At 62.4% G+C, this 57,671-nt stretch carries 49 protein-coding genes and 1 tRNA gene (2 of these 50 only partly in view); 23 read left to right on the forward strand and 27 right to left on the reverse strand.

The window, feature by feature from the left end; all coding sequences use genetic code 11:
- The 11 genes from KBI52_RS28990 to KBI52_RS29040 form a co-directional block, all read left to right on the forward strand.
- Window positions 1-6: the end of a GntR family transcriptional regulator gene (locus tag KBI52_RS28990; protein WP_210812506.1), read on the forward strand. It extends 702 nt beyond the left edge of the window; only the last 6 of its 708 coding nucleotides appear in the window; its start codon lies beyond the left edge, outside the window; the stop codon is at window positions 4-6.
- A gap of 204 nt (window positions 7-210) precedes the next feature.
- Window positions 211-1,776 carry an ABC transporter substrate-binding protein gene (locus tag KBI52_RS28995; RefSeq protein WP_173949260.1) on the forward strand — a complete coding sequence of 522 codons (1,566 nt, stop codon included), beginning with the start codon at window positions 211-213 and terminating at the stop codon, window positions 1,774-1,776.
- A 67-nt stretch (window positions 1,777-1,843) separates the two neighbouring features.
- A complete protein-coding gene (locus KBI52_RS29000) occupies window positions 1,844-2,815 on the forward strand; it encodes an ABC transporter permease (protein ID WP_210812507.1) in 972 nt (323 codons plus the stop codon).
- Window positions 2,812-3,726: an ABC transporter permease gene (locus KBI52_RS29005; RefSeq protein ID WP_173949258.1), complete on the forward strand. Its 915-nt coding sequence runs from the start codon at window positions 2,812-2,814 to the stop codon at window positions 3,724-3,726. The genes KBI52_RS29000 and KBI52_RS29005 overlap by 4 nt, the downstream gene beginning before the upstream one ends.
- Window positions 3,723-5,453 (forward strand): ABC transporter ATP-binding protein, encoded by a 1,731-nt coding sequence (locus KBI52_RS29010; protein WP_210812508.1) that lies wholly within the window; start codon window positions 3,723-3,725, stop codon window positions 5,451-5,453. The genes KBI52_RS29005 and KBI52_RS29010 overlap by 4 nt, the downstream gene beginning before the upstream one ends.
- A gap of 18 nt (window positions 5,454-5,471) precedes the next feature.
- Window positions 5,472-6,926 carry an amidohydrolase family protein gene (locus tag KBI52_RS29015; RefSeq protein WP_210812509.1) on the forward strand — a complete coding sequence of 485 codons (1,455 nt, stop codon included), beginning with the start codon at window positions 5,472-5,474 and terminating at the stop codon, window positions 6,924-6,926.
- A 69-nt stretch (window positions 6,927-6,995) separates the two neighbouring features.
- A complete protein-coding gene (locus KBI52_RS29020; protein ID WP_210812510.1) occupies window positions 6,996-8,237 on the forward strand; it encodes an MFS transporter in 1,242 nt (413 codons plus the stop codon).
- Window positions 8,238-8,448: 211 nt separating this feature from the next.
- Window positions 8,449-9,909: a dihydropyrimidinase gene (hydA, locus tag KBI52_RS29025; protein ID WP_210812511.1), complete on the forward strand. Its 1,461-nt coding sequence runs from the start codon at window positions 8,449-8,451 to the stop codon at window positions 9,907-9,909.
- 70 nt (window positions 9,910-9,979) lie between these two features.
- Entirely contained in the window at window positions 9,980-11,422 is a 1,443-nt protein-coding gene (locus tag KBI52_RS29030; RefSeq protein ID WP_210812512.1) for an amidohydrolase family protein, read from the forward strand.
- A gap of 13 nt (window positions 11,423-11,435) precedes the next feature.
- Entirely contained in the window at window positions 11,436-12,107 is a 672-nt protein-coding gene (locus KBI52_RS29035) for an aspartate/glutamate racemase family protein (protein ID WP_210812513.1), read from the forward strand.
- A gap of 51 nt (window positions 12,108-12,158) precedes the next feature.
- Window positions 12,159-13,607: an amidohydrolase family protein gene (locus KBI52_RS29040; RefSeq protein ID WP_210812514.1), complete on the forward strand. Its 1,449-nt coding sequence runs from the start codon at window positions 12,159-12,161 to the stop codon at window positions 13,605-13,607.
- Between the two features lie 82 nt (window positions 13,608-13,689).
- On the opposite strand, the gene KBI52_RS29045 is transcribed toward KBI52_RS29040, so the two are convergent.
- A complete protein-coding gene (locus tag KBI52_RS29045) occupies window positions 13,690-15,327 on the reverse strand; it encodes an amidohydrolase (RefSeq protein WP_210812515.1) in 1,638 nt (545 codons plus the stop codon).
- 191 nt (window positions 15,328-15,518) lie between these two features.
- Between KBI52_RS29045 and KBI52_RS29050 the strand changes: the two genes are divergently transcribed.
- The 3 genes from KBI52_RS29050 to KBI52_RS29060 all read left to right on the forward strand — a co-directional run bounded on the left by KBI52_RS29050 (window position 15,519) and on the right by KBI52_RS29060 (window position 18,910).
- Complete coding sequence (locus KBI52_RS29050) at window positions 15,519-16,556, forward strand: amino acid ABC transporter substrate-binding protein (protein WP_173949249.1); 1,038 nt, start codon at window positions 15,519-15,521, stop codon at window positions 16,554-16,556.
- A gap of 65 nt (window positions 16,557-16,621) precedes the next feature.
- Window positions 16,622-17,794, forward strand: a complete 1,173-nt coding sequence (locus KBI52_RS29055; RefSeq protein WP_210812516.1) for an amino acid ABC transporter permease — start codon at window positions 16,622-16,624, stop codon at window positions 17,792-17,794.
- A 3-nt stretch (window positions 17,795-17,797) separates the two neighbouring features.
- A complete protein-coding gene (locus KBI52_RS29060; RefSeq protein ID WP_173949247.1) occupies window positions 17,798-18,910 on the forward strand; it encodes an amino acid ABC transporter permease in 1,113 nt (370 codons plus the stop codon).
- 91 nt (window positions 18,911-19,001) lie between these two features.
- Here KBI52_RS29060 and KBI52_RS29065 read toward each other — a convergent pair whose 3' ends face one another.
- Window positions 19,002-20,297: an FAD-binding oxidoreductase gene (locus KBI52_RS29065; RefSeq protein ID WP_210812517.1), complete on the reverse strand. Its 1,296-nt coding sequence runs from the start codon at window positions 20,295-20,297 to the stop codon at window positions 19,002-19,004.
- A 327-nt stretch (window positions 20,298-20,624) separates the two neighbouring features.
- A complete protein-coding gene (locus KBI52_RS29070; RefSeq protein ID WP_173949245.1) occupies window positions 20,625-20,927 on the reverse strand; it encodes a hypothetical protein in 303 nt (100 codons plus the stop codon).
- A gap of 485 nt (window positions 20,928-21,412) precedes the next feature.
- Between KBI52_RS29070 and KBI52_RS29075 the strand changes: the two genes are divergently transcribed.
- Window positions 21,413-22,663, forward strand: a complete 1,251-nt coding sequence (locus KBI52_RS29075; RefSeq protein ID WP_210812518.1) for a site-specific integrase — start codon at window positions 21,413-21,415, stop codon at window positions 22,661-22,663.
- 198 nt (window positions 22,664-22,861) lie between these two features.
- On the opposite strand, the gene KBI52_RS29080 is transcribed toward KBI52_RS29075, so the two are convergent.
- Together KBI52_RS29080 and KBI52_RS29085 are read right to left on the reverse strand one after the other, a co-directional pair.
- The gene (locus KBI52_RS29080; protein WP_210812519.1) at window positions 22,862-24,421 is read right to left on the reverse strand and encodes a hypothetical protein; all 1,560 of its coding nucleotides are present in this window, start codon (window positions 24,419-24,421) and stop codon (window positions 22,862-22,864) included.
- An 11-nt stretch (window positions 24,422-24,432) separates the two neighbouring features.
- The gene (locus KBI52_RS29085; RefSeq protein WP_210812520.1) at window positions 24,433-25,392 is read right to left on the reverse strand and encodes a hypothetical protein; all 960 of its coding nucleotides are present in this window, start codon (window positions 25,390-25,392) and stop codon (window positions 24,433-24,435) included.
- A gap of 244 nt (window positions 25,393-25,636) precedes the next feature.
- Between KBI52_RS29085 and KBI52_RS29090 the strand changes: the two genes are divergently transcribed.
- From KBI52_RS29090 to KBI52_RS29105, 4 genes are read left to right on the forward strand one after another with little or no spacing between them, the layout of a single operon-like run.
- Window positions 25,637-27,493 (forward strand): class I SAM-dependent DNA methyltransferase, encoded by a 1,857-nt coding sequence (locus KBI52_RS29090; RefSeq protein ID WP_247654709.1) that lies wholly within the window; start codon window positions 25,637-25,639, stop codon window positions 27,491-27,493.
- The gene (locus KBI52_RS29095) at window positions 27,490-28,992 is read left to right on the forward strand and encodes a class I SAM-dependent DNA methyltransferase (protein WP_210812521.1); all 1,503 of its coding nucleotides are present in this window, start codon (window positions 27,490-27,492) and stop codon (window positions 28,990-28,992) included. The genes KBI52_RS29090 and KBI52_RS29095 overlap by 4 nt, the downstream gene beginning before the upstream one ends.
- The gene (locus KBI52_RS29100) at window positions 28,985-30,145 is read left to right on the forward strand and encodes a restriction endonuclease subunit S (RefSeq protein WP_210812522.1); all 1,161 of its coding nucleotides are present in this window, start codon (window positions 28,985-28,987) and stop codon (window positions 30,143-30,145) included. The genes KBI52_RS29095 and KBI52_RS29100 overlap by 8 nt, the downstream gene beginning before the upstream one ends.
- Window positions 30,145-33,108: a type I restriction endonuclease subunit R gene (locus KBI52_RS29105; protein ID WP_210812523.1), complete on the forward strand. Its 2,964-nt coding sequence runs from the start codon at window positions 30,145-30,147 to the stop codon at window positions 33,106-33,108. Before KBI52_RS29100 ends, KBI52_RS29105 begins: the two co-directional genes overlap by 1 nt.
- Before the next feature lie 179 nt (window positions 33,109-33,287).
- Here the strand turns inward: KBI52_RS29105 and KBI52_RS29110 are convergent, their stop codons facing one another.
- The 15 genes from KBI52_RS29110 to KBI52_RS29175 all read right to left on the reverse strand — a co-directional run bounded on the left by KBI52_RS29110 (window position 33,288) and on the right by KBI52_RS29175 (window position 48,644).
- Complete coding sequence (locus KBI52_RS29110) at window positions 33,288-33,722, reverse strand: hypothetical protein (protein ID WP_210812524.1); 435 nt, start codon at window positions 33,720-33,722, stop codon at window positions 33,288-33,290.
- 917 nt (window positions 33,723-34,639) lie between these two features.
- Window positions 34,640-34,927 (reverse strand): HGGxSTG domain-containing protein, encoded by a 288-nt coding sequence (locus KBI52_RS33705; protein ID WP_315974839.1) that lies wholly within the window; start codon window positions 34,925-34,927, stop codon window positions 34,640-34,642.
- A 6-nt stretch (window positions 34,928-34,933) separates the two neighbouring features.
- The gene (locus KBI52_RS29115) at window positions 34,934-35,416 is read right to left on the reverse strand and encodes a hypothetical protein (RefSeq protein ID WP_210812525.1); all 483 of its coding nucleotides are present in this window, start codon (window positions 35,414-35,416) and stop codon (window positions 34,934-34,936) included.
- Window positions 35,417-35,583: 167 nt separating this feature from the next.
- On the reverse strand, window positions 35,584-35,814 hold the full coding sequence (locus tag KBI52_RS29120; RefSeq protein WP_210812526.1) for a hypothetical protein: 231 nt from the start codon (window positions 35,812-35,814) through the stop codon (window positions 35,584-35,586).
- On the reverse strand, window positions 35,811-37,556 hold the full coding sequence (locus tag KBI52_RS29125) for a DUF927 domain-containing protein (RefSeq protein ID WP_210812527.1): 1,746 nt from the start codon (window positions 37,554-37,556) through the stop codon (window positions 35,811-35,813). Before KBI52_RS29125 ends, KBI52_RS29120 begins: the two co-directional genes overlap by 4 nt.
- Window positions 37,556-38,233 (reverse strand): hypothetical protein, encoded by a 678-nt coding sequence (locus tag KBI52_RS29130; protein ID WP_210812528.1) that lies wholly within the window; start codon window positions 38,231-38,233, stop codon window positions 37,556-37,558. Before KBI52_RS29130 ends, KBI52_RS29125 begins: the two co-directional genes overlap by 1 nt.
- Window positions 38,233-38,424 (reverse strand): helix-turn-helix domain-containing protein, encoded by a 192-nt coding sequence (locus tag KBI52_RS29135; protein ID WP_210812529.1) that lies wholly within the window; start codon window positions 38,422-38,424, stop codon window positions 38,233-38,235. The genes KBI52_RS29130 and KBI52_RS29135 overlap by 1 nt, the downstream gene beginning before the upstream one ends.
- A 1,331-nt stretch (window positions 38,425-39,755) precedes the next feature.
- The gene (dgt, locus tag KBI52_RS29140) at window positions 39,756-41,285 is read right to left on the reverse strand and encodes a dGTP triphosphohydrolase (RefSeq protein ID WP_315974840.1); all 1,530 of its coding nucleotides are present in this window, start codon (window positions 41,283-41,285) and stop codon (window positions 39,756-39,758) included.
- Window positions 41,286-42,042: 757 nt separating this feature from the next.
- Window positions 42,043-42,118 (reverse strand) — tRNA-Phe (locus KBI52_RS29145).
- Window positions 42,119-42,221: 103 nt separating this feature from the next.
- A complete protein-coding gene (yacG, locus tag KBI52_RS29150) occupies window positions 42,222-42,425 on the reverse strand; it encodes a DNA gyrase inhibitor YacG (RefSeq protein ID WP_210812531.1) in 204 nt (67 codons plus the stop codon).
- Between the two features lie 84 nt (window positions 42,426-42,509).
- Window positions 42,510-43,160 (reverse strand): Maf-like protein, encoded by a 651-nt coding sequence (locus KBI52_RS29155; RefSeq protein ID WP_173949243.1) that lies wholly within the window; start codon window positions 43,158-43,160, stop codon window positions 42,510-42,512.
- 105 nt (window positions 43,161-43,265) lie between these two features.
- Window positions 43,266-44,135: a phosphatidylcholine/phosphatidylserine synthase gene (locus tag KBI52_RS29160; protein WP_210812532.1), complete on the reverse strand. Its 870-nt coding sequence runs from the start codon at window positions 44,133-44,135 to the stop codon at window positions 43,266-43,268.
- 240 nt (window positions 44,136-44,375) lie between these two features.
- On the reverse strand, window positions 44,376-45,077 hold the full coding sequence (locus KBI52_RS29165; RefSeq protein ID WP_210812533.1) for a phosphatidylserine decarboxylase: 702 nt from the start codon (window positions 45,075-45,077) through the stop codon (window positions 44,376-44,378).
- Window positions 45,078-45,131: 54 nt separating this feature from the next.
- Window positions 45,132-47,045 carry an ABC transporter ATP-binding protein/permease gene (locus KBI52_RS29170; RefSeq protein ID WP_173949240.1) on the reverse strand — a complete coding sequence of 638 codons (1,914 nt, stop codon included), beginning with the start codon at window positions 47,043-47,045 and terminating at the stop codon, window positions 45,132-45,134.
- 291 nt (window positions 47,046-47,336) lie between these two features.
- Entirely contained in the window at window positions 47,337-48,644 is a 1,308-nt protein-coding gene (locus KBI52_RS29175; protein WP_210812534.1) for a LysM peptidoglycan-binding domain-containing protein, read from the reverse strand.
- A 129-nt stretch (window positions 48,645-48,773) separates the two neighbouring features.
- Between KBI52_RS29175 and KBI52_RS29180 the strand changes: the two genes are divergently transcribed.
- A complete protein-coding gene (locus KBI52_RS29180) occupies window positions 48,774-49,382 on the forward strand; it encodes a TIGR00730 family Rossman fold protein (protein WP_210812535.1) in 609 nt (202 codons plus the stop codon).
- Window positions 49,383-49,391: 9 nt separating this feature from the next.
- On the opposite strand, the gene KBI52_RS29185 is transcribed toward KBI52_RS29180, so the two are convergent.
- From KBI52_RS29185 to cysS, 4 genes are all read right to left on the reverse strand, one after another.
- Window positions 49,392-49,841, reverse strand: a complete 450-nt coding sequence (locus KBI52_RS29185; RefSeq protein WP_173949237.1) for a DMT family transporter — start codon at window positions 49,839-49,841, stop codon at window positions 49,392-49,394.
- 37 nt (window positions 49,842-49,878) lie between these two features.
- Complete coding sequence (cimA, locus tag KBI52_RS29190; protein ID WP_173949236.1) at window positions 49,879-51,474, reverse strand: citramalate synthase; 1,596 nt, start codon at window positions 51,472-51,474, stop codon at window positions 49,879-49,881.
- Window positions 51,471-51,980 (reverse strand): GNAT family N-acetyltransferase, encoded by a 510-nt coding sequence (locus KBI52_RS29195; RefSeq protein WP_210812536.1) that lies wholly within the window; start codon window positions 51,978-51,980, stop codon window positions 51,471-51,473. Before KBI52_RS29195 ends, cimA begins: the two co-directional genes overlap by 4 nt.
- Window positions 51,981-52,128: 148 nt before the next feature.
- Window positions 52,129-53,598: a cysteine--tRNA ligase gene (gene cysS / locus KBI52_RS29200; RefSeq protein WP_210812537.1), complete on the reverse strand. Its 1,470-nt coding sequence runs from the start codon at window positions 53,596-53,598 to the stop codon at window positions 52,129-52,131.
- 293 nt (window positions 53,599-53,891) lie between these two features.
- Here cysS and KBI52_RS29205 point away from each other — a divergent pair, with 293 nt between their 5' ends.
- Window positions 53,892-54,215, forward strand: a complete 324-nt coding sequence (locus KBI52_RS29205) for a hypothetical protein (RefSeq protein WP_173949233.1) — start codon at window positions 53,892-53,894, stop codon at window positions 54,213-54,215.
- Window positions 54,216-54,228: 13 nt separating this feature from the next.
- Here the strand turns inward: KBI52_RS29205 and KBI52_RS29210 are convergent, their stop codons facing one another.
- The gene (locus KBI52_RS29210) at window positions 54,229-55,119 is read right to left on the reverse strand and encodes a LysR family transcriptional regulator ArgP (protein WP_210812538.1); all 891 of its coding nucleotides are present in this window, start codon (window positions 55,117-55,119) and stop codon (window positions 54,229-54,231) included.
- 94 nt (window positions 55,120-55,213) lie between these two features.
- Here KBI52_RS29210 and KBI52_RS29215 point away from each other — a divergent pair, with 94 nt between their 5' ends.
- On the forward strand, window positions 55,214-55,825 hold the full coding sequence (locus KBI52_RS29215; protein ID WP_210812539.1) for a LysE/ArgO family amino acid transporter: 612 nt from the start codon (window positions 55,214-55,216) through the stop codon (window positions 55,823-55,825).
- Window positions 55,826-55,908: 83 nt separating this feature from the next.
- Here KBI52_RS29215 and KBI52_RS29220 read toward each other — a convergent pair whose 3' ends face one another.
- Window positions 55,909-56,415, reverse strand: coding sequence for a CreA family protein (locus KBI52_RS29220; RefSeq protein ID WP_210812540.1), 507 nt, complete (start codon window positions 56,413-56,415; stop codon window positions 55,909-55,911).
- Between the two features lie 21 nt (window positions 56,416-56,436).
- Window positions 56,437-56,862: a VOC family protein gene (locus KBI52_RS29225; RefSeq protein ID WP_210812541.1), complete on the reverse strand. Its 426-nt coding sequence runs from the start codon at window positions 56,860-56,862 to the stop codon at window positions 56,437-56,439.
- Between the two features lie 157 nt (window positions 56,863-57,019).
- Here KBI52_RS29225 and KBI52_RS29230 point away from each other — a divergent pair, with 157 nt between their 5' ends.
- Window positions 57,020-57,671, forward strand: the 5' portion of a protein-coding gene (locus tag KBI52_RS29230; protein ID WP_210812542.1) for a DUF2865 domain-containing protein. 476 nt of this gene lie beyond the right edge of the window; the window shows 652 of its 1,128 coding nt (coding positions 1-652); it begins with the start codon at window positions 57,020-57,022; its stop codon lies off the right edge, out of view.

Consider the following 57,671-nt stretch of genomic DNA (forward strand, 5'->3'; position numbering starts at 1 on the left):
TCCTGACGTCGGCCTGCCGGTTCTCAGCCGATCCCATAGACATTGGAAAACCTTCGCCGCTTGGTCACTGAGCCGGGCCTGCCGGCATTTGCGCCTGCGGGTGGTGAATATTCGGTCAAGAGCAGAATTGACGCCCTCATTTTTGTATGCAAATTTCGACTCCATTGTATCCAATAAAGAATCCATTCCAGAGGATCTGTGGAGGCCGAAATGAACACCAGACTCGCTGCCAGCCTGACGATCGCCGGCGTCCTGATCGGGATGCCGGCAGAGGCCAAGACCCTGCGGTGGGCCTCGCCCACGGACATCACCACACTCGATCCCTACGCCCATACGGAGAGCTTCACCACGAGCATGCTCCACCACGTCTTCGACCCGCTGGTGCGCCGCGGCCGCACGCTCGAGCTTGAACCGGCCCTGGCGGTAAGCTGGAAGACCGTGAAGCCGGACACCTGGCGCTTTGAGCTGCGCCGGAACGTGAAATTCCACAACGGGAACCCATTCACGGCGGACGACGTGGTGGCCTCGATCAGCCGCATCCTCGATCCCGGAGCCCGGGCCCGCGGCAACCTGGCGACCGTGGTCAGGGCGGAAAAGGTCGACGACTTCACGGTCGACATCGTCACGCAGGGACCCTATCCGCTTCTCCTCAACGATCTCGCCGGCATCTACATCCTCGACAAGGAATGGATGGAGGCCAACGGCGCCCTGAAGCCCGGCAACATCGCGACCGGCGTCACGACGGCCGCATCGACCACCGCCGTCGGCACCGGGCCGTTCAAGGTGGAATCGTACAAGCCGGACGCTGGCACGACCTTCGTGGTCAACCCGGACTGGTGGGACAAGCCCCAGCACAACCTCACCCGCATCGAGTTCAAGCCGGTGAAGTCGGACGCAACCCGAGTCGCGGCTCTCCTGTCGGGTGAACTCGACCTGATCGCCCCGGCGCCGCTCCAGGATCTCCAGCGGATCTCCGCATCTCCGGGCTTCAAGGTCATCGAGGAGCCGTCGCTCCGCCTGATCATGCTCTCGCTCAATGTCCGTCCCGAGCTGAAGGCCATGCCGGGCCAGAAGAACCCGCTGCTCGACGTCAAGGTGCGTCAGGCCATGTGGCATGCCATTGATCTCGAGACGATCAAGAAGCGGGTTATGCGCGACAAGTCGCGGACGACCGGAACGCTCGTCGCACCGCCGGTCCCGGGCTACGCGAAGGAGAACGACGTGCCTCTGGCCTATGACCAGGCCAAGGCCAAGCAGCTCCTGGCTGAAGCCGGTTATCCAAACGGTTTCAAGACCAAGCTGAACTGCCCGAACGACCGCTACATCAACGACGAGCAGACCTGCGTGGCGATTGCGTCCATGTGGGCGAAGGTCGGCATCCAGGCGGAACTCCAGACCGAGTCCCGCGCCACCTACTTCCCGCGCCAGGACCGCGGCGAGTTCGATGTTTCGATGGTGGGCTGGGCAACCTTGCCGCCCATGGACGGCTTCAGCGTGCTCTCGTCCCTGCTCACCGAGCAGAAGGACGGCTATGGCGGCTCCAACGCGGGCACCTACAGCAATCCCAAGATCGAGGAGCTGACCCGAAAGGCCGCCGTCGAGCTCGACGAGACCAAGCGCCGCGCCATGCTGGCCGAAGCGCTCAAGGTCGCACGGGACACAGTGGCCTACATCCCGCTCCACCAGCAGCCGCTGGCCTGGGCGGTCCGCGACGGCGTCGACGTTCCGCAGTTCCCGGACGAGTACGTCCGCCTGTGGTTCGCGACGGTCAAGTGAACCCGCAAGTCAACCCTTTGGAGACGCGCGGCTCGCCTGATCCGGGCGGGCCGCCGGGGAAGCACCCATGTTCAAAGTCCTCATCTCCCGGCTGGGTCAGGCAGCCCTCGTGATGCTCGTCGTGTCGGCGGTGTCGTTCGTGATGTTCCGCTATGTGGGCGATCCCGTTGCGACCATGTCGCGCGAGAACGCCTCCGTGGAGGAGAAGGCGGAGCTCCGGCGCTCCCTCGGCCTCGATCAACCGCTGGTCGTCCAGAACGGCCGCTTTCTCGGCCGAACCCTGAGCGGCGACCTGGGCATCAGCTACCGCAATCAACGTCCGGTCACCCAGCTCATTGCCGAGAGGCTTCCCGCGACGCTGGAGCTGGTGCTGGTCGCGACGGTCCTGTCGCTTGCCCTCGGCATCCCGCTCGGGGTGCTCTGTGCCCTCAGGCCGAACGGCGTTGCCGCGCGGCTCGTGCAGGCCCTTTCGCTCATCGGGATCTCGACGCCGACCTTCGTGACCGGCATCGTGCTCATTCTGGTCTTCGCCGTGTCTCTGGGCTGGCTGCCCTCCTTCGGACGGGGCCAGGTGGTCGATCTCGGCTGGTGGTCGACAGGCTTTCTCACGGCAAGCGGCCTCAAGTCTCTTCTGCTCCCCGGTATCACGCTTGCTCTGTATCAGCTCACTCTCATCATGCGGCTGGTGCGGGCCGAGATGATCGACGTGCTGTCCAGCGACTACATCCGCTTCGCGAAAGCCCGGGGATTGCCTACACGATACATTCACTTCCGGCTCGCCCTCCGGAACGCCCTCATGCCCGTCATCACGGTGACGGGCCTGCAGATAGGCTCGCTCATCGCCTTCGCCATCGTGACCGAGACGGTCTTCCAATGGCCGGGGATGGGCCTCCTGTTCATCCAGGCTGTGAGTTTCGTCGATATCCCGGTCATGGCCGCCTACCTGCTGTTCGTCGGCCTGCTCTTCGTCCTCATCAACGCCGTCGTCGATATCCTCTACGCGGTGGTCGATCCCCGCCTGCGCGCGAGGTCCGCATGAAAACGCTCGCTTCCACTCCCGGCCTGTTCCTTCGATTGGGCGCTCCGATCTCGGTCATCGTCGCTGCAATCCTCGCCCTGCTCATTATCGCGTGCGCGCTGCTGGCATCCTGGATCGCCCCTTACGATCCCACCGATCTGGCTTCCTTCGAGCTGATCAATGCCGAACTGCCTCCCGCCTTCGTGACCGACGGGGATCCGCGCTTCCTCCTCGGCACCGACAATCAGGGGCGCGACCTCCTCTCCGCCATGCTCTACGGTGCGCGCGTGTCCATCGCCATCGGCGGCGGCGCGGTCCTGCTGGCGGCCACGCTCGGGGTCACGCTGGGCCTTCTCGCCGGCTATTACGGCGGCAAGGTCGATGCCCTGATCATGCGGATCGGCGACGTGATCCTGAGCTTTCCCACGATCCTGCTGGCCCTTCTCGTCAGCGGCATCGCGCGGGCGATCTTCCCGGGCGCGGCGACAGCCGAATGGGCGCCCCTCATCCTGATCTGCGCCATCGCCATTCATGAATGGGTGCAATATGCCCGGACCGTCCGGGCCGCCACCATGGTGGAGACGGCGAAGGACTACGTGCGCGCCGCAAAGGTCATTGGCCTGCCGCCGCGGCGGATCATGCTGCGGCATATCCTGCCGAACGTGATGAGCTCGGTCCTCGTCATCTCCACGATCAATCTCGCGGCCGCCGTGCTCACCGAGGCGACCCTTTCGTTCCTCGGTGTCGGCATGCCTCCCACCTATCCGTCGCTCGGCACCCTCATCCGGATCGGCAACGAGTTCGTGTTCTCGGGCATCTGGTGGATCGCCATGTTCCCGGCGCTTGCCCTCGTGATCCTGGTTCTTGCCGTCAACATCGTCGGCGACTGGCTCCGCGACCGCTTCAATCCCAAGTTGAGGGTCAAACGATGACCGCGCCATCCACTCCCGTGCTCGCCATCGACAGCCTGCGGGTCGAGTATCCTCTCGCCAGCGGAGAGGTCTTCACGGCCGTCGAGAATGCGTCCCTCATCATCCGCCCCGGCGAAATCCACGCCCTGGTTGGCGAATCCGGCGCCGGCAAGACGACCATCGGCAACACCGTGATGGGGCTTCTCGAGAAGCCCGGACGCATCGCGGCCGGCACCATTCACATCGACGGCAGGAAGTTCGACGCGGCCAAGGGATCGGCCGCCGGCATCGTTCTCGGCCGCGATGTCGGGGCCGTGTTTCAGGACCCGATGACGAGCCTGAATCCGCTCTTCACGATCGAGAGCCAGCTCACGGAGGCGATGCGCTTCCATCTCAGGCTCGGCAAGGCGGCTGCCCGGGTTCGCGCGCTCGAACTGCTGGAATCGGTCGGGATCCCGGAGCCGCGGCGGCGCCTCAAGGCCTACCCGCACCAACTGTCCGGCGGCCAGCGCCAGCGTGTCGTAATCGCCGCCGCCCTGTCCTGCAATCCCAAGCTCGTGGTCGCGGACGAGCCGACGACAGCCCTGGACGTGTCGGTCCAGGCTCAGATCCTCAAGCTTCTGCGCGATCTGGCGGACAGTCGCGGCATCGGCATTCTGCTGGTCACGCACAACATGGGCGTCGTCGCTCAGATTGCCGATCGCGTCACGATCATGCATCGGGGCAAGGTCGTCGAGACCGGCACGACCGAGGAGGTTCTGCGCCGGCCGAAGGCGGCCTATGCCAAGGCCCTGATCGGCGCCGTCCCGCGCATCGATCAGCGTCTCGACCGGTTCCCGGTTCTCGGCGACGAGGGCAAGGGCCGCGCCGAGGAGGCTCGTGCGGAATTGCGCGCGAGGGCCCAAGGCCCGGAAGCCGGTGCCGATTCATCGCCCATCCTGTCCGTCGAGAACCTGTGCGTCGACTATGTCACGGGCGGCTGGATCCCGGGTTCGCGCGGGCGGCAGTTTCGCGCGGTGGACGACGTGTCCTTCTCGGTCCGCAGCGGCGAAGTGTTCGGCCTCGTGGGAGAATCGGGCTGCGGCAAGACCACGATCGCCAATGTCGTGGCGGGGCTCGTGCGTCCCTCGGAAGGCCGCGTGCTCTACCGGGGCCAGAGCATCGCGGGCGACGGCGCGACCCGGCGGATCGGACCTTTGCGGCAGGCGATCCAGATGATCTTCCAGGACCCCTACTCGTCGCTCAACAGTCGCATGCGCATCGGATCGATTCTGTCCGAGCCGATCCTGTTCTACCGGCTCGCCAACACCCGCGCGGAGGCCGAGAGCGATGTCGCACGGCTCATCGAAGCCGTCGGCCTCGAGGCGGAGGCCGCGCAGCGCTTCCCGCATGCCTTCTCCGGCGGCCAGAGGCAGCGCCTCTCCATCGCCCGAGCCCTGGGCGCCCGTCCGAAGCTCATCGTCTGCGACGAGCCCACATCGTCCCTCGACGTTTCGGTCCAGGCGCAGATCCTCAACCTGTTGAAGGACCTGCGCGACGCCACCGGCCTCACCCTGTTGCTCATCAGCCACGATCTCGCCGTGGTGCGCCAGATGTGCGACCGCGTCGCCGTGATGCGCCAGGGAAACCTGCTGGAACAGGCAGACTCGGAATCTCTCTTCGACCGGCCGCAGCATCCCTACACGCAGGAATTGCTGTCGCTCGTCCCCACCCTCGACCGCATCCGCGGCGAACCCAAAGCCGCCTGACCGACCGGAGCATATGGCATGGCCGACATCATCATCACCAACGGCATCGTCGTCACGATGGACCCGGAGCGCCGGGTCATCGAGAACGGCGCGGTCGCCATCGAGAAGGACCGCATCGTCGCCGTCGGGACGACCGATGAGATCCTCACGGATCATCAGGCCGCCACGGTGATCGACGCCAGCCGCAAGATCGTCATGCCCGGGCTGATCGACGGGCACGCCCATGCGGGCCACGGCCTCATCAAGACGATGGGCGGCGGCAATGGGGACGAATGGTACGAGGCTTGCCATCAGGCCTATACCGTTGCGTCGACGCCGGAATTCTGGCGGGCCGAAGCCCGGTTGGCGGCGCTCGAGCGCCTGCGGTTCGGCGTGACGACGGGCGTCTCCCTACTGGGCGGCGGCGACACGATTCTGCGCACCGACGAGCCGGTTTACGGGGACGCCCATTGCGAGGGCGTGCGCGAGGTCGGGACCCGATCCGTCGTCGCGGTCGGGCCGACGCGACCGCCGCATCCGCGCACCTATGCCCGCTTCGTCGACGGCAGGGCCGTCGAGCGTCCCGTGACGTTCGAAGAGCAGTTCGAGACCTGCCGGACCCTGATCGAATCCTGGCACGGCACGCATGGCGGTCGCCTCAACATTGCGCTGATCACTCCCACCCTGCGCGCCGAGCACGTGGATGAACTCGGGCGAGACAACCTGAACGAGGCCATGCGTCAGGCCCGCCTGACGGCCGATCTCGCCCGCGAGGCCGGGCTCGTCTTCACCCAGGACGGCCACACGAAGGGCAGCGTCGCTTATGCGAAGGAGCTCGGCATCCTCGGGCCGAACGCCCTCCTGTCCCATTCCACCAACCTCACCGACGACGAAATCAGGATCGTGGCGGACACGGGCACGAGCATCGCCCACAACCCGAGCGCCATTGCGTCGATCCTCGGCCGCTGCCCCGTTCCGGAACTGCTGGAGGCCGGAGCCAACGTGTGCCTCGGATCGGACGCCACCGCGCCCGATCGCTCCGGCGACATGTTCCGGCACATGCAGCAATGCATGCACTACCACCGGACCCACTTCAAGGATCCCACTTGGCTGCCACCGGGTCGGGTTCTCGAGATGTGCACCATCGACGGCGCCAAGGCGCTCGGCATGGACAAGGATATCGGATCGCTCGAAGTCGGCAAGAAGGCCGACGTGGTGCTGCTCGATCTGCGGCGTCCCCACCTTTACCCGCTCAACATGCCGATCTTCCGGCTCATCTACTTCGCCAATGGCAACGATGTGGACACCGTCATCGTGGACGGCCGCATCGCGCTGCAGAACCGCAAGGCGACCTTCGTGGACGAGGACGAGATCCTCGACGACGCGCAACGCGAAACCGAGGCGATGCTCGACCGGACCGGCTTCCGGTCCATGCTGGAAACGCCGACAACGTTCTGGCGGCACGTGAGGGCCACGGACCAGATCGGAACCTGACGGGCTGAGTTCGCAAGGATGGTCGAACCGACAAGGCCGGTCATGATCCCGTGACTGGAAGGATGTGTCATGCTCAAGCGCAATGATCTGAAGTCCGACGGAATAGCGGCTCCGCACTCCACTGCGCGGGTTCGTCATGTCCCCGTGGCTTTCACGATCGCGTGCATCGTTCTGGCCGCGATAAACCTTCGCCCCGCCCTCACGTCCATCGCCACCATGGCGGCCGAAATTCAGAACGGGCTCGGCCTGAGCAGCGTCTGGATCGGCGTTCTGACGACCTTGCCGGTGCTCTGCTTCGGGATCTTCGGGCCGTTCGCACCGCTCCTGTCCGCAAAACTCGGGCTCGAGCGCGCGATCGCGCTGCTCCTCACAGGCCTGGCCGCCGGGCTTGCATTGCGCATGCTGCCTCTGAGTTCGGCCTTGTTCGCCGGAACGCTAGTGGCCGGGGCAGCGATCGGCATGGCAGGCGTACTCCTGCCCGTCGTGATCCGCCGTCGCTTTCCCGGCCGCCTCGGGCTGATGACAGGTCTCTATACCATGGTCCTGAGCATCGGGGGGGCCAGCGCCGCGGGGCTGACGCCGATCCTCGAAAGGACTTGGCAGTCCTGGACGTTGGCGCTCGCAAGCTGGAGCGCGCCGGCTCTCGTCGCCGGATTGCTGTGGGTCGTCCTTGCCTCTTCCGGAGCCGCCACGACGGGGACTGGCTCGCTGCCGCGCTTTTCGCTTCTGCTGCGAGACCGGCTCGCCTGGTACGTGACGGCCTTCATGGGGCTCCAGGCCGGACTGGCCTTCATCGTTCTCGGATGGCTGCCGACCCTGCTGCGCGACCGCGGCCTCGACGTCCTGGATGCCGGCGCCGCGACCTCCGTGTCGATCCTGGCGCAGACGGCGACGGCCCTTCTGGTTCCTTCACTCGCAGCAGAGCGTGTATCCCCGCGATTGATGATCGTGCTCGTTCTTGCGGCGACCTGCCTGGGCTTTCTCGGACTGATCTATGCTCCTCTCGAGAGCAGACTTCTTTGGGCACTGCTTCTCGGTCTGGGTCAGGGAGGATTGTTTGGCATGGCGCTTCTGTTCGTCACCATCAGGGCGCCGACAGCCGAGGTGACAGCCATGCTGTCGGGCATGTCGCAGAGCATCGGCTATCTCGGTGCATCGCTCTGCCCCTTCGCCGTAGGTCTCTTGCGGGGTGGACACGACCCGTTCGCCGGACCTGCGATCATCGTACTGATCGTGACGGCAGCCTGCACCTGGTGCGGCCTCCAAGCCGCCGTTCCGGCGCATGTTCTGCCTCAGCTGAAGGCCGGTTGAACTTGGTGCTCAGGCTGTTGCGGTGCAAAACCTTCGTCGGGGGCGACTTGCGAAATGCGCCGGAGGCCTGCGGGGTGCTCCGCAGCGTCTTTTTTGGATCTCGCGTCCGCCGTCAACTTATCCTTGCTGATGCCGAATTCGTCAGCGTAGATTGCGAGTCGCAAGAACAGAAAAGCAAGCGATCATCCGGGCACCCTCGGGGGGAAATCTATTGACCGAATACGATCTGGTCATCAAAGGCGGGCGTGTCGCGTCGACGGAAGGCGTCGCTGCGATGGATGTGGCGATCCAGGATGGATTGATCGTTGCCCTCGGGCGTGAGCTTCAAGGCCGGTCGACCATCGATGCCGCCGGCAAGCTGCTCCTTCCCGGCGGCGTGGATGCCCATTGCCATATCGAGCAGCTTTCGGGCGGCGGGTTGATGAACGCCGACACGTTCGAGTCGGCCACACGATCGGCGGCATTCGGCGGCACGACCACCGTCATATCCTTCGCGGCGCAACATCGGGGCGACAGGCTGGGTGACGTCGTGGAGAACTACACGCGTCTGGCCGCGGCCGGGGCGGTGATAGATTACGCCTTCCATCTGTGGATTTCCGATCCGACCCCCGAAACTCTGGAGCAGGACCTGCCCCGGCTGATCGAGGCCGGACACCGGTCGATCAAGATCTTCATGACCTATGATCGGGTCCGCCTTCTCGACGAACAGATTCTCGACGTCATGATGGTGGCCCGCAAGTATGGGGCCATGATCTGCGCCCACGCCGAAAATCACGGCATGATCAAGTGGATGGCCGACAGGCTGGTAGCCCGCGGATACGTGGCGCCGAAATACCATGGCGTCAGTCATCCGCGGGTCTGCGAGATCGAGGCTTTCGAGCGCCTCATTCGCTTTTCCCAGCTTCTCGACCAGCCCATCATGCTGTTCCATGTGTCGACGGCCGAGGGTGCCGCGGTCATCCGGCGCGCGCGCGGCGAGGGCATCAAGGTCTTCGCCGAGACCTGCCCGCAATATCTGTTCCTCACGGCTCAAGACCTCGACCGGCCCGGACTGGAAGGCGCCAAGTGGATGTGTTCCCCGCCTCCCCGCGCCACATCGGATCAGGAGGCCTTGTGGCGCGGGCTTGAACTCGGCGACCTCCAGGTGGTTTCCTCCGATCACGCTCCGTACAGGTTCGATGAAAGCGGCAAGCTCGCCGCCGGCGCCAATCCCGACTTCAAGCAGATCGCGAACGGGCTGCCCGGGCTGGAGACCCGCCTGCCGCTGCTCTTCGACGCCATGGTGAGCCAGGGACGTTCGAGCCTCGAGAAATTCGTGGAGCTGACCGCGACAGCTCCGGCGAAGATCTACGGGCTTCATCCTCGCAAGGGGGCCATCGCGGTCGGCGCCGATGCGGATGTCGTTGTCTGGGATGCGGACCGGGAGGTCGTTCTCACCGACGACGGACTGCACGACAATGTCGGCTACAACCCCTTTGCGGGTCGAAGGCTGAAGGGCTGGCCGGAGACCGTTCTGCGCCGTGGCGACACGATCCTCGCCGACGGCACGCTCAAGGCTGCTCCCGGATCGGGTCGGCTGCAGCTGCGCGGCTGCGCGGCCTCCATGCGGCCGACGGGGCGGCTGAGCCCCGAGTTCGATCCGGGCAGCAATTTCGGCGCGCAACTGCTGTGATCGTCCTTTCGAAAGCCTGTCGGCACGCTGGCCGCTGCCCCTCAACCCGCTTGCATGGATCCGATCAATCATGACAGACACAATCAAGGTTGTTCGACAGGCCGCCTGGGTCGTCGCCTGGGACGAGGAGGCCTCGTGCCATGTCTATCGACAAGACGCCGACGTCGCCTTCTCGAGGTCCGGCATCGTGTATATCGGCCCGGCATACTCGGGTCCTGCCGACGAGGAGATCGCCGGTGAGAGCCTGATGGTGATGCCGGGCCTCGTCAACGTTCATTGCCATTCCGGTGACGAGCCGATTGCCAAGGGCCTGTTCGAGGATGTCGGAACCGCCGCTCTGTGGGGCAATGCCCTCTATGAGTACTCGGCTCTGATCGATTCGGACGCGGATGCCAAGGCCGCCTGCCAGACGGTGATGCTGGGCGACCTGATGCGCAGCGGCGTGACCACCCATCTCGACATCGCATCGCCGCATCCGAAATGGCTCTCGCTTGCGGCGGGGAGCGGATTGCGGGCCTATCTCGCGCCCGGATTCCGGGAGGCACAATGGCGCATGGCCGGGAGCCATCGTCTCGACTTCGACTGGAACAAGGGCCGAGGTCGCGAGCGCTATGCCGACGCTCTGGCCTTCGTGGAGGAGGCCCGTGCACATCCCAGCGGCCGCATCGACGGCGTCGTCGCCCCGTCGCAGATCGAAACGTGTTCCGAAGAGCTGCTGCAGATGGCGGTTGGCGAGGCCCGCAGCCGCGGGCTGCGCATCACCATCCATGCGGCGCAGACCATGGCCGAGCACGAGGAATTGCTGCGGCGGACCGGTGAGACCGCACCGAAGATGCTTGAGCGCCTGGGCATTCTCGGCTCTGACCTGATCCTCGGCCATTGCATCTTTCTGGATCACCATTCCTGGACCCGGCAGCGCAGCCGAGACGACCTCGCGCGCTTGGCCGAGAGCGGCACGTCCGTCGCTCATTGCCCGGTCACCTTCGCGCGCAGCGGCATGACCCTGGAAAGCCTGGGGACCTATCGTCGTGCGGGCGTCAATGTCGGGCTCGGCACCGACAGCTATCCCTTCAACATGCTGGAGGAAATGCGCGAGGCGCTGATCTGCTCACGCGTCGCCGGCCGCAGCGTCTTCGATCTCGACACCGGAGGCCTGTTTTCGGCCGCCACGACCGGCGGCGCACGCGCTCTCGGCCGGGACGACATCGGACGTCTTGCCACCGGGGCCAAGGCGGATTTGTCCCTGGTGGATCTGAGCCATCCGGCCATGCAGCCGGTCTACGATCCGCTGCGCAATCTGATTCATTGCGCGGCGGAGCGCGCCATCCGCGACGTCTATGTGGACGGCCAAGCCGTGGTGAAGGACAGACGCATCGTCCATCTCGACTATGACGGCGCGGTGCGGGAACTGCGTGATGCGCAGAAGCGCGCCTGCCGGCAGGCCGAACGGGACGATCCGCAAGGTCGCTCCCTGTCGGTTCTTGCGCCCTACTCCCTGCCGCTCGCTCGCTGAGGATGAGGTCACCATGGGATCGCCCGTCTATGTGATCAACCCGAACTCGTCGCAGACCGTCATGGCGGCGATCGACAGAGCCGTGGCTCCTCTGCGCAGCGCCGATGGACCGGACATCGTGTGCCTGTCCCTGGCCGAAGGACCGCCCGGAATCCAGTCGCAACGCGACGTGGACGGCGTCATCATGCCCATGCTGCGCAAGGCCGCCGAGCTGGAGGAGGACGCGGGCGCGTTCGTCATCGCGTGCTTCTCGGACCCGGGTCTCCATGCCCTCCGCGAACAGAGCGGGCGCCGCGTCTTCGGAATTGCGGAATGCGGCGTGCTGACGGCGCTCACCCTCGGACAGCGGTTCGGCGTTATCGCGATCCTGCCCACATCCATCCCGCGGCACCTTCGCTATTTCGGCGCGATGGGCGTCCTAGACCGCTTCGCCGCCGACCTGCCGATCGGGCTCGGCGTTGCGGATCTGTCCGAGGAGGATCGGACGCTGGGGCGCATGATCGACGTCGGAAACACTCTGAAAACCACCCACGGCGCCGACGTTCTCGTGATGGGGTGCGCCGGCATGGCCCGTTATCGCAGGGCCCTGGAACAGCCTGTCGGGATTCCGATCGTCGAACCGACCCAGGCCGCCGTCGCCATGGCAGTCGGTCACGTGCGTCTGTCGGACGCCGTCACGGCGTAAATCTATTCATACCTCCGGTTCAGCCCCCTCTCTGCCTTCATGGAGCCTGCAATGACCAGCGCCACCAAGACGACCCTCTTCCGGAATTGCGATTGGATCGTCGCCTGGGAGGAGGCTGCCCGATCCCATGTCTACCTCAGGAACGCGGATTTCGCGATCCGAGGCAACAACATCGTTCATGTCGGACAGGATTATGCCGGTCCGGTCGACGCCGAGATCGACGCCCGCAAAATGATGATCATTCCCGGATTCGTGGATGTCCACAGCCATCCCGGACACGAGCCCGGCTGGAAGGGCATGCTCGAGGAACTGGGCAGCCCGCGTCTGGGTCAGAGCTCGCTCTACGAGTTCATGCCGGTCTTTCAGATCGGCCCGGAATACACGCGCCCGGCGCTGCGTGTCGCGACATCGGAATTGCTGAAGAGCGGCGTCACGACCATCTGCGACCTCGGTCGCCCGCGGGCGTCCTGGGCCGACGAATATGCCGAGACCGGCATTCGGGCCGTGCTCTGGGGCATGTTCCGGTCTGGCCCCTGGAAGACCACCAATGGCCACTCGGTCGACTATGATCTCGATCCGGCGACGGGCGACCGGCTCCTGCGCGAGGCGATCGAGATTGCCGATGCCGCTTCGAAGCACTCGAGCGGGCGCATCACGGGCTTTATCGGCCCGGCCCAGATCGATACCTGCACCGAAGGACAGATCCGCGATGCGCTCGATGCGGCGCGGGAGCGCGGTCAGCCGATCCAGATCCACGCCGCCCAGAGCGTCGTCGAGTTCCAGGAGATCATGCGGCGCTATGGCTGCACCCCCATCGAATGGCTGGACAGGATCGGCGCGCTTGGCCCTGACACGATCATCGGCCACTGCATCTTCCTGAACGATCATCCTTGGCTGCACTGGCCGCACGCCAACGACTTCGAGCGCCTGCGCGACAGCGGCGCCCAGGTGGCGCATTGCCCTGTGGTTTTCGCCCGGCGCGGCATCGCCCTGAACACCCTGACGCGCTACGTGAAGGCCGGCATCCGATGCGGGATCGGCACCGACAGCTTCCCGCACAACATGCTCGATGAACTCCGCATGGCCTGTTATGCGGGCCGCATCGTGGGGGGAAGCTTCACGGCGGCGACGACCCACGACGCGTTCATGGCGGCCACGGCCGTCGGCGCCGACATGATCCGCCGCCCCGATCTGGGCCGCCTGGCGCCCGGCTGCAAGGCCGACTTCTCCGTCGTTGACATGGCCAATCCCTACATGCAGCCCGACTACGAGCCGGTTCGCAGCCTCGTCTATTCGGCCAATGACAGGGCCATCAAGGACGTCTATGTGGACGGCCGCCAAGTCGTTCGGGATGGCGAGGTTCTCGACTTCGACACCGATGAGGATCTCGAAATGCTGCGCCGGGGTCAGGCGGAAGCGATTGCGGCTGCGCCCCAGCGTGACTGGGCCGGACGCGGTCTGGAAGAACTGAGCCCCCGGGTCTTTCCTGTTCGCGGCTGATCAACCTTGAGCGACGCTCGCAGTATGAAAAGAGGCCCTGGAGATCTCTGGGGCCTTTCGCGTTTCGTCCGATGCGCTGAAATCAGCGGGTGGTCTCGCCATGGCGGTCGAACACGACCTCGCCGCCGCGGATCGTGAGATCGCACCGGGTATCATGGAGGATATCCTCAGGGGATGCCGTCAGCATGTCGCGTGAGAAGACCGCGATATCCGCCGCAAAGCCTGGGACGAGGCGTCCCCATTCATGCTCCGCCTTGTTCACGTAGGCTCCGAATTCCGTGAAGGCCATGATGGCCTGCTCGATCGACACCGTTTCCCGCTCGTCCATGACGGTTCCGTGCGATGTCTTTCGGGTCAGCATGGAGAAGAAGTTCGGGAACGGATTGATGTCGCAGACCGGAGCGTCACTGCCGGCCGCAGGCTTGAAGCCAAGGTCGATCCACGTCCGGAGGGGATAGGACGGTTTCGCGCGCTTTTCGCCGACCACTGAAACATACAGGTCGCCGAAATCATAGATGAACACCGGCTGCGGCACCGGCTGAACGCCGAGGCGCTTCATGCGGTCGTTCTGATCCGCTCTGGCATAGCCCGCATGCTCGATTCGATGGCGACGATCGGGATCCGGCATCGCCTCGAGGGCAAGCTCGAACGCGTTGAGGGTCTGCTCAATGGCGGCGTCGCCGATCGCGTGGACCGCAAGCTGATAGCCCTTGGCATGGCAATCGTGCACGAGATCGTTCATCTCGTTGTCGTGCAGAAGCATGAGACCGGTGGTTCGCGGCTCTCCGACATAAGGCTCGCTCATCGCGGCCGTCCGGCCGCCAGCGCTGCCGTCGGTGAAAATCTTGACCGGTCCGACCCGCAGCATGGAATCCCCCACGCCGGTCACCACGCCATCCGCATAGGCCTGCTCCACGATCCCGCCCGGCCCTCCAAGCAGGCATTGGGTCGTCCGCACCGGCAGACGACCGAGGCGCTGGGCCGTGCGATAGGCGGCCACCTCGCGGTAGCCCGCCCTCATCCCCACGCCTGCATCCATGACGCTGGTGATGCCGTAGGACAGGCAGGCCCGGCCGGCATCGTCGATGGCTTGAACGAGCTCCTGATCGGTCGGCTCCGGCAGCACAGCCTTGAGGCGATCACGACCGGTCTCGGCCAGCAGGCCTGTCAGCCGACCGTCGCGCTGCTCGATGGCGCCGCCCTGCGGAACGGGCGTCGTCTCGTCGATGCCGGCCAGTTCGAGCGCCTTCGAATTGCAGATCGTCACATGGCCGCATGCCCTGACGATCGCAACAGGATGTTCGGGCGCCACCTCATCGAGTTCCTCCCGGAGCGGATGACGTCCGACGTCGAGCTCGAACTGATCATATCCGCGCCCCTGAATCCAGTGGCCCGGCGGCGTCACGGAGGCGCGCTGCCGCACCTTTTCGAGCAGGGAAGCAAGGGTCGGGGCGGAAGAGGCACGCACATCCACATGTCCCATGATCACCCCATAGGGGAGAAGATGCATGTGTGAGTCGCACAGACCGGGCGTTGCAAGGCGTCCGCGAAGGTCGATCACCCGGGTCGCCGGCCCGATGAGAGGCTCCATGTCGGCGGAGGTTCCCGCCGCCAAGACCTGCCCGGCCCAGAGGGCGATGGCTTCGGTCACCTGTTCTGAAAAACCAAGAAAGACGCGGCCGTTCGTGAGGACGATGTCGGCTTTGGGAAGGATCGGCATGGACCACTCGCGCAGCAAGGGCGGGTGCAGCAGTCGCTGCGGTTGAACGCGGGCGAGTTTGCATACCTTTTAGTCAATCAGCAAGGTCTCAAACGCCTCACGCTAGGAAAATCAGTCCTTGAAACCATTGTTGTTTCGGGTCTAGCTTTACGCTTCAGCGACCAGATAAGGCGCAGAGAAGAGGGAGTGCTATGATACAGCCAAAATCCATGGTTCGTTGGCTCGCAATGAGCCTCATCGCCAGCGTCGCCGCTGTTTCGGCAGCGCCGGCATCCGCTCAGTCGACACTCGACACGGTCAAGAAGCGCGGCAAGATTCTGTGCGGCGTGTCGCCGGTCGCCCCGGGCTTTTCCTATGCCGACGACAAGGGCGTTCGGCGCGGTTTCGACGTCGACATCTGCCGCGCCGTATCGGCCGCCGTCTTCGCTGATCCCGACAAGGTCGAGTACGTTCCGCTGAACACCAATGTCCGCTTCCAGGCCGTTCAGTCCGGAGAGGTGGACATCCTGTCCCGCCAGAACACCTGGAGCTTCACGCGCGACGCATCCCTCGGGCTCGATTTCGGCCCTGTCGTGTTCTACGATGGTCAGGGCTTGATGGCTCCCTCCAAGCTCAACGTGAAGAGCGCCAGCGAACTCGCCGATGCCGCCATCTGCCTCCTGCCCGGCACCACGACGCTCCAGAACCTGGAAGACTTCTTCCGTCCCAAGAACATCAAGTACGAGTCCGTGGTGTTCGAGAACTCGGATGAATGGCGAAATGCGTTCTTCAACGGACGCTGCGACGCCATCACCACCGATCGCTCGGACCTTGCCTCCGTCCGCGCCATCGCCAATGATCCGTCGCAATACGTGGTTCTGCCCGAGACCATCTCGAAGGAGCCGCTTGCGCCGACGATCCGTCAGAACGACCCGAACTGGCGCGATATTCTGAACTGGTCCGTCTATACGCTCATCGGGGCGGAGGAGAAGGGCGTCACGCAGGCAAATGTGGACGAGTTCCTCAAGAGCGAGGACCCGGAAGTCCAGCGCATGCTCGGCGTGAACGGCGATTTCGGCAAGATGCTCGGCCTCGACAACAAGTGGGGCTACAACATCATCAAGTCCGTCGGGAACTACGGAGAAGTCTTCGATCGCAATCTCGGGCCGAAGACCCGGCTGGGCCTGACGCGCGGTCCGAACGAACTCTGGACCAAGGGCGGCCTGCTTTACGCGCCGCCGTTCCGGTAACCTGAGATCGGCGGGCGGCCTCGCGGTCGCCCGCTCGCCTTCGGTTCTGTCCGGAAAGGATCATCATGCGCGCCGATGCGATGAGTGGGACGAGACTTCTCTACAATCTGCGGTTCCGTGCCATTCTCTATCAGGTGATCGCCGTCGCGGGCATCGTCCTTCTGGGATTGTATCTGTTCTCGAACGTGTCGCAGAAGCTCGCGGAGCAGAACATTGCGACGGGCTTCGGCTATCTCAGCCGTGAAGCAGGCTTCGTGATCAGCCAGACCCTGATCGACTACAAGCCCACGGACACCTATGGACGTGCGATCCTGGCCGGAATCGTCAATACGGTCTGGGTCTCGGCCTGGAGCGTCGTTCTCGCGACGATCCTCGGGCTTGTCGTGGGCATCGCCCGCCTCTCCCGCAATCCGCTGCTGGCCTTCTTGGCTTTCCTCTATGTCGAGGCGCTTCGCAACGTGCCTCTGCTTCTCTATCTCTTCCTCTGGTATGCCTTGATCGTCACGAGCCTGCCGTCCGTCCGGGAAGCATGGGAGATTCTGCCGCACGTCTTTCTCAGCAACAGCGGCCTGACCGTGCCGTCCCTCGTGTGGACCAGCGCGCACACGACCGTTCTTCTGGCGCTCGTCTTCGGCGGTATCCTGGGTGTCATCTTTCACCGCCGGGCGACCGCCGAGCGGATCAGAACCGGCAACGTACGAGCCCTGTGGCCCTGGATCGTCCTGGCGGTTCTGATCCCGCCGGTTCTCGCGCTTCTGCTCGTGCAACCCGACTTTGCGGTCGACCTTCCGGAAAAGGGACGCTTCCGTCTGACGGGCGGTGCCCAGCTCAGGCCGGAATTCACCGCCCTTCTCGTCGGCCTTGCTCTGTCCGCGTCAGCCGGCATCGCCGAGATCGTGCGGAGCGGCATTCTCTCCGTACGCAAGGGTCAATGGGAGGCTGCCCGTGCGCTGGGTCTGCGGGACGGATTGACCATGCGCCTCGTGGTCCTGCCTCAGGCACTGCGCGTCATCATCCCGCCCCTCACCAGCAGCTACCTGAGCTTGTTCAAGAACTCGTCGCTTGCGATCGCCATCGGCTATCCGGATCTCGTCATGGTATCGAACACGACCATGAACCAGACCGGCCAGGCGATCGAGGGTATCGCGATCTTCATGCTGGTCTATCTCGGCCTGTCGATCACGATTTCCGTGTTCATGAACTGGTACAACAGCCGCGTCGCGCTGAAGGAGCGTTGAGCTATGACGACCGCGACCGACATCGCCGAAGCCCAGGTCAAGATGCCGTTGCAGAGAGAGCCGGGCGTGGAGCGCCGGCTTCTGCATCGCACGCTCAAGCCTCTCTTCGGAACGCCCGTCAACGCCGTCATCACATTGGCCTGCCTGTGGATCCTGTGGCTCGGGGTGAAGGGAGCCTATGGCTGGCTCGTGACGCGGGCCGTGACCGAAGGTGGAGCCCAGGCCTGCAAGGTCGGGCATGGGGCCTGCTGGCCCTTCTACGAAGCGAAGCTTCGATTCATGATCTTCGGCGTCTATCCCTACGACGAACACTGGCGCGTGCTTCTCGCCATGGTGCTCTTCCTGGGTGCGATCGCGATCACCATGATCCCGCGCTTCTGGAACAGAAATCTCATCGCGCTTTGGGGCGTCACGATCGTGGCGACGGCGATCCTGATTGGCGGCGGCGTTCTCGGTCTGCCCTACGTGCCGACGACCCAATGGAGTGGCCTGCCTCTCTCGTTCCTGCTCTCTGCGGTCGGGCTTGCCTTGGGATTTCCGCTCGGGGTCGTCCTTGCGCTCGCCCGCTCATCGAAGCTTCCCGCCATTCGGGTGATCGCCATCGTGTTCATCGAGGTGATCCGGGGCGTGCCTCTCATCAGCATCCTGTTCATGGCGTCCGTGATGCTGCCGCTCTTCATGCCGAGCGGGATCACGGTCGACAAGCTGCTGCGGGCGCAGATCGCCATCATCATCTTCGCCGCTGCCTATATCGCCGAGGCGGTCCGCGGCGGCCTGCAGGCCATTCCGCGCGGGCAGCACGAGGCGGCGAGCGCCATGGGTCTGCATTACTGGCAGGCCATGCGTCTCGTCGTTCTGCCGCAGGCCCTGAAGATCGCCATTCCGCCGCTGGTCAACATCTCCATCGGGTTCTTCCAGGACACGACTCTCGTGACGATCATTGGCCTGCTCGACTTTCTGTCGACCGTCCGCACGGCGATGACGGATCCGAACTGGGTCGGCATCGCTGTTCTGGAGGGCTACGTCTTCGCAGCCGTCGTGTTCCTGGTGTTCTCCTACGGCATGGGCGCCTACAGCCGGTTCCTGGAACGGCGCATGCGTCTCGGCCACGACTAGCCTAGAGCACGGGTCCGATGCTCAATCCCTTCCTGAGCGGCGCATCGTGCGGAAAGCCGGGGCCGCACGATGCGCTAGCGACGGACACCGTTCAGGCCGCGCGGGCCGCCCGGCGTTCCTTCGCGAGATCCATGGCCTGATAGGTCCAGTACGTGAGCTGCGCGGCTGCCACTCCAAACGGACCTCCGTTCCACGCGAGACCGAAGGGCTCGTAGAGCCGGTAACGGTCGCTCGTGCCGAGAATGCCTTCCGCGATGACGCGCCCGCCGATAGCCGTCGTGTTCATGCCGCGACCTCCGAATCCGAACACGTGCCAGACTCCGGGCTGGAGCTTCCCGATCAAAGGCATCAGGTGGCGTGCATAGGCCATCAGGCCGGACCAAGCCGTCTCCACGCGAACGCCCTCGAGCTGCGGATAGGTGGAGACCATCGTTCTGCGCATCATGTCAGCCAGGCGGCGGGGCTCCGTCGTCTGCGTGGTAATCCGGCCACCCCAGAGAAGCCGGGTTCCCCCGTCCACCAAGCGGTAGTAATCGCCCGCACGACGGTTGTCGCTGATCGCCATGGGTGTCCGGACGGCCTGGGCAATCTTCTCAGGCGCGGCCTCGGTCAGGAGCACATAAGTGGCGATCGGCAGGATGCTCCGGCGCAGGCGCGGCACGAGATTGTCCGTATACCCGCCTCCCGCCAGAACGACGTCACCGGCCCTCACCTCTCCCCGCTCCGTCCTGACGATCTTCTCGGCTCCTTCGAGATCGCAGCCGACCACGCGTGATTCTTCGAAGATTCGTCCGTTCAGGTCCTGGATCGCCTTCGCCAGGGCGCGGGCGTAGTTGAGCGGGTGGAAGTGAAAGGAGGCAGGATCGTAGAGCGCCTGATAGTATTTCGACGACCGCAGGACGTCCCTGACGGCGTCGGTCGGCATCACCTCGAGGCGGTAATCGAATTCCCGCTTCATCATCTCGCACTGGCGCGCAAGGCCGTCGGGATCATGGTATCGGAGAACGCTCATCTTGCCATAGACGCGAGCATTGTCGGTCATGCCGAGAGTGTTGAGGTTGTCTTCGACGATACGCACGCCTTCGATCGACAGCCGATGCAGAGCCTTCGCCTGGTCGGCTCCCACCATGCGGGTGATGTTGGCAAGGCTCGTCGCATAGCCAGGACCGACGAAGCCGCCATTGCGGCCGGACGCTCCCCATCCGACACGCTCCGCCTCCAGAACCACCACCGAGCGCCCTGCCCGCGCGAGTTCGAGAGCGGCCGTGAGACCAGCCAATCCACCACCCACGATGACGACGTCGGCGCTCACGGCGCCCTCAAGCGAGGAGCAGCGCGCCGCATCCGTGAGCGTGCGGGCATAGTAGGTGTCGCCATAGCCGGTCATGAAGCGCTCCGATCCTCGTGGTATGCGCGAAGCCTAGCGCATCCTGCGGAAATGTGGATCCGCCTTTCGGCCACGACCGATTGAGTCCTTTGTGCCGAAAGCTGCGGCGAGCCAGTCACTGACTGAGCTGTTCTAACTCCCACCATCTCGGTTTGCCTCTGCAGACCTGACCGCGCGCAACGCGTCATCAAGGTTCCAGGGTCGGACGAGCCTTCTCGTCAATCCATTCCATGCTCGGCTCCCGCAACGCCATCGCGATCGACGAGAGGTGATGGCCGCGATTCACCGAACACGAACTGGCGTCTGGACGTCGGCTCGATTTGCGGCTCAGAAGCTCCTGGCTGCCTTCACGTGAAAGCCCGGATACTTCGCCTCCGAGTACCCGCTGGCGTAAACACCGCCTGACGCCACAGCGGCCGCGATGATGAGGCTCAGTCCAATCCCGAGCGCCCATCCCTGCCTTTGAGACTTCCACAGGGCGAGCACGGCCGGAGCCACGCACATGCAGAACAGGATGAGGCCGAACATGAAAAATGCGTGCAGGTTGGGAGAGTGATAGATCGGCCCAACGTCGAAATCTTGCTGCCGCGGTGGCTCTCCAAGGAAGAACTGAGCAAGAAACGTGAACACGGTGCCGCCCCCAAACGATGCCAGGGAGTGTCTCCCCCCTGTTGATCATCCCCACCACTGCATAAGCTACCGCGCTTTATTGTCTCGGTCCACGTGTCGGCAGACTAATCTGTTGGTCTCCCGAATGCTGCTGGCCGGCCCGCATTCGGGCGCGGCCGAGGGAACGGTGGACGAGCCCACGGACCAGGATGGGAACCTAACGGGCAACAGCAAAGGGCAGCACCTCAACAGGCCCGCGCTTCGAACATTCGAGACATTAGGAAAAGAGAAGTGGTGCCCAGGGGCGGAATCGAACCACCGACACTGCGATTTTCAGTCATGTAACCGGTGTCCGCTGACATCCAGGATCGTTCGCAGCATATAGCCTATCCTATTGCATTCATTAGGATGTTGGTTCATCTTCGTTCACCGACGCCCGCTGAAATCCGAGCTCTGTTGCGTCCCCGGCGCGTCCCCAACGTCGAACATGTGAGTTGAGGCCTACCATGCGCAAAGCCCTCACGAATGCTTTCGTTCGCTCGGTTGCTGCGCCTGTGACGGGCCGAACCGATATCACTGATGACCGGTGTGAGGGGCTGGCTCTGCGAATCACCGCGGCAGGGGTGAAAAGCTGGTGCTTCCGCTTCCGCGACCCGCGGACTGGAAAGGACGCTCGCTCCACCATCGGCCGCTATCCCGATCTGTCATTAGCTCAAGCACGAGCCCGAGCCTCTGATTTGCGCCGCGAGGTTGCCAGCGGCAGCAACCCGGTTGAGAAAAAATACCGGGAGCGCCAAGAGGCGCAGACCAAAACATTCGCGGCGCTCGCCGAACGCTACCTCCAGGAACACGCCTGCCGCTTCAAGCGATCCGCGGCAGCGGACGAGCGCAACCTGCGGCTTCACGTGCTGCCGAGATGGGCCGACAGGCGTTTCGACGAGATTCAACGCCGGGATGTGATTGCCCTTTGCGAGGGAATGGTCGCGGCTGGGACGGCCACGAATGCGAACCGGGTCCAGGCGCTTATCAGCTCGATTTTCAGTTTCGCGGTCGACGCCGATCTCGTTGGTGCCAATCCATGCTCCCGTCTTCGCAAGCGCGGGCTCGAGAACATTGGCCGCCGTGTCTTAACGGATGACGAAATTCACTTATTTTGGTATGGAATCGTTCAGAGACCGGTGTCCCGCCCAGTGGGCCTTGCACTACGAATTGCCTTGCTCACGGCGGCCCGTGTCAGCGAAATCGCCGAAGCCGAGCGCCGCGAATTTCAAAACCTTGATGATCCGGAGCGCGCCGCGTGGCAATTACCCGCTGAGCGCTCCAAGAATGGACGAGCCCATTTTGTGCCACTTTCGCGATTGGCCCGCGAGTCCGTTCTGGAGGCGCTCACATTGGCAGACGAGACAAGCCCTCATCTTTTCCCCTCGCCTTCTGTTGAAGGAGCGCCAATCACAGGGCACGCCTTAAGCGTCGGCATGGCACGGTTCGGCAGACGCCTTGAGGGCAACCATGAGCCTATACGCAGCTGGCAGGCTGAGCCCCCCTCTCCTCACGATCTTCGCCGGACAGTTGCCACTCGACTTGCTAGCCTCGGTGTACCCGCGGAAGACGTATCAGCAGTCCTTAATCATGCTAGGCGGAGTGTTACAGGTATCCACTATGATTTGTATGATCGCGCCGGGGAGAAGCGGCGCGCACTCAATTTATTGGGCGAGACCATAAGGCGTTTAATACAGGGCTCATCGGTTCGCCTTTGATCTCCATCTCTCCGGCTCCCGATCCGAGAGACAGGACGAACAAAGTTATTGCGTTTCTGAGAGGGCAACTGTCTATCCTCCTACGAAGGCGTTCTTACGAACTCAGACATTGAGCTGCGTTCTTGTCTTTTTAGCAACCGCACTGTCCACTGAGATAATCCAATGCAAGATACGGACGCTCTGCGCTCATCAAACGCATCAACTCGCGGGAGGATCATTGTCTGATACATGAAGCAGGGGTACCAGCACCTTTTCAACTTTGCGCTTGGTGCTTTCAACGCGCGATTGATCATCGAGTCGGATAAAAACCTTCGTAAATACCTCCAAGGTGCGATCAACTATCCTGAAAAATTTTTCAGCGCTTTCCACCTCTACTACAGCAAGTAAGCTACTCATGGTCTCGTCGGTAGCATGTGCTAATTCCAGTGAAACCGTTGGATGCTGGCCCTCCAGCTTGGACCATGCTTCAAGTGCGGAGACGAGTCTTGAATAATGCTTAGGAGTTGGAGCGCGACGGGCTAAATCGCGGCGGATTGCATATTCATTTTGGAGTGCAATTTCTGTGGCCCTTGAACGGTACTCCAGTGTCGAGTTGTGTAGTCGCCTAAGCGCAGCTGCCACTTTCTGGGAGTCCGATGGCGAGTCTCTCATGGCTTGGGACACGGCGATGCTGAGTAAACTTCTCAGCCAGTCGTCGTACTCAGATACTCGGTGAGTCCGATTAGCAATCCGCAATAGCTCCGCAGTGACTCGAATAAGCTCAGCCACGGAAGCAGCTCTCTGACCATCATCGCTTCTAATGGCTTCGTCTATTACGCTCCTAAGCTGCTCAACTGCACTGCCGTTACCCTGCTCTGCTAAAATCACAGCAATAATAGTTTCTGCCCAGAGGGTATATCTCAGCCGATCCCATGCGGAGAGACTTGCTTTTCGTGCAATTTCTTTCAGCCACTTAGCGTCTGCGAGAGCCGCATCAAGTAAGCCCTTGGAGATCCTGTCCTGGGCTCTCATTCTTACAAGGTGTTGGAGATGCTTGAAATGTTGAGTGTCTTGCGCTGTTTTACGTACGGCTTCTATGCCGGCGTCCAGTGCTCTCACGTACAACGTATAGAAGTCCCTTCTGAAAGGCGCATCCATCTCCGGGATTATATCACGCGCCATAATCGAGATCGCTTCCGGAGAATCCTCACTGAAGTACTCAAGTCGGTCGAACACGCTCGTCAATATGGATGCAGACAGGTCTCTGCCGCCCAAAGTGTCACCGAATAGCTTTAGATAGCAAATCTCGGTCGCAGCAGCCAAATAAGCCCAATTGAGGTAGTCCCTATCGAGAAAATCGGCAACTATACTTCGTGCCTCAGTGACATATGACAGCGCTCTTTTCGGATTATCTTTCGAAATGCCGTAGGCCTCTGCGAGCATTCTACCAACGCGGATGTGATCATCAACAAGTTTGCTGTCTACATCAGCTTCATAGAGAGGTCCTGTTTGTGCTTCTGTGAGAACCGTTGTCCCATCCGTGATGGCGTACTCTACGCCAGTGCCACGAAGGTCAGCACCCGTGAAGTCGATGCCACGAAGGTCCTGACCAGCAAGCTGCCAGCCCCGGAAGTCACCACCACGAAAATCCTTCTTAGGGTCGAGCCCTCCCGCTTTGATTAATGTAGACAATCTTGCATCTGGGGCGCTCCAAACAGCTGCAACGGCAGCTAATTTGTCCTGCGAAATCCCTGGGAATGGCTCAGCTACGCTACTCAACACTTGCCTCCCTAATCATGAGTTTCTTTGTGATCTTCGTTCGGCACCAGAATGGTTTGTTGTGCGATCAGGAACTCGTTTTCCGCCACAGTCAGCCCTGCCTGAATTTGTGCGTCCCGAAGACCCTTAGCAACTACCAGACCCGCAACACGAGCCCTCAGATCGTTTTCAGCTTGCTTGTGTTGAGCAATTGAGGCCTTGGCACGTCTCCTTAATAGAGTTCGGGCCCCGGTTTGATCGGTTTCATCGGCGGGGCTGCCATCTCGTGTTATTGAAAGGCTGCCGAATGAAGCACTCACTTGCAAATTCACTCGCACAGTTTCGGCAGGGTCAGTTCGCGTGATGAGGCAGAGAGGCTTAGGATCTCCGTCTTCCGATCTTGCTTCTTGAAAATAGGCCCCACTTAGTATGCCATCCTGGCGACGCGGGTCACCTCTTGTCAAATCACCAACACGCCACCTGTCTTGCCCACTCGTAACTACTAATTCGACACGTGCATCCTGGCGCACAGTCGATTCGTTCGTGTGATTTCTCTTCCTATTAAATCCGAACCGGAAACTACCGAAAACTCTAGCGAGGCCCTTTTGGCTATCGGCTTCAGCTCCAGCAGATACTCCGGCTTCTCTTCCTCGCTCAAGCCTCGAAACACCTGTTGTCACGACCTTGAAGTCGCCAGTCCCAAGCCAGTGCTCGTAATGAGTTCCAACCTGTGTCGTACAGTTCTCGCGCGACATTGATACGAAGCAAGTTCGCAATGCCATATCAAAATCGCGACCGCTGATCCTTAATGGCGCGACCCCACATGTCAGCTCAAAATCCAGACTCATCCGGTCGAATGGCTCGCCTTGGCGTATATCGGCGTTCATCCCGACAAGTCGATGCAATCCCGCGGCATGAGTAGGGCCGATCTTGAGGACGCCCTTCACTGTTCCAGTATTATTATTAGCCCTCGATTTTCGATCACGCGCCATACTGTTTCGATCAAGCTCCCGTTTCGGGGCTAATGATACTCAGGAACTCACGATATGAGGAGTCTTAGCGCGGGAAACCTTCTCCCGCCACGTCTTGGATCATGCCGAGTTACGTGAGGCGCCCACCTTGTCCCTGTGCTGGTGGACCGAACAAAACTTGGTGTGATTGCTGCTACGGTTCAATTATAGATCGTTGCGGCCAATGAATCGACTTACTAGTAGTGTTATATAGGAGCGTTAAAGTATGAATAGCGAAGCTCGGCGCCGAGCGTTCGTAGATGCGCTCTTCGGAATGGGGGGGGCGTCCAGTAGCGGCAAGCTCCGAGAGGTACTCGGCTGGGACGAGAGCGTCTATAGCGCTGTGAAGCAAGCGCTCGTGGATAGCGGCGTCGTCCGCAACGGGCGCGGGCGCGGTGGCTCTGTGGCGCTGGCCATGACCGAGGCACCCTCTGTTCGGAGAGAGGACGAGGCGAATACCGACATTGGGAGTAAGCGACAGAACCTAGTGGCCGCCAGTGCACATGGCCGAGCGAACGGCAACAGGGGCGAACTCGCTATCGAAGTGGAGGAGCCTCGTGTCGGGCGGCCGGACCAGATCACGTTCGAAAATGGACGAGAGTTGAGATCTGCCCTTTGGGAGGCGGCGAACACACTGCGCGGGTCTGCTGTCGACCGAACAGATTGGAAGGGCTATATTCTTCCATTGCTCTTCTTTAAACGAATCTCGGATGTTTGGGACGAAGAGACCACCGAGGCTCGTGAAACTTTCGGCGAAGCCGACCCATCCCTCTTTCCGGAGGTGCACCGCTTCTTGCTTCCTGACGGCTGCCACTGGAATGACGTTAGGGAAGTCCCAGCCAACGTCGGCGCCGCGCTGCAAAAGGCTATGCAGGAGATTGAGCGGGCCAATCCGGACACGCTCTTCCGCGTCTTCGGCTCCGCAGACTGGGGCAACAAGGAAAAGTTCTCCGACGAGTTGCTGAAAGATCTGATTGAGGGGTTCTCAGAGATCGGGCTCGGCAACACCACTGTCAGCACCGACGTGCTCGGCGACGCCTATGAGTATCTGGTCGGCAAATTCGCCGACGTGACACGTCGAAATAAGGCAGGTGAGTTTTATACTCCCCGCAGCGTGGTGCGCACGATGGTCGAGATCCTCGACCCCCAGGAAAGCGAGAGTATTTACGATCCTGCCTGCGGCACAGGTGGCATGCTGCTCGGAGCGATCGAGCACGTTGTCCGCAGGGGTGGCGATCCGCGGACCTTCTACGGCAAAATCTATGGTCAGGAGAAAAACCTGACGACAGCCGCAATCGCGCGGATGAACCTCGTCCTGCACGGGATTGAGGATTTCCAGGTTGCCCGTGAGGACACCCTGCGCAACCCAGCCTTTACGGATTCCAGCACAGGCGGCCTCGCCACCTTCGACTGTGTGATCGCGAACCCGCCTTTCTCGCTCAAGGAATGGGGCCGCGATCTCTGGGAGGCAGATCCATGGGGCCGCGCGCAATACGGCATCCCACCCGAGAGCTACGGTGACTACGCCTTCGTCCAGCACATGATCGCCTCAATGGCGCCGACCGGAAACAGCCGCATGGCGGTTGTCCTGCCGCAGGGCGCGCTGTTCCGAAAGTCGGCCGAGGGGTCGATCCGGCAGGCCCTGCTGGAAAGGGATATGGTCGAGGCGGTTATCGGCCTCGCACCGAACCTGTTCTACGGCACGCAACTGGCAGGCTGCGTGATGGTGCTGCGCCGCAAGAAGCCCGAAGCCCGCAAGAACAAGGTCCTGATTATCGACGCCTCCAGCCTGTTCCGCAAAGGTCGGGCGCAGAGCTTCCTCGAACAGGAGCACAGTGACCAGATCGTTGCCTGGTATCGAGCCTTCGAGAATGTAGAGGATCGCGCCAAGGTCGCCACGCTGGACGAGATTAAGAAGGAAGGCTGGACGCTGAACATCTCGCGCTACGTCCTGCCTCCCATTGGGCAGGACATCCCGCCGCTGCCCGAGGCCGTCGAAGCGTTCAAGACTGCGCTGGCAGATGCCCGGGCGGCCGAGGATCATCTGCGCAAGGTGCTGGTCGAAGGGGAGTGGCTGCAATGAGCGGGCTTACCCAACGCGAACTTGAAACCTATCTCTGGGGCGCGGCCACCCTGCTGCGCGGACTCATTGATGCCAGCGACTACAAGCAGTACATCTTCCCGCTACTGTTCTTCAAGCGCCTGTCCGACGTGTGGGACGAAGACTACCAACAGGCGCTCGATGAAACCGGCGACGAAGGCTATGCTGCCGACACCGCCAACGACCGCTTCGTGATCCCCAAAGGCGCGCACTGGAACGACGTGCGTGCCGCGCCACGCGATGTCGGGCGGGCGCTGCTGTCGACCTTCCTCGCCATTGAGGCGGCGAACCCCGAACGCCTGCAAGGCGTCTTCGGCAACGCGAACTGGACCGATAAGGCCCAGATGCCTGACAGCACGCTGAAGAACCTGATCGAGCATTTCTCCAAGCACGACCTCACCCTTGCCGCCGTGCCTGAGGACGAGCTTGGGAACGGCTACGAATACCTCATCAAGAAGTTCGCTGACGACAGCGGCCACACTGCGCAAGAGTTCTACACCAACCGCACCCTCGTCCACCTGATGGCGCAGATGCTGGAACCCCAGCCGGGCGAGAGCATCTACGATCCGACCTGCGGCACCGGCGGCATGCTGATTTCCTGCTTGGCCGAGGTGAAGCGGCGCGGCGGCGACACGCGCACCACCGGCCTTTATGGGCAGGAGCTGATTACCATCACCGCAGCCATCGCACGGATGAACTTGGTCATCCATGGCGTGGACGATTTCCACATCGCCAGTGGCAACACCTTGGCCGCGCCGGCCTTCGTGCAGGGTGACCGGCTGCGCACCTTCGACGTGGTCCTCGCTAATCCCCCCTATTCCATCAAGAAATGGAACCGCGGCGCATGGGAGAAGGATCCGTGGGGCCGCAACTTCCTGGGCACCCCGCCGCAGGGGCGGGCGGATTACGCTTTCTTCCAGCACATCCTGTCGTCGATGGACCCAAAGACCGGGCGCTGCGCGATCCTGTTTCCGCACGGCGTGCTGTTCCGCAACGAAGAGGCCGAGATGCGGCGCAAGCTGGTTGAGGCCGATCTGGTGGAATGCGTGCTGGGGCTCGGTCCAGGGCTATTCTACAACTCCCCGATGGAAGCCTGCGTGGTGATCTGCCGGTCGCGGAAGCCCGCGGCGCGATCTGGGCGCATCCTATTCATCGATGCGGTGACCGAGATCGCCCGCGAACGGGCGCAAAGCTTCCTGCGGCCTGAGGATCAGGCGCGGATCCTATCTGCCTATCACGCCTTTGCGGATGAGCCCGGCTTTGCCGCGGTGGCGCGCGTGGCCGACGTGCTGGCGGCCGATGGCAACCTGTCAATTGCCCGGTATGTGAAGCGCCCCAAGGCGGCAGCAGTCACCGGGGGCGCGACGCTGGCGGCGACTTGGGCGGCGTTTGACGAGGAAGGACGCGACTTCTGGTCGGGCATGGACGCGCTGGTGGATATGCTCGATGGCCTTATGCCTGCGGAGGATGCCGATGCTTGAGCGGTCGATATCGAAGGCGGGGTGGGCGCGCGTGGCCTTTGGCGACGTCGTGCGCCTGTCGAAAGCGCGCGTGGCCGATCCGGAGGCGGCCGGAATCGAACGTGTCGTTGGTCTGGAGCACGTCGAGCCCGGCGATCTGCGCATCCGTCGCTGGGGGGACGTAGCCGATGGCACGACCTTCACGACGCTGTTCAAGCCGGGGCAAGTTCTGTTCGGCAAGCGCCGCGCCTATCAGCGCAAGGTGGCGGTGGCGGATTTCGAAGGGGTCTGTTCCGGCGACATCTATGTGCTAGAGCCTGCGAATGACCGGCTCGTGCCGGAGTTGCTGCCCTTCCTGTGCCAGACCGACGCCTTCTTCGATCATGCCGTCGGTACATCGGCCGGGTCGCTGTCGCCACGCACCAACTGGACCAGCCTTGCCAGCTTCGAGTTTCTACTGCCACCGATCCAGGAGCAAGCTCGGTTAGCGGAGGCTTTGAGCAGTCTTGAACGAACTTCTTCGCTCTTGCAGGAAGCTGGGAAACACTTGCAACAGGTCCTAGATGCCCTGTTTGAAACGATTATCGTGCAGTCAAAAGAAAAGGGATTAATCCGCACTTTGGCGGACGTTTGCGCCCTGATTACTGACGGGACCCATCAACCACCTCAATTCGTGGACGCCGGCGTCCCATTCCTTTTCGTAAAAACTATTTCGGGCGGGAACGTCGATTGGTCACATATTAGCTATGTCAGCCAAGAGACTTACGATGAGCTGACAAAGCGCAATCGCCCAAAGCTCGGAGATGTTCTCTACACTGCAGTTGGAGCGACTTATGGCGTCGCCGTCGCTGTAGACTTTGACAAACCGTTTGTCTTTCAGAGGCACATTGCGCACCTGGTTCCTGATCAAAAGCTTATCCTTCCAGGATACCTGACGCTCTTTTTGAATTCCCGATACGGTAAGCAACAGGCAGATTCATCCGCTGTTGGAAGCGCCCAGCCGACGATAACACTTGAGTCATTGAGGCGATATTGGTGTCCGTGCCCCCCCATTGAGACTCAGCGCGAACAACTGATTGAAGTACAGCAAATAGAGCGCCAGCAGAAATCGATATCCGATAGGCTGAGCCATCTCCGTGTGGTCAGGCGGACGATTATGGAGACAGTTTTCTGATGTCGTTCAACGAAGCTAACACCGTTGAAGCCCATCTGCGCGACCTTCTCGCAGGCGCGGCCTCAGCCCGACCGGCGCAGATTGCGCCCGGCCTTGCCCGCATCGGCGGCAGAATCGAGGGCCTCGGTTGGCATTATGTTAGCCCCGCTGATCTTCCCCGCCAGCCGCAAGAGGTGCTGGTCGAACCCCATCTGCGCGACGCCCTGATCCACCTGAACCCCGACATCGCCGCCATCCCTGGCCGGGTCGATGACGTGCTCTACCGCCTGCGCGCCATCGTCATGGGAGCGCGATCGGACGGACTGGTGAAGGCGAACGAGGAATTTGCCGCGTGGGTCTTGGGCGAACGCTCAATGCCCTTCGGCGCGAATGGCGAACACGTCACCATCCGCCTGATCGATTTCGACGACATCGAGAGAAACAGCTTCGTCGTCACCCAGCAGTTCACCATCCGGGCCGGAAAGACCGAAAAACGCGCCGATCTGGTGTTGCTGGTCAACGGCATCCCGGTGGTGGTGATCGAGGCTAAGACGCCGGTACGGTCCAGCCAGAGTTGGCTCGACGCCGCGCTGCAGGTGCATGACGACTATGAGAGGAATGTGCCAGAGCTGTTCGTTCCTAACGTCTTTTCGGTAGCCACCGAGGGCAAAGAGTTTCGCTACGGCTCGGTCCGGATGCCGGTCGACATGTGGGGCCCCTGGCGCGATGGCGACGGGCCGCAGGGGCTCGGTGCGGTGGAAAAGGCGGCCGCCTCGATGCTGCGACCGGCGATGGTGCTCGACATGCTCGGCAGCTTCACGGCCTTCGCGACACAGAAAGGCAAGCATCGCATCAAAATCATTGCCCGCTATCAGCAGGTGGATGGCGTCAATAAGATCGTGGCGCGGGTTGTGGCGGGCCAGCCGCGCAAGGGGCTGATCTGGCATTTCCAGGGGTCGGGCAAGTCCCTTCTGATGCTGTTCGCCGCGCGCAAGCTGCGGCTGCACCCGGCGCTGAAGAACCCAACGGTGCTGGTCGTGGTCGATCGGATCGACCTCGACAGCCAGATCTCCGGCACCTTCTACGCCGCCGACATGCCCAACATGGTGCGCACGGAAAGCCGCAAGGAACTGGCTGACCTCCTGGGCAAGGACGCGCGCAAGGTGGTGATCACCACGGTTCACAAGTTCGCCGAGGCCGACGGCGTGCTGAACGACCGCGACAACATCATCGTGCTGGTGGACGAAGCGCACCGCACGCAGGAAGGCGATCTGGGCCGCAAGATGCGCGAGGCGCTGCCGAACGCGTTCCTGTTCGGCCTGACCGGCACGCCGATCAACCGTGCCGACAAGAACACCTTCTACGCCTTCGGCGCCGAGAGCGACGAGGGCGGCTACATGAGCCGTTACGGCCTAAACGACTCGATCCGCGATGGAGCGACGAAGGAGCTGCATTTCGAGCCACGCCTGGTGGACCTGCACATCGACCAGAAGGCTATAGAGGAAGCCTATGCCGAACTGACGCAGGGACTAACGGACGAGGACAAAGATCGACTGGGCAAGGCGGCGGCCAAGATGTCGATTCTGGTCAAAGCGCCTGAGCGCATTCGCGCGATCTGCGGCGACATCGCCAAGCATTTCCAAGAGAAGGCCGCCCCGAATGGCTTCGGCGCACAGGTGGTGACCTTCGACCGCGAAAGTTGCCTGCTGTACAAGCAGGAACTCGACCGGCACCTGCCGCCCGAGGTTTCTGACATCGTGATCTCGGTGAACAGCGGGGAGCCGGAATATGCGCCCTACAAGCGCGACCGGGATGCCGAGGAGAAGCTCCTTGACCGTTTCCGCGATCCCAAGGACCCGCTGAAGATCATCATCGTGACGTCGAAGCTGCTGACCGGCTTCGACGCGCCGATTCTGCAGACGATGTACCTCGACAAGCCGCTGCGTGACCACACGCTGCTGCAGGCCATCTGTCGGACAAACCGCCCCTATGGCGAGCAGAAGACGCACGGCCTAATCGTCGACTACCTCGGCATCTTCGATGACGTCGCGCAGGCGCTGAAGTTTGACGAGGAAGGCGTAAAGAAGGCGGTGTCAAACATCGCGGAACTGATCAATGCTCTGCCGATAGCCTTGCAGAAGTGCCTGGCCTATTTCGCCGGTGTGGATCGCAGCCTGATAGGGTACGAAGGGCTGATCGCCGCGCAGGAATGCATTCCAAACAACGACCTACGCGACGCCTTTGCCGCTGACTTCAGCGTGCTGGCACGGATCTGGGAGGCGCTGTCGCCCGATCCGGTGCTGACGCAGTATGAGACCGACTATCGCTGGCTGGCGCAGGTGTATGAATCCTTGAAGCCGTCCAGTGGGACAGGACGCCTCTTGTGGTACCAGCTTGGCGCCAAAACTATCGAACTGATCCACGAGAACGTCCATGTCGACGCGGTCCGCGACGATCTCGACACGCTGGTGCTCGATGCCGAACTGCTCGAGGCCGTCCTCGGCAACCCAGATCCGGAAAAGAAGGCCAAGGAAATCTCCGTCAAGCTGGCAGGCCGCCTGCGGAAACATGCGGGAAATCCGAAGTTCAAGGCACTGGGCGAGCGCCTGGAGGACCTGAAGAACCGGCATCAGCAGGGCTTGCTGCTATCAATCGACTTTCTGAAAGAGCTCCTGGCGCTGGCAAAGGACGTGGTGAAGACCGAGCGCGAAACGCCAGAGGAAGAGGACATCGACCGCGGCAAAGCGGCGTTGACTGAGCTTTTCGAGGAGGCTCGGAACGGCGACACGCCCGTGATGGTTAAACGGGTCGTGGACGACATCGACGAGATCGTGCGCGCGGTAAGGTTTGATGGCTGGCAGGCCACGCATGCCGGCGAACGCGAGGTCAAGAAGGCGCTGCGCCATACGCTTTTCCGCTATAAGCTGCATCAGGATGCGGACCTGTTTGAAAAAGCGTACGGTTACATTCGTGAGTATTATTGACAACAGGGTATGAGGACACTGCCTCGCTCAGAGAGCGGTGAGATTGAAGCACCGACTAAGGGTGCCAAACTTCGACATGCCATGCTCGTCCCGTCTCGGGAGGCTTGCGTCTCTTTTTGAGTCACATCGAGGCGTACACCGATAGTTCCTAAGTTAGGCACCAGCGTCCGCCGCGCAATTCATAGCTTGCCGCCGTGAAGAGAGAGCAATTGCCTAAGATCCTCGTCGAGTGCCCTACGCAATGAGTCGATGTCATTTGCAAGCTGATCGTAGCTCACAGTATCAGATTTCAAGAAGATATGTATAGCGGCGGAGCCGTGGGAAAGCGGTTCATGATCATCATATGCGACGCGCACGCTCGGCACCTGGTCCAGCACACTACCTAACCAACTTATCTCATCGATCTGAATTGTTTGTTTCCCACTGCTGCATGAGATTCCAATACAGTGGCTTGGTGCGGCCCATTCAAGCAGCTCTTGATAAGTTTTCCAGTCGAACCCCTCCAGACGCACGAGTTCTTGCCCTAGTCTTAGCTCGTAATCCATGGCCATTCCAATGTAGTCTGGATAGGTCTCAATTGGTCGGTCATCGTCCTCAAATTCAAAGGCGTCCATACCATTCCTCCGAGCCGCTTCGATGTGCGCGAACTTTCCGGACTAGCGATATTCCAATCTAGGATTTTCTGATCGAGTGCCATCATACACCCACGCGCCAGCGGCGCAGTTGCCTCTTCAAGTCCCTTGATGGCCAAGCACAAGACAGACTATTCCAATGCACCCAGTTCCCCAAGGTTAGCAGGGGTGCTCATTACGGCTTACCCACCAGTAGAGCAGTTTTAACAAGGTTCTTTATGCGCTTCTGACGCGGCAGAAGGTGATTTCCGGGCTGCAGCGTCTGAAAGCGCGTATGTTACTCCAGATTCAGGCTCCTATTAATAGGAGGAACGAAGGTGAGGCACAAAATTTAACCTCTTATTGCTCTCGCCATTGGCGCAGTGCCAATAGGAGCATTCTCGCAAGATTTTCCTGAACTACCAGTGAGCGGATTTAAGCTGCCAGTTGATGCTACGGTTCGGTACGAATGGTATAGAGACTCCGGGGCTACCGACGGAGGGTTCTGGCTACAGGAAAGTGGGTCGGTAGTACAGGCGAACAACTTATTCGTTACGCTCAGCGTCAGGGATAAATGCGGTAAGGGCAAATAGTGCTGTACTACCTTATCGTGTTTACCTGATTTACCTGAACTTGCAGCCGGGATCTGGTTTGCGGCTAGGTGTGCTGATCTACAGCGTCTGTTTCACCGCAGCGAGGATTGGAACCTGTGGAACGCGTTGGCAGGGATAGAATGGATGATCGGGGGTGATCGCTGCCGCCTCGCCACAAGCGAGACGGTCCTGGTGCTGAGCTTGAAAGCGGCTGTCAATGGGCGGACGAGATCCACCTCCGTGCCGCCGTGTGACCTGTGTGACCGTTGGGCTACAAGACTTTGATTGTCACAGCAGTTCGTGACTTGTGTGACCTTGGCTGAAGCCTCATCTCTCAAGAATGTCATCGGCGAACGCTTGCATCTGCGCCATCAGGGCGCGGGTTCTTCGCCGTTCTTCCAGAGCATCGCAGGTGAATTGACCGTGCCTGTACCTGCCGTTGCGCTCTCCTTTCGGTGCGCCGCTGCCGCTTGCCCCACCATGCATTCGGCAGCGCCGCTTCTCCCGCACGGCCGGGGACTGACACGGAGCTCCGGTCCGAGTTTTCGCCTCACAGCGTGGGGCCTGGAAGAGAGGTATTACCTTCCGGATCGCAGGATGCATGGGGTTGTCCATTTCTTTTTACCCTCCCCCATCCCTGCCAGTGTTGACAGCTCCAACAATCGCCTGCCCTCCGGGGTGAACGTGGACATGCTCGACCCTGACCGTCTGCTCGCCCCTGCGTCTCAGCTTGGCGAGAGCCTCCACCTGCAACGTGAACAAGCGTCCGAACTTGATCGCGACACTGCTCGCGATTTGCTGCTGTTCGACCTCCTCCGCCCAGTGCGCCCGTGACATAGCCTGCATGGTCAGAACATGCGTCATCACCATCTGGGCGGCCAACAGAGCCTCAACCTCGTTCTCGGGCCTGATCCCGTCGACAACGGCCAGAGCAGCATTGATTTCCTGGTCTGTCGGCGGTTTCGTCCAATGTGCTCCAAGACCTCTCATGAGACGGTTTATCTCTGTCTCAGCAAAAGCCTGCGAGGTGGTCCCGAAGGCATCGACAAAGCGATCCGTAAACCCCTTGAGATCACTGTGGCCCGGCCCGAGCGTCCGGGCCATTGTCGCCGACCTGCCTGGCTCGCGCTTCGCCTCGGTACTGGCCTTCATCTGGAGGCGAGGAGAGCGAGCCCTGACCCGCCCCTTAGCCTCCTCGATGGCCTGGACCTCGCGCGACTCTGGCGCCTGCGAGGGCGCAGGAACAGAATCTCTCACCTTCTTTTGCGTGCTCATGGCTGGCCTACCTTGTGCTTGAAGGCGGGTTCGTCCGACATGACGAGGGTGCAGGTGGCCAGACGCCCGACATAGCGACCGCAGGGAACCGCGACGGACTGTGTGACCGTCACATTGAGCAAGCTTCCTAAGTACTTGTGACTGTTGGCGGTCACACCGTCACGCAGGTCACACGTTTTTCCGGCACGGGAGCGAAACGCCCGCGAGGCGACCTCATAGCTGGTCACGAGACATCTCCTTCGAGAGCCCTCTGCCGGACTGCGTAGGTTCCGACCGATCGACCATCGACTTTAACGGAGAGACGATGCGCGCGATCGTTCCCGAAGGCGAGCATGTCACACTCGGCCAGCAAGCGAGCGATTGTGCCCGGCTGGCCAATACCGCCCACGGTCTCCCGCCAGCCCGTCGCGGTGAAGCACCAAAGAATCTCACCTGCTCGCATCTGACGGTAGCCGAGCAGGTCCTGAATGGGCCGCTGGTGGGAGCCGAAGTCCACCCCGTACTCCTTGCCAAGATCGCGGAAGCGGCTTTCGCTGTATCTCTCGACAACCTCCTGGATTGCCTGCAGAGCCGTGATCAACTCACCCGGTCCCTCACCTCCCCGCGTCAACAGGCAGGCCCTGAAGCACGCGTGCGCCGCCTGCTCTGCCTCTCCCTCGCCCCAGGGCAGGTTCAGGCGCTCGTGCGCGAGAGTGCCGGCCGCGGCGATCAGGGCGAAGCGGCTGGCAAGACGCTCCACCTGCCCATCGACATCGGGAAGTCCGGCCAGCATCCGCCCTTTGATCTCGCGGATCATCCTCCGGATGACTTCGGCGGCACAGCGAGGATCGTCAGCAAGCGTTTCGACGAACGCCGGACCTGCGACACCATAGTACTTCAAGGCCGCCGTCTTGATGGCTACGGCGAAGGTGGCTGGACTCTCTCCATGCGTATGCTCGAACAGGCCGAGCCCCTGCCCAGCATCGGCCGGCACGTCGATCAACCGCACGAGCTGTCCGGCCTTGGCCCGTTTGCCGCTTTCAGCGATCTTATCGGCCAGTCCGACCTCGCCAGCCGAGAGGAGCATGATGCGCCACTCCGCCCGAGCCTTCAGTTCGGCATCGCGCGCTGCGCGAGCCTTGCCTTGCCCGTTCACGAGCAGATACGCCGTCGATCCGGCCTCACGTGCGTCGAGTTCGCCCAGTTCGTCAAGGACGAGACACGTCCCCGAATGCGCCTTTGCAACGCTCTCCAGGCCATTGCCGGTCGCGCGCCAGGATTGGGCGAAACCGCCACGACCGCCGCCGCCCCAGACACTTCCGGCGGCAATCAGGGCCGTGCTCTTGCCAAGCGAGGATCCGCCGACCAGATGGACACCGCCGCCCTCGTCCCCGATGAGGTCGTTCACCGGGCCTGCGAAGGCAGTCGAGATGGCAAAAACCAGACGGGAGTTGCGCCCAGCCGGTGCCGCGACCGCATCAATCCATTGTTGCAGAGAGCCGCTCTGTGCATAGCGGGCCGCATCGCAAGCTCCATCGAACACATACCGCTCGTTCGCCTGCTGCCCAATTGTCTTGTGGGCCAGAACAAAGACCTCGCCACTCCAGCCGCAGTGCTTGACCAGGCACACCCTCGCCCTGCACCGCATGCCGCTGAAGGCGGCCTTCAACAGCTTGAGCTTCCTGGCATCACTGACGATATCGAGGCCAGCCGATACCAGCGGTTTAAACGCGTCGTGGCTGTGGCCGAGGAGATCCGCACGCGCCAGGAACCCTCGATGCTGTCGGCCGTCACGATCGTTCCATTCCAACGCGATCGCCCAACCATGGCCGTGCGGATCGCGCGCCTCACCTAGGACGGTGAACGGGCCGGTGAGCCGCGCATCCTCATGCCAGAGCCCCTCCTGCCGGAACTGATAGCCTTCCGGCCACGTCACCCCGGCAGGACTCGAAGCAATGGCGTGATGCAGATCAAGGTAGCCAGTGTCCATCACGCCCTCCTCACACTGGCGGCGGGGACGACGATGCGCGGAGCGGCGATCGTCAGCTGGCGCTCCAATTCGAGACCGTGCTCGACATCCTCGGCCATGAGCGGCCCGACATCACGCAGGAACTGCGCTGCCAATTGCGGCTTGAGCAGCACAACGCCTCTTCTGCCATCCCGCAACCAGTCGAGCGGGGATCGCCACACCGGCAGGGCTTCGGACTCGAGACGGGGCGCAAAGATCGTCCCCTCGCCCAAGCCCCAGGCGTAGCCGAGCCACGAGGCGAGGCGATCCGTCGACGGCGCCCAGGCGACGATGTCGAGCGGGGCGCCGCCACTGTCCTCGACGAGAAACAGGAGAGCGCATTCCCTCGGCGTGTCACACGAGAGATAGTGCGGGAATTCGAAGCGTCCTTCCGCCACCCAGGCGATGTCAGCAGCCCGGAGAGGCATGGGATGCCACAGAGCCGAAGCTGGGACGCCCATTTGCACGAGGCGGTCGACCTCGTCCCGCGAGAGCAGCGAGAGGCTGTCGTAGAACTCCTCGACCCATGACAGGTCGACGGGGCCCGTGATTGTGGTATTGTCGCGGTCGGAGCCGGCTTCCAGGCAAGGCATCCGCAACGTGAACCCGGTCTCTGCGCTGCCACGCGGGATCGGGTTTTCCGTGTTCAGCGTTCCCATTACGCGACCTCCTTGCGGATGGGCGGGAGGGACGCGAGCCAGCGCCGGAGATCCTCCGCCAGAATCAGGGTGCGGCGGCCGCGCTTGACCGCGCGGAGGCGGCCAGCCTTGATTTCCTCGTAGAGAACCGTGCGCCCCACGCCGGTAACCTTGCGGGTATCTTCAATGCTGTAGGTCAAGGGCTCGTTCATGATTTGTCCTTATGAATACGCGGGGATTCACCCGTGCTCCATAAATGACATAGTTATAAGATTTGGGGAGTCGACCCTAAGAACTAAGGTTGTTGTGCCTAACAAATTCGGGCGCCACAAAAGTACGCTTGAAGCGAATACTGCAGAGTGAATTTCTCAATGTTCTCATAAGGTGGGTTCGCTCATGCCGAACATTTTGAGCAATTAGCGTTTAAACGCTTAATGGCTGCGACAGTTGCGCGCATGAAGCATACCCCACTGCAGTTTTCGGATAATTTTTGCGGGATACAAGTCTCTCACAGCGAGTATTCATAGATCAAGTCGCTGGTATGATGTCCTTCGAAAGAACTATGTCGAACGTATCAATGTTAAGAGAGTTAAAGACTGAAGAGGTCTTTGGCTGAGAAATCTCTGAAGTTTGCGGTCAACTTTTCCTTAGAGGACACGCAGCGGAGTAAGTGTGTGTTTGACTAACAAGTCGGAGAGCAGAAGCAATTGTTCATGTCGATCGATAAGCGGACTCATTGAGGTTTACAGTGCGCTTGCTCGCTCATTCTGGTCCCATAGCAATACGTTAGGTAAGGCGAGCTGGCGCGCGTAGAATGTCGCCAACCGGCTCCGCCTTTCTCGATTGCCTACGTGGTCGCGCAGAGTGTCGGCAGAGGAGAACTCGGATATTAGTGAGTGAGGGTACAACGTCTTATCGGCACGTGCGATCTCATCGAACGAGGCGTCACTGAGATGTTCCAAAATATAAGAACGCAACCGCGGACCGGGCTCAAAGTCCCACAGCAAAATCCGACGGACTGCCCTTAAAAGATTCCCATTTATTGAAGGTGTAGGTAGGAGGTTTATTTCGATGGTCCTGTGCCGGAGTCGGTCAAGATAGCTTTTATGACAGACTACTTGCCGCTGCTTCACATCATAGAGTACCGAGTCACAGTCGAAAAAGGTACAACCTATCACGTCCTCTAGCTGATTAATGTTTGCATAGCCGGCTCTGTACGCCCATGTGGAACGGAGTGCCCAGAAATCGAGCTTCCAGCGTTCTGCAGCGTATGAATAACCACCGAACCTGTTTGGTTTAGCTCCCAGTCTATGGGCGAGTTCCTCGATCTCCTTTACCGGCGCGTCAATGACTAAGTCGACGTCAGATTTGAACCCACAGGCCCCAGCGCGAGCGAAATCGCGCACCATTCCACCAATAATAGCAACCCTACTGAAACCAAGAAAATGTTCACTAAGCAGTCGGCGCAACGACGCAACGGGAGCCGATTTATCACGCCATATATAATCGTCGATGCGTCGCTTTAAGACGCGTTCGTTTGCAGCTACGGACAATCTGGTACCTCCCTGACGTCCTGCCAAAGCTTTATTGCGAACGTGTCTGTCATACCAGAGACCATGTCCGTTAGCAGTCTCAGTTCGCGGTACCGAATACTTTTATTGCTGCATGAACGATCAGAGGAGTTGATGGCATCCTCTAAATAGTTGGGACTGATGAGTGAGAAGCCATACTTTGCTTTAGCGCTGCGGCGGCGTGAACTCAGATCATCGAAATCAGTGCGGTCGGAGATCGCATTCCAGAAGAACGACATCAATCCATCTATTGCCGCCGCACCGATCGCCTCCATCTTCAAAACACCTGCGTTCGAGAATGCAAACTGTTTTGCGATCTTCTTTAGGGCATTGCAAAGACGGCTTGTCTCCATCAAGGGCAACTTGTGCTTGAGCGCCATGATTGCGTCAGCCTCTTGGACGAAGCTCTCAGCTGCTTCCTTAATCAAGGCCTCGATCAGATACGCCCTAACATAGCCAATTTTGATATCACGCACGACATCTGGGTGCCGGCTACCCTCTTCCGCCCTCCCGAAAGAGCCTCGGATACGATGTACGATGGCAGAGTCCTTGAAGTCCTCATTGTGGGCAAGGATGGCCAAAACATCATCAGGAGAGACAATACCCTTCTTCATCACATCATCAACGTCGAGCACGCTGTAGGCGATATCGTCGCAGGCCTCCATAATCCAAGTAAGTGGATGCCGTTGCCCTTCCTCGAGCCCAGTTTCATCTCGTATCCACTTGATGATTGCTACCTCAGAATCGAAATAGCCGATCTTCTTTAAAACAGGATTATTCTTGTCTCGGTTCTGAGCGGACACAGGATACTTCAGCAGTGCAGCCAAAGTGGCCGCGGTTAGGTCAAGGCCAGCATGCTCGACATGGGTCTGAAGTTTAGTAACAAGGCGCAAGCTTTGCGGATTTCCGTCGAACTCAATAAACTCCGCTCTAACGAGTTCCGAGACAGAGGTGGGCAGGTCGTCACCCTGCTCAAGATAGTTCGAGAATATCCATTTCTCGCGAGCTTTGAACCAGCGGCCGATGGCGGCCTCTCCCTGATGACCGAAAGGTGGATTCCCTAGGTCATGTGCCAAACCAATAGCGGAAAGGATAGGTTGCACGACGTCGTGCAGGTCAGCTCCCTGAAAGATCTCAGACTTCTGGCTAGCCACACGAGAACCGATTGATCGAGCTAGGTTCGCAACCTCATGGGAGTGCGTCAGACGTGTGCGAACGCCATCGTTCTCGTCCATGGGCCATACCTGCGTCTTGTCAGAAAGACGGCGCACGGGCGTGGAGAAAAGAAGCCTGTCATAATCCTGCTGAAAGCGAGACCGCCAGCCCTCCGGATCTGCCTCTTCTATTGGGTGGGGCTTGTGACTTACAGGAGCTCCTCCCCGCTCGCGAGGCCATCGCTGCTTTGACCAGAGATTCATCATCAAGCACCCGTAGGCAGACCTCAGTTGTTCCTTACGATTAGCCTTTTCCAGCCGGCAACAACAGTCAAAGAGAGGCGTCATCCACGCTGATATTCGAATGCTGTAGCCGTTGACACTAGCCAGGACTCATAGAATGGCCACCTTCGGGGAACGGTTCCACCTTGATATAATATATCGAGTTAAAGGGCAAATTTGGCTACGCTTTGAGCAACTCGGACGAGGATTGCTCAACCCATTTCGCTTCCGCTCGATCCGTTTGCATTGTGATCTTCCGAGGAAATTGTGTGATCCACTTTTTCAGGTCCCAGGTCAGAATGTAATTAAAATAACTACGGCAGCCATTCCTGTGGCACGCTCCAATAAAGGAATAGTGACCCTCCAGTATCAACGGCTATCAATCGGAGGGAGCCCCGCAGTCGGGTCTATAGCTGTTGGGAAATCTTACTCGAAGGGCAGCGGCACCATTGATGAGAAGCCGGTGCGAATTGCGCTTGGGCGAGGATTCCGGAATGACAGCGGAAAAGTAGAGGTCGCTGTGGCCGGTCACATACGTCTCGTTGTCAAAAGAGCCGTCACGAAGGAAGCTAACGGACCCGATCTCCACGCGGCGCTCCGTCTCCATACTCGCCCGGTGGCTCGTAGCTACGTCAGTTTCAGTCGGTGTAGTCGACAGCCACCCGAGAAGCTGGTCGGAAGCAGCGCTGATCGTCGTCGCTATGTTCACCTCTAACAATCCGAGGCGAATCAATTGGCGTCCCCGGCACGTCCCCCAACCCTCCAGCGGAGATTAGAACCTGCGGGTCTGCGTTAAAATAAATAAAGCTTTCAATGAGATAGATGGTGCCCAGGGGCGGAATCGAACCACCGACACTGCGATTTTCAGTCGCATGCTCTACCAACTGAGCTACCTGGGCATCCGAAGCGCGGCGGAGCCGTGCGCGTCGTGGAGGGGTGTATAGTCAGACCGGGGCCGCATGTCCAGCGTCTCGGACGACAAAAATGCCGGGAATTTGCCGCTCAGGCCTCACGCCCGTCCTCGTCCTTGTCGTCTTCCTCGTTCTCGACCGCTGGGATCGCGTAGCTGCCCGACAGCCAGCGGTTCAGGTCCACGTCGGCGCAGCGCTTCGAGCAGAAGGGCCGGTAGTCCGGCTGGGCGGGCTTGCCGCAGATCGGGCACTTGCCGGAGGAAGCCAGGGGTTTGTTCTCGTTGGCGGCGTTCACATGCGCGTCCTTTCCATGCAGAGCAACTAGGTGGTTGCAGGCGCCATGCCGCGCAAGTCGGTCCGGAGGATGGGCAACCCGGCCTCAGGCCGCACTGAGCCAGCTGAAGCGGACGGGATACCCCTCCCCGTCGAGCAGGGCCGCGGCCTCGTAGAGAGGCAGGCCGACCACGTTGGAATAGGAGCCCACCAGCTTGACCACGAAGGTGCCGGCAAGGCCCTGAATGGCATAGCCGCCGGCCTTCCCGCGCCACTCGCCGGAGGCGAGATAGCGCTCGAACTCATCCCGGGAGAGACGCTTGAAACGCACACGGGTCTCCACCAGGCGCTCGCGGACCGAATCCCGCGGGGTGATCAGGCAGACCGAGGTGTAGACCCGGTGGGCACGCCCCGAGAGCAGCCTCAGGCAGCCGGCGGCCTCGTCGACGAGTTCCGCCTTGGGCAGGACGCGCTTGCCGACCACCACGACCGTATCGGCCGACAGGATGTAGGAGTCCTTCAGGTCCTCGCGCGCCCGGGCCACCTTCCGGGCCACCTCCGCCTTGGAGCGGGCGAGGCGCTTCGCCAACTCCTTGGCGCCCTCGTTCTTGAGGGGCGTCTCGTCCACATCCGCCGGCAGAAGGGCGTCCGGCTCGATGCCGGCCTGCTGGAGGAGGCCGAGCCTGCGCGGCGACGCGGAGGCGAGAACGAGCTTCGGACGCCAGCTGGGATTCGACACCTCGGAAGAAGACGCCACTTTTCTCTCCACGCTCCGGCCCCGTCGGGCCCTTCAAGGATACTCATCAAGGCAATAGCTACGCCGGGTCACAAAATGGCACCGGGCGCAGGCGAATCAAGCCGATCAGACGATGGGCGGCTCGGTGCCGGCGGACGACGGCTTCACCAGCGGGTCGTTCGTGGCCAGCGGGTCGTTCTTGGCATCGAGCCGCTCGAGCTTGCGATAGCGCACCACGCTGACCGGGATCAGCAGCAGGAACGCCACCGTGATCAGGCTGAGCATTTCCCACGGAAAGCTGACGAGGAGGCCGAACGCCGCCACGGACAGAACGAAGATCGGCAGCACCCACTGGCGCGGCACGTACTTGCCCATCGTCTTTCCCGAATAGGTCGGGATCGTCGACACCATGAGAAACGCGATGCCCACAACGTAGACCAGGATGACCGGGCCGACGGACGAACCCTGGATGGGAACGCCGAGGAAGGAGAGGTAGAGCGGCAGAAGGGCGCTCATGGCGCCCATGGGAGCCGCCATGCCGACGAAGAAATTCTTCTTCCATTCGGGCCGGTTGGGATCGTCGATCATCACGTTGAACCGGGCCAGGCGCAGTGCCGCCGCGATGGCGAGCACGAGCGAACCGATCCAGCCCACCCGTCCGAGCTCGTGCAGGACGAAGCTGTAGAGGATCAGCGCCGGGGTGACGCCGAAGTTCAGGAAGTCTGCCAGGGAGTCGAGTTCGGCGCCGAACCGGGAGGTTCCCTTCAGAAGGCGGGCGATCCGCCCGTCGACGCCGTCCAGGAAGGCGGCCACGATCACCGCCACCACGGCCCTCTCGTATTGCCCGTCAAAGGCCAGCCGGATCGCCCAGAGCCCCAGGCAGAGGGCGATCAGGGTGATGATGTTGGGGGCGATCATCCGGAACGGAACCGGCTTGAAGAGGCGCTTGCGCGGCTCGTTCGGATCCGGGGCGAAGGGCGGGAAAAGGTCACTCATGGCAACAACCTAGCGCATCGTACGGAAAAGTGGACCCGGTTTTCCCTTTTGAAGGATGCGCTCTTCAAAAAGGCGATCGTCGGCTAAACCCCGAAAACGGCGTCCACTTTCGGGCTTGACGATGGCGGGGATCCAGCCCGAGCTCGGCCGTTTGCGAACCATGGGAGAAGCGCAGAATGCGGTCAACGGTTCCGTAAGGAAAGACCGCGGGAAGGAGGCCTTTCCCGCGCGCAAAAGGCGTCAGCCCACCCGGTACTGACGCGCGGGCTCGTTGGCGGTGAGGTCGGCCAGCACCGTCTCTCCGGCGACCGCCGTCTGGCCGAGGCCGACGAGCACCTGGGCGTCGAGCGGTACGAAGATGTCGAGACGGGAGCCGAAGCGGATCAGGCCGAAGCGCTCGCCGGTGCTCAGATGATCGCCGATCTTCACGAACGATACGATGCGCCGCGCCACGAGGCCGGCGATCTGGACCACGCCGATCTTGGTGCCGGCCGTCTCGATCACCAGGGCGTTGCGCTCGTTGTCCTCGCTCGCCTTGTCGAGCTCGGCATTGAGGAAGAGGCCCGGCGTGTAGAGGATCTGGGCAATCCGGCCGGTGACCGGAGAGCGGTTCACGTGGCAGTCGAACACGTTCATGAAGACCGAGATGCGGGTCATCGGCTCGGGCGGCAGGTCGAGCTCGGCCGGGGGCACAGCGGTGGTGATGAGATTCACTCGTCCGTCCGCCGGGGAGACCACCAAGCCTTCCCGGATCGGCGTCACCCGCGGAGGGTCGCGGAAGAAGTAGCAGACCCACACGGTCAGGATCATCCCGATCCAGCCGAGCGGCGACCACAGCCACGCCAGCACGATCGTCGCAAACAGCGCGATCAGGATGAAGGGATAGCCCTCCTTGTGGATCGGCACGAAGATGCGGCGCATCGATTCCAGGATATCGGTCATTCTTTCACAGCCTTGAGAAGGTTTGCCAGGGGATGGCAGGCGCAGACGCTTCCGTCAACCTGCCACGCTCTCGGGGCTGCGCTCCTCCTCCTCAGCCCGCTTGAGGGTCTCGCGCGCCTGATCCGCCTCGCGCTGGCGGTTCCACATGGCGGCATAGACCCCGCCGAGGGCCAGGAGGCTCCCATGGTCGCCGCGCTCGACCACCCTGCCCTGATCGAGGACGATGATCTCGTCGGCCCCGATGACTGTGGACAACCGATGGGCGATCACCAGGGTGGTGCGCCCCCGGCTGACCCGGTCGAGAGCGTCCTGAATCTCCTTCTCGGTGAAGGTGTCGAGCGCCGAGGTCGCCTCGTCGAGGACCAGGATCGGAGGGCTTTTCAGGATCGTGCGGGCGATCGCCACCCGCTGCTTCTCGCCCCCTGATAGTTTCAGGCCGCGCTCGCCCACCGGCGTGTCGTAGCCCTCCGGCAGGAGTCCGATGAACCGGTCGATCTGGGCAAGGCGCGCGGCCTCCCTCACTTCGTCCGGACTTGCATCCCAGCGGCCGTACTGGATGTTGTACCCGATGGTGTCGTTGAACAGCACCGTGTCCTGGGGGACCATGCCGATGACCTTGCGCAGGGAGCCCTGCTGCACCTCGGCGATGTTCTGCCCGTCGATGAGGATGCGCCCGCTCGTGGGCTCGTAGAAGCGGAACAGCAGCCGTGAGATCGTCGACTTGCCGGCGCCGGACGGACCGACGATCGCCACCGTATGGCCGGCCGGAACCTCGAAGCTCACGCCCTTGAGGATCGGGCGCTCGGGAATATAGGCGAAATGCACGTCCTCGAATCGAACGACGCCCTGCGCAACCTGGAGCGGCCTGGCGCCGGGCTTGTCCTGAATCTCGGGATTGCGCTCAATGATCGCGAACATGTCGTCGATATCGATCAGGGCCTGTTTGATCTCCCGGTAGAGCATGCCCATGAAGTTCAGCGGGATATAGAGCTGCACCAGCATGGCGTTGACGAGCACGAAGCTGCCGATGGAGGCCCGCCCAGCCATGATGTCCCGGGCGGCCAGCACCATGACGATGGCCATGCCGATGGAGAAGATCACCGCTTGGCCGGCGTTGAGCACCGCCAGCGACGTGTAAGTCTGGGTGGAGGCGCTCTCGAACTTCGCCATGGAACGATCGTAGCGGGCGGTCTCGCGCTGCTCGGCGCCGAAATACTTCACCGTCTCGTAGTTCAGGAGCGAGTCCACCGCCTTGGTGTTCGCATCCGTGTCCGAATCGTTCATCTGCTTGCGGATCGAAATCCGCCACTGGGTCGCCTTGTAGGTATAGGCGAGGTAGACGACCACCATGACGAACACGACGGCGGAATAGAGCCAGTTGAACTCCCAGGCGAGCAGTCCGAGAACCAGAACGAACTCGAGGATCGTCGGCACGAGGGTCAGAACCACGAGGCGCGACAGCTCCTCGATCCCCTCGCGGCCGCGCTCCAGCACGCGGGTCAGGCCGCCGGTCTTGCGCTCCAGATGAAAGCGCAGGGACAGGCGGTGCATGTGCTCAAAGGTCTGGAGCGCCAGGTTGCGGACCGCGTGCATGGCGACCTTGGCGAAGAGGCCGTCGCGCATCTGGGTCAGGACCGCCATGAGGATGCGGGTGAGGCCGTAGATGGCGGTAAGCAGGATCGGCGCCTTCCAGAGCCAGGAGCCTGCCGTCGCGGCCGCCTCGGCTCCCTGGGCAGTGCCACCCGTGGCCGCCACGAGCGCATCCGTGGCCCATTTAAAGGCGAACGGCGTCACCATGGTGACGCCCTTGGCTACCAGAAGCAGCCCGAAGGCGAGGAAGACGCGGCGCTGAAGGTCCGGCCGGCCGTGCGGCCAGAGATAGGGCCAGAGTTTCGTCCAGGTGGCCGCCAAGCCTTTGGGCTTTGGCGCAGCAGCGCTCGTCGTCGGGACGGCGGTGGAGGGAGGCATACGCGAGAATCCAATCGAGATGTTAGGTCCCGATATAGGCGATTGGACGGGTGAATTCACCCCAAGTCTGTCATTGTTCCAGGTTTCAGCGGAGCACAGCGTTCCCGATGTCCCTCGATCGCTTGGAGACCGAGGAGGCCGGGCGATGGAACCCGGACGTGATGCCCGGCCTCGTGCCGGCCATCTCAATCGGAAAGGCACTGAGCCTCAAGCAAGCGGGATCACCGGCCATGTGCCGGTGATGAGGTCGCGGTGGATATCCGACCGATGAGCGGTCCGGCTCAATTGCTCTCAGTTGCTCTTGGGAGCCTGATCGCCCGGCAGCACAAAGACCTGACCGGGATAGATCAGGTCCGGATTGCGGATCTGCTCCTGGTTCGCGCCGTAGATCACCGTGTAGCGAAGACCCTTGCCGTAGATCCGCTGGCTGATCCGCCAGAGATTGTCGCCACGCGACACGATGGTGGTGTTGATGTTGGGGATGACCACCGACCCGACGCTGGCCATCTGTCCTTCCGGCAGAGCGGAGGCCACCTCCCGGGAAGGAGGGGCCGACGAGCCTGCGGACGGCGACGATCCGGCAGTCTGCGGCTGAGCCGACGCGACCTGGACCGGCACGTTGAAGCCCACCTCGGCGCGGGAGCGAACCTGCCCCGAGACCGGGTCCACGTCATCGAGGCGGATCCGGTAGTCGCCCGGCCTTACGCCGCTCCCGATCGAGAACGACACCTTGCCGTCGCCGCCTGCCCCGCCCGGCGCGATGAGGCTCTCGTTGAGATAGAGGCGCACGGTCGCCCCCGGGGCAGACAGGCCGGACACGAAGAGCTTCCCCTCCTCGGCCTCGACGGTCACGATCTTGATCTCCGGCCGCGGGGCCGGTTGGGCGGGCTGCCCAGGAGCGGCTGGCGGCGGGGACACCGTCGGCGCGAGGCCGGCCTGCTGCTGTGCGGCCGGCGGAGGCGCGACCGGCTGGGTGTCAGCCGTCTTGGTGTCGGATTTCGGCTCCTCGGCCACCTTGGCCGGCGGCTCGGGGTTCGACAGCACCACCGTCGGCTGGTCCGGAGCCGTCAGGGTCACGAGGGGCCGCGTCTTGGCATCGGAGATGACAACCGTGACGCTCTGCGCCGAGCGCTGGCGGGTTCCATCCGGCGCAATAGATTGCAGCGCGACAAGATGGGAGCCGGGCGGCAGGGGCGGAGGCACGATGGCGAACAGGCCCGAGGCATCGGCCGCGGCACGGGCATGGACCTGATCGCCTCTCAGCAATTCGATCGTCGCCCCGGGAGCGGCGCGGCCGGCGATCACGCTCTCGCCGTCCGGTTCGACCCGCACGAGGTCGAAGGATGGCACGATGGGCGTGTCCTTGGGCTTTGCCGCGGGAGCCTCGCTGGAAGCGGCCGGCTTGGCGGCTGCTTGCTGGCCCGGCCCTGGCGCGCCAGGCGTGGGAGCCTGGGCCGTTTGAGCGGGCGCGGCATTCTGGGAGGCTTCCGGCTTGCCGGACCAGGACCAGTAAAGCACCCCGAGAAGGACTGCGACAACGGCTGCAGCAGCGGCGCCAAGCAACGCGATTGTACCTTTTATTTCCCTCGGATCCGCCATGGTCTTTTCTCGAACGCGGCACTTTCGTGCATTTAAACCGTTTATCTTTCAAAAGGCTACGGCCATAAAGGACAATTAATGCTCTACGACGACTCAGCGCGGGAGGCTCCCCGCCTCCCCGAAATGCCCATGTCATCCAACAGACCGATCAAATCCATCTGCGTTTATTGCGGCTCCGGCTTCGGGGACGATCCCGTTTTCGCTGAGAATGCGGCGTTATTGGGCCGCCTCATGGCCGAACGAGGGATCAATCTCGTCTATGGCGGCGGCAATGTGGGCCTCATGGGCACTGTCGCCCAGTCCGTGCTCGATCACAGCGGTTATGTCACAGGGATCATCCCAGACTTTCTGAAATCCCGCGAGAAGCTCCTCGACGACGTGCAGGAAACCATCGTCGTTCCCGACATGCACACCCGCAAGCGCCTGATGTTCGAGAAAGCCGACGCTTTCGTGGCTTTGCCCGGCGGCATCGGGACCCTGGAGGAACTGGTCGAACAGATGACCTGGTCGCAGCTCGGCCGGCACACCAAACCGATCCTGATGCTGAGCACCAAGGGCTTCTGGAAGCCGCTTCTCACCCTGATCGCCCATATGCGCGAACAGGGCTTCATCCGCCCTGGCCTGGAGCTCAACTACCTCGTGGCGGAACGGGTCGAGGAGGTCATCCCCATGGTCGAGGATGCGGCCCGGCGGATCGGAATCGTCAGTAACGAAGAGGCGATCGAAAGCCAGTTCTAGGTCAGAGCCTCAGCCTGTGCGGGACAGCACGAGCCCGCCCAGGATCATGCCTGCCGCCACCAGCCGCTGCCACGTGATCGCCTGCACGGGGAGGCCGAAGGCTCCCACCGCGTCCAGGATCAGCGCGGCGGCCACCTGGCCGAAGACCAGGGCCGCCACGGTGCTGACCACGCCGAGCTGCGGCACGCCCCAGATCACGACGGCCACATAGAAAGCCCCGAGAACCCCACCAAGCCAGGACCACCAGGGAGCCGAGCCCGCGGCGCTGCCCGAGGGCCACGCCCCGCGGAAGGCACTGATCGCCGCCAGGACGACGAAGCCGATCCCGAACGAGATGCAGGCCGCAAGCACCGGATCGCCGAGGGCCTTCGCCAGGGCCGCGTTGATCGGCGCCTGGGACGCGAGGAACACGCCGCCCAGGAGGATTCCCAAGAGCGGCAGCAGGATCGAAACGTTCATGAGGGTGCCTGCGCGCAGAAGAGCGTGGCGATCGAATCTAGAGCGACGCGCCCGCCTTCAACAGCTTGTAGACCATCGAATCCGTCAGGGCCTGGAACGATGCGTCGATGATGTTGGGGGACACTCCGATGGTGGTCCAGCGCTCGCCCGAACCATCCGTGAACTCGATCAGCACGCGGGTGACGGCATCCGAGCCGCCCTGGTAGATGCGGACCTTGTAGTCCACCAGTTCCAAGTCCTGGATCAGGTTCTGGTACTTGCCGAGATCCTTGCGCAGGGCGACGTCCAGCGCGTTCACCGGACCGTTGCCCTCCGCGGCGGAGATCAGCACCTCGTCGCCCACGCGCACCTTCACGATGGCCTCCGAGGCGGTGACGAGTTCGCCGACCGCGTTGAAGCGGCGCTCCACGTTGACGGAGAAGCGCTCCACGTCGAAGAAGGCCGGCACCTCGCCCAGCATGCGCTTGACCAGCACGTAGAACGACGCGTCCGCGCCTTCGAACGCGAAGCCCTGCGCCTCCTTGCGCTTCACCTCGTCGAGCACCCGTGCGATCCGCGCATCGCCCCTTTCGAGCGCGAAGCCGCAGCGCTTCAGCTCGGCCAGAATGTTCGACTGCCCGCCCTGGTCGGAGACGAGAAGCCTGCGCGCGTTTCCGACGACTTCCGGCTCGACATGCTCATAGGTGCGGGGATCCTTCAGCACCGCGGAGGCGTGGATGCCAGCCTTCGTAGCGAAGGCGCTCGCCCCCACGAAGGGTGCATGGCGGTTCGGCTGCCGGTTGAGGATCTCGTCCACCTGCCGTGACACATGGGTCAGCTGGCCCAGCGCGTCGTCCGTCACGCCGAGATCGAAGCGGGCCGCATAGCCGTCCTTCAGCTTCAGGGCGCCGATGAGCGTGATCAGATTGGCGTTGCCGCAGCGCTCGCCGAGCCCGTTGAGCGTGCCCTGGATCTGACGGGCGCCGGCTTCCACGGCCGCGAGCGAGTTGGCGACCGCACAGCCGCAATCGTCATGGGCATGGATGCCGAGATGCCGGCCCGGCACGACCTTGGAGACCGCCGTGACGATCTCCGTCACCTCGTGAGGAAGGGTGCCGCCGTTGGTGTCGCAGAGCACGATCCACCGCGCGCCGGCCTCGTAGGCGGTCTTCACGCAGGAGAGCGCATAATCCGGGTTAGCCTTGTAGCCGTCGAAGAAGTGCTCGCAGTCGACGAGCACCTCGCGGCCTTTCGCGCGGGCGGCCTCGACGCTCTCATGGATGCCCGCGAGGTTCTCCTCCGGGGTGGTCTCGAGCGCCACCCGCACATGGTAGTCCCACGACTTGGCCACGAAGCAGATCGCGTCCGCCTCGGCCTCGAGCAGCGCCGCAACACCCGGATCGTTCGACGCGGAACGCCCCGCACGCTTCGTCATGCCGAATGCGGTGAACTTGGCGTTCTTCGTGCGCTTCTCGGCGAAGAACGCGGTATCGAGCGGGTTCGCGCCCGGATAGCCGCCTTCCACGTAGTCGATGCCGAGCCTGTCGAGGAGCGTGGCGATCGCCTTTTTGTCCTCAAGGGAGAAGTCCACGCCGGTCGTCTGTGCCCCGTCGCGCAGGGTGGTGTCGAAGAGGGTGATGCGCTCGCGGCTCATGACGACAACTTCCTGTCTTCCTGGGGCGTCAGACGCTTTTCCATGGTGGTGGTGCCGAGCCATTCGTCGCCGAGCGGCATGGTATTGCGACGCTGCGGCTGGAAGCCGTGCTTCTGGAAGAAGGGCAGCGCATTGTCGCTGACCTCCGCCACGAGGCGGGCAGCGCCGCGCGCGCCGGCGAGCTTCTCGACGGCGTCGTAGAGCATCGTGCCGATCCCCTGGCCGGCGGCCGCGGGATGCACGTAGAACAGATCGATCAGCTCGTTGTCCTTCAGCGCGATGAAGCCCACCGGAGAGCCTTCGACGGTGGCGATCAGGGTCAGGCTCTTCGTGAGCCTCTCGGCGAAGGAATCGTCTTCGGCGCGAGCGATCCAGGCCTCCTGCTGGCTCTCGCTGTAATCCTCGCCCGTCAGTTCGGCGATGCTCTCCTCGTAGATGTCGACGAGGAGCGGCAGATCCGCCGGCAGGAAGGGCCGGAGCCCCGGTTTCGGCAAGGCCTGTCCCATCAGCGTCTCTCTCTCTTGGTCGCGCACATCGCTTCGCATCCGTCGTCACCGGTCCTGTGCCGGTGATCCCGATCCCGAGGGGCGCGGCGCCTCAATGCAGCGGGATGGCCGGGACGATCCGGACCGTGACGGGGAGAGACATCGTCCCTCACCGCGCCACCTCCCAGGTGGTCGTGCCGTCCTTGTTGTCCTTCACGACGACGTTCAGGGCCGCGAGCTCGTCACGGATGCGGTCGGACTCGGCCCAGTTCTTGGCCGCGCGGGCGTCCTTGCGGGCCGCGATCAGTGCCTCGACCTGTTCGGAATCGACGCCGAGGGACGCTTGCCTGCGGGCCTTCCAGGCCTCGGCCCCTTCAAGGAGAAAGCCGAGCGCCCGCAGGTTGGCGCCGAGCTCCGCGTGAGCCCCCTGCCCGTCGAGGGCATGAAGCTCCGCCAGCATCTTCGGCGTGTTGAGATCGTCCGAGAGAGCCTCGACGATGTGGTCCGACAGGAAGGCCGCCTCCCCCCTGCCCGCCAAGTCGTACCAGCGATCCAGGGTCTTCTCGCTTTCCTCGAGCCCCTTCACCGTCCAGTCGATGGGCTGGCGGTAATGGGTGCGCAGCATGTTGAAGCGCAGCACCTCGCCGGGCCAGTCCTGCAGGAGCTCGTTGATGGTGAAGAAGTTGCCGAGCGATTTCGACATCTTCTCGCCTTCGACCTGCAGGAAACCGTTGTGCATCCACACATTGGCCATGCGCGGCGTGTCGAACGCGCAGCAGCTTTGGGCGATCTCGTTCTCGTGGTGCGGGAAGACGAGGTCGATGCCGCCGCCGTGGATGTCGAAGATCTCGCGGGCCGTCGGGTCGGAGCAGGAAAGCCTTGTCTCGAAGGCCTGGATCAGGTGCTTCCAGGACATGGCCGAGCACTCGATATGCCAGCCGGGACGGCCCGGGGCTGCGATCCCGGCCGGCGACGGCCAGGCCGGATCCTTGGGGCCCGAGGGCTTCCAGAGCACGAAATCCATCGGGTCGCGTTTGTAGGGCGCCACGTCCACTCGGGCGCCGGAGAGCAGCTCGTCGAGGGAACGCTTCGAGAAGGCGCCGTATTGCGGGACATTCGGCAGGTTCTGCATGGCCGCCACCGAGAAGAGCACGTGCTCCTCGGCCACGTAGGCGGCCCCGCGGGCGATCAGCCGCTCGATGATCATCCGCATCTCGGCGATATGCTCGGTCGCTCGCGGCTCGACGAGGCGCGGAGCCTTGCCGGCCTCGTTCACCTCCTCCGGCATGAGCACGCCGAGCGCCCGGATATCGGCGTGGAACTGCTCCTCGGTCTTGCCCGTGACCACCCGGATCGCCTCGTTGTGGGGCAGGCCCGGGTAATCCCGGGCCGCGCGGGCGTTAATCTTGTCATCGACATCGGTGATATTGCGCACATACGTCACGGCTTCCGTACCGTAAACATGTCTCAACAGACGGAAGAGAAGGTCGAAGACGATGATCGGGCGGGCGTTGCCGATGTGGGCGTAGTCGTAAACGGTGGGTCCGCAGACATAGAGGCGCACGTTCTCGGGGTCGATCGGGACGAACGCGTCCTTCGACCGGGTCAGCGTGTTGTAGAGCCTCAAGCGTGCCGCCATGAAACCAAATCCCTGTCAGGCCGCAGGCCGGAGGGTGGTTTCGATCTTGGAATGAGAACGAGACGGCTCCAGCCAGCGAAATGCGCTAGCCGCAAATAATCCCGGAAATGAGGACCGTTGCCGTGTTCATGAAGCCATCAATGCCGATTCAGCCCTGGGACGTCAAGGTTTCCCATTTGGTAAGCATGTTTTATTTGCAGGGCCGCATGAAACGCGTTCCGGCCAAGCGCGTTAGAGCTTTGTTCACGCACACTCGTGGCATAATGGCCCGAGTTCAACAAAAGAGGTCTTCGATGCGCCGCGCATTCGCCATGCTCGGAATGGGTACTGTCGTGTTTTTTGCAGCCGCGTCCTTGACGCTGCTCCCCAACGGATCCCAGGCCTCTTCGACCGAAGCAACCTTCATGGTACCCGCCGCCGACGGCTATGGCGTTGCCGAGTGCCTCATCACAAACCAGGCATGTGGCCAAGTTGTGGCGAATGCCTGGTGCGAGGCCCACGGCTACGCGAAAGCCGTCTCCTACCGGCAGATCACCCCGGACGAGGTCACGGGCAACATCCAGAAGGCCTCCCTCGGCCCCAAGGAGCCGCCGGTCTCCGTGACCTGCTCGAACTGACGGCGGGTCCGGCTCAGGGCGCCATCGGCGCCAGCACGGCCCGGGCGGTGGTCAGCACGGCTCGGGTCAGTTCCGCCAGCAGAGGACCGACGATTCGGCTCTGCTGCCAGTACAGCGGAACATCGAGAGGCTGGGAGGGCTTCAAAGTCACCAGCCGCCCTGCCCGGAGATGATCCTGGACCAGGATTTCCGGGTTCATGCCCCAGCCCAATCCCGCCAATGCACCGTCAACGAAGGCCTGCGACGACGGAAGCCAATGGAGAGGCGGCTGCACCACGCCGTCGAGCGCCTGATCCAGCCATAACGACTGCAGCCGGTCTTTCTGGTTGAAGACGAGGCACGGCGCACGGGCCGCCGCGCCCGCACTCACCCCGGCAGGAAACCATCTCTCGACGAAGCCGGGACTGGCCGTCGCCACGTAGCGCAATGCCCCGAGCGGATGACAGTCGCAGCCCTGGATCGGCCGTCCATGCGAGGTCACCGCCGCCACGACCTCGCCGCGCCGCAGCCAGTCCGCGCTGTAATCCTGATCGTCCAGAACCAGATCGAACAGGTATCCCTCCGTCCTCGCCATGGCCGGGATGAACCAGGTGGCGAGGCTGTCCGCATTGACCGCGATCCGCAGGGTGACCGGCTGACCCTCCGGCTCCAGGCCGGGGAGGCTCTCGCGCAGGGAGCTTTCGAGCATGGCGACCTGCTCGACATGCCGGCACAGGCGCTGCCCTATCTCGGTCGCATGGCAGGGCTGCCCGCGAACGACCAGAACCGCCCCGATCCGCTCCTCGAGAAGCTTGATCCGCTGCGAGACCGCCGAGGGCGTGACGTTGAGCTGCTGCGCGGCCCGCTCGAAGCTGCCGGTGCGCACAACCGCGGCAAGGGCAGACAGAAGGGCATAATCCAGCATCGAATTAGAATTCCTAAATCGAGTCCAGCGACTTTAACTTCTCTAACCCGATAGCGCGGCCTAGGAAATGTCGAATCCCAATCGGACCCTCGACATGACCACTCCCCTCCTTGCCGGCTTCCTTCTCGGCCTCAGCCTGATTCTTCCCATCGGAGCCCAGAATGCGTTCGTGTTGCGCGTGGGACTGCGCGGCGAGCATGTTCTCGCCGTGTGCCTCACCTGTGCGCTCTCTGACGCGGCGCTGATCCTGGCCGGGGTGTCGGGTTTCGCGCAGCTCAGCACGCGGGTGCCCTGGGCCGAGACGGTACTGCTCTATGGCGGCGCCGCGTTCCTCGTGGCTTACGGCGGGCGCAGCTTCCTGGCCGCACTCGGATCGGCCTCCTTAAGGCCGTCCGAGGCGGCACCGGAGAGCCTTCGCCGGGTGGTGCTCACCTGCCTGGCGTTCACCTGGCTCAACCCGCACGTCTATCTCGACACGGTGGTGCTGATCGGCTCGATCTCGACCCAGTTCGACGAAGGCAAGGGTTGGTTCGCTACCGGCGCCATGACGGCCTCCTTCACGTTCTTCTTCGCCCTCGGCTTCGGCGCGCGCTTGCTGAAGCCGCTCTTCGCCCGGCCGGTCACGTGGCGCATCCTCGACATCGGGATCGGCATCATCATGTGGGCAACGGCCGCGAGGCTTCTGTTGAATGAAGGCTCGGTTTGATGGCTTGGCTTCAGTTCAACCACACGTCATGACCGGCACAAGGCCGGTTATGACGACCAGAATGATTCCTATCTCCGCCCACCCTATTTGTTGAGCCATTCGCCGCATTTGGGCGGCACCTCGGTGCCCCAGGGCATCAGAGGAACGGTCGAGGTGGAGTTCTTGGGCGAACCCTCGATGGGCCGGTCGGAATAGACCATGTAGACCAGGGTGTTGCGCTTGGCGTCGCAGCCGCGGACGATCTGCATCTTCTTGAAGATCAGCGAGCGACGCTCGCTGAACACCACGTCGCCCTGGCCGAACTTCTGCTTGAACTTCACCGGCCCCACCTGCCGGCACGAGAGCGAGATGTCGGACACTTCCTCGGCCACGCCGAAGGTACCCGAGATGCCGCCGCGCTCCGGGGTCGTGTAGTGGCAGGCCACACCCTCGGCCACGGGATCGTCGAGCCCGTAGACCGCCAGCTTGTCGTCCGGCGTGAGCGCCCGCCAGACCGTGGACTTTTTGAAGATCAGGTCAGGCTCCTGGGCGGCGGCACCGGTCACGGCGGCCAGCGTCACAGCCAGAGCTAGGGCGATTCGAGCAAGCATCGGTTCAATCAACTCCCACGGTCACGCTGACATGTGGGGATCGCTCGGGCCTTTGACGAGATGCTCCTCGCCGTGATGGCTGACGATGCAGATCTTGTTGCCGTCGGGATCGCGGAAATAGGCGCCGAAATAATCGGCATGGTAGTGCGGCCGCAGGCCCGGCGCGCCCTCGTCCGTCCCGCCATGCTCGAGCGCGGCCGCATGACAGGCCTCGACCAGACTGCGCCTCGGAGCCAGAAGGGCAATCATGCAGCCATTCCCCGGGCTCGGCTTCCGGCCGTCGAACGGGCGCACGACCAGGAATTGCGGCCGCCCGCCGGGCTGTCCCCAGCCGATCATGGTGTCGTCGGAGAACCGGACCTTGAGCCCCAGGGGCGCCAGCACCGCGTCGTAGAAGCCCCTGGCGCGGGTGAGGTCATTTGTCCCGATGGTCGTATGGGAGTACATGCAGGATCACTTTTCGCTGGTGCCGGTCTGAAGGGAGCTAGACAGCTTCCCTGGAAGCAGGCAAGGCGTTAATCACAATAGGGTCAAATTCCAGCGGCACATGACCAGCCTATCCAGGCATTCGACGCCGTAACGGACCGGTTCTGCGATCAGCTCAATGGCAAAGACATCTTTTCTCCGCTCCCTCATCGCCGTCGCGGCCTTCCTGGCCGCCGGCCAGGCGGCCTATGCCCAGTCGGCGCAGTGCCAGCGGTTCCAGGCCGAGCTGGCGTCCCTGGAGCGCAGCGGCGGGAGCGCGCCGACCGGCCAGATGCAGGCGCAGCGGGCAGAGATCAACCGCCTCGTCGGCTATTACCGCAACATCGGCTGCGAGCGCGGCCCGCTCGGCTTCCTGGCCGGCCCGGCCCCGGCCGAATGCGGCTCGATCGCCGGGCAGATCCGCCAGCTCGAGGCCGGCTATGCCCGTCTCGCGTCTCAGGCCGTCGACCAGAGCCAGATCGAGGCGCGCCGCCGGCAGTTGCAGGTGGCCGTCCAGCAGACCTGCTCCACCGACCAGCCGCGCGGCTTCTTCGAATCCCTGTTCGGCGCCCCGCGCCAGCAGCAGCCGCAGCAGCAAATCATGCCCGAGGGCCAGCCGATCATCGCCGATGACGGGCCACCCTCCATGGGCGGCGGCCGCCTGATTTGCGTGAAGACCTGCGACGGGTCGTTCTTCCCGTTGACCACGCCTCCGGGCGGCGGCCAGAGCGCGAACGAGATGTGTCAGGCCCTCTGCCCCGGCACGGAGACCCTGGCCTTTGCCTATCCGG

The organism is Microvirga sp. HBU67558 (genome assembly GCF_018069605.1).
GTDB lineage: Bacteria > Pseudomonadota > Alphaproteobacteria > Rhizobiales > Beijerinckiaceae > Microvirga > Microvirga terrae.

Coding starts and splice junctions, on each gene's coding strand:
- KBI52_RS28995 (WP_173949260.1), top strand. CDS start 211: ATGAACACCAGACTCGCTGCCAGCCTGACGATCGCCGGCGTCCTGATC.
- KBI52_RS29125 (WP_210812527.1), bottom strand. CDS start 37,556: ATGGACACTGGCTACCTTGATCTGCATCACGCCATTGCTTCGAGTCCT.
- KBI52_RS29000 (WP_210812507.1), top strand. CDS start 1,844: ATGTTCAAAGTCCTCATCTCCCGGCTGGGTCAGGCAGCCCTCGTGATG.
- KBI52_RS29210 (WP_210812538.1), bottom strand. CDS start 55,119: ATGCTGGATTATGCCCTTCTGTCTGCCCTTGCCGCGGTTGTGCGCACC.
- KBI52_RS29100 (WP_210812522.1), top strand. CDS start 28,985: ATGCTTGAGCGGTCGATATCGAAGGCGGGGTGGGCGCGCGTGGCCTTT.
- KBI52_RS29175 (WP_210812534.1), bottom strand. CDS start 48,644: ATGGCGGATCCGAGGGAAATAAAAGGTACAATCGCGTTGCTTGGCGCC.
- KBI52_RS29035 (WP_210812513.1), top strand. CDS start 11,436: ATGGGATCGCCCGTCTATGTGATCAACCCGAACTCGTCGCAGACCGTC.
- KBI52_RS29020 (WP_210812510.1), top strand. CDS start 6,996: ATGCTCAAGCGCAATGATCTGAAGTCCGACGGAATAGCGGCTCCGCAC.
- KBI52_RS29060 (WP_173949247.1), top strand. CDS start 17,798: ATGACGACCGCGACCGACATCGCCGAAGCCCAGGTCAAGATGCCGTTG.
- KBI52_RS29170 (WP_173949240.1), bottom strand. CDS start 47,045: ATGCCTCCCTCCACCGCCGTCCCGACGACGAGCGCTGCTGCGCCAAAG.
- KBI52_RS29180 (WP_210812535.1), top strand. CDS start 48,774: ATGTCATCCAACAGACCGATCAAATCCATCTGCGTTTATTGCGGCTCC.
- KBI52_RS29195 (WP_210812536.1), bottom strand. CDS start 51,980: ATGGGACAGGCCTTGCCGAAACCGGGGCTCCGGCCCTTCCTGCCGGCG.
- KBI52_RS29055 (WP_210812516.1), top strand. CDS start 16,622: ATGCGCGCCGATGCGATGAGTGGGACGAGACTTCTCTACAATCTGCGG.
- KBI52_RS33705 (WP_315974839.1), bottom strand. CDS start 34,927: ATGGACAACCCCATGCATCCTGCGATCCGGAAGGTAATACCTCTCTTC.
- KBI52_RS29065 (WP_210812517.1), bottom strand. CDS start 20,297: ATGACCGGCTATGGCGACACCTACTATGCCCGCACGCTCACGGATGCG.
- KBI52_RS29090 (WP_247654709.1), top strand. CDS start 25,637: ATGAATAGCGAAGCTCGGCGCCGAGCGTTCGTAGATGCGCTCTTCGGA.
- KBI52_RS29045 (WP_210812515.1), bottom strand. CDS start 15,327: ATGCCGATCCTTCCCAAAGCCGACATCGTCCTCACGAACGGCCGCGTC.
- KBI52_RS29075 (WP_210812518.1), top strand. CDS start 21,413: ATGCGCAAAGCCCTCACGAATGCTTTCGTTCGCTCGGTTGCTGCGCCT.
- KBI52_RS29160 (WP_210812532.1), bottom strand. CDS start 44,135: ATGAGTGACCTTTTCCCGCCCTTCGCCCCGGATCCGAACGAGCCGCGC.
- KBI52_RS29050 (WP_173949249.1), top strand. CDS start 15,519: ATGATACAGCCAAAATCCATGGTTCGTTGGCTCGCAATGAGCCTCATC.
- KBI52_RS29215 (WP_210812539.1), top strand. CDS start 55,214: ATGACCACTCCCCTCCTTGCCGGCTTCCTTCTCGGCCTCAGCCTGATT.
- KBI52_RS29015 (WP_210812509.1), top strand. CDS start 5,472: ATGGCCGACATCATCATCACCAACGGCATCGTCGTCACGATGGACCCG.
- dgt (WP_315974840.1), bottom strand. CDS start 41,285: ATGACGCCTCTCTTTGACTGTTGTTGCCGGCTGGAAAAGGCTAATCGT.
- KBI52_RS29105 (WP_210812523.1), top strand. CDS start 30,145: ATGTCGTTCAACGAAGCTAACACCGTTGAAGCCCATCTGCGCGACCTT.
- KBI52_RS29030 (WP_210812512.1), top strand. CDS start 9,980: ATGACAGACACAATCAAGGTTGTTCGACAGGCCGCCTGGGTCGTCGCC.
- KBI52_RS29165 (WP_210812533.1), bottom strand. CDS start 45,077: ATGACCGATATCCTGGAATCGATGCGCCGCATCTTCGTGCCGATCCAC.
- KBI52_RS29130 (WP_210812528.1), bottom strand. CDS start 38,233: ATGGGAACGCTGAACACGGAAAACCCGATCCCGCGTGGCAGCGCAGAG.
- KBI52_RS29225 (WP_210812541.1), bottom strand. CDS start 56,862: ATGTACTCCCATACGACCATCGGGACAAATGACCTCACCCGCGCCAGG.
- cysS (WP_210812537.1), bottom strand. CDS start 53,598: ATGGCGGCACGCTTGAGGCTCTACAACACGCTGACCCGGTCGAAGGAC.
- KBI52_RS29110 (WP_210812524.1), bottom strand. CDS start 33,722: ATGGACGCCTTTGAATTTGAGGACGATGACCGACCAATTGAGACCTAT.
- KBI52_RS29135 (WP_210812529.1), bottom strand. CDS start 38,424: ATGAACGAGCCCTTGACCTACAGCATTGAAGATACCCGCAAGGTTACC.
- KBI52_RS29205 (WP_173949233.1), top strand. CDS start 53,892: ATGCGCCGCGCATTCGCCATGCTCGGAATGGGTACTGTCGTGTTTTTT.
- KBI52_RS29040 (WP_210812514.1), top strand. CDS start 12,159: ATGACCAGCGCCACCAAGACGACCCTCTTCCGGAATTGCGATTGGATC.
- KBI52_RS29095 (WP_210812521.1), top strand. CDS start 27,490: ATGAGCGGGCTTACCCAACGCGAACTTGAAACCTATCTCTGGGGCGCG.
- KBI52_RS29185 (WP_173949237.1), bottom strand. CDS start 49,841: ATGAACGTTTCGATCCTGCTGCCGCTCTTGGGAATCCTCCTGGGCGGC.
- cimA (WP_173949236.1), bottom strand. CDS start 51,474: ATGAGCCGCGAGCGCATCACCCTCTTCGACACCACCCTGCGCGACGGG.
- KBI52_RS29115 (WP_210812525.1), bottom strand. CDS start 35,416: ATGGCCCGGACGCTCGGGCCGGGCCACAGTGATCTCAAGGGGTTTACG.
- KBI52_RS29085 (WP_210812520.1), bottom strand. CDS start 25,392: ATGGCGCGTGATCGAAAATCGAGGGCTAATAATAATACTGGAACAGTG.
- KBI52_RS29010 (WP_210812508.1), top strand. CDS start 3,723: ATGACCGCGCCATCCACTCCCGTGCTCGCCATCGACAGCCTGCGGGTC.
- KBI52_RS29220 (WP_210812540.1), bottom strand. CDS start 56,415: ATGCTTGCTCGAATCGCCCTAGCTCTGGCTGTGACGCTGGCCGCCGTG.
- KBI52_RS29005 (WP_173949258.1), top strand. CDS start 2,812: ATGAAAACGCTCGCTTCCACTCCCGGCCTGTTCCTTCGATTGGGCGCT.